Raw genomic sequence first — 55797 nt, forward strand, 5'->3', positions numbered from 1 at the left:
TAGGAACGACGCGGCGGACAGGTACTCGCCGCTGATCGCTGACGCGTTCCAACGCGGCGAGACCGCGCGGCTGGCGACGTAGAAGTCACTGGTGGTCCGGGAGATCCGAAGGCCGAAGAGACCGATTCCGATCGTGGCCACGACCACCAGCCCGATCGCGGTCACGCTGAGCGCGGGTGACATCTACTGCCGTCCTACGAACTCGGTGAACTCCGCTTCGATCCGCTCGGCGTTACGGACGTAGATGCGGGCCGCTATGTACACCACGGGATACACGAGAATGCCCAGGATCACCCAGGGCAGTGGGAGACCCAGCACGGACAGGGTGCGCGTCGGTGGAACCAGCCAGAACAGCAAGGGGATGCTGCCCAGGATCAGCAGTACGCCACCGATGACGGCCAGCGTCAGCCGCAGCTGGGACTGCACCAACGACTGCATGTAGACCTGACCGAGTCTTGTCTGCTCGTCGATCTCCCTGGTACCGGTAGGAGTCCCTGGACGGCGTGCTGCGCTCGCTCGTGGGCTGGTGACGCGTACCCGTTTCGGTCCCTCAGGCGTGCTCATCGGGAGCGGACCAGGAGGTCGCGGAGCTCGCGGGTGTGCCGGCGGCTGACCGGGAGCCAGTCGTCGCCGACCCGGACCGAACAGCGGCCGCCGTCCACCCGCATCTCGTCCACGTGCTGCAGAGCGACCAGGGTGCTCCGGTGGATCCGGGTGAAGCCCGCGTCGCGCCAGCGCTCCTCCAGCGTGCTCAGCGGGATGCGTACGAGGTGAGAGTTCTGGCCGGTGTGCAGGCGCGCGTAGTCGCCCTGGGCCTCGACGTACCGCACCGTGGAGCGCTGGACGAACCGGGTGATACCGGCCAGCTCGACCGGGATCACCTCGTCGTCGGTCTCCTCAGCGGTCTGCAGCGCAGCCGGAGCACCCTGCGTGACGACCCGGCGTACCGCCTCCGCCAGCCGCTCCTGGCGCACCGGCTTCATCACGTAGTCCGTCGCCTCCAGGTCGAACGCCGCGACCGCGTGCTCGTCGTACGCCGTCACGAACACGATCTGCGGCCGGCTCGCGAACTTGGACAGCACCCGTGCGAGGTCGATGCCGTCCAGCCCGGGCATCTTGATGTCGCAGAACACCACGTCCAGGTCGGTCGCCTGCAGGATCTTCAACGCGTCCGGCCCGTTCGCGGCGGTCCGGATCTCGCCGATCCGCGGGTCCTGGCCCAGCAGGTAGACGAGCTCGGCCAGCGCGGGCTCCTCGTCGTCCGCGACCAGCGCGCGCAGGGGAGTCATGGCCACACCTTAGGTGGACGCATGCACTCCTGAGGAGTATTTGGGGATCCGGAACGTCACCTTGGTCCCGGCGTCCACGGCCGTCTCCACGACCAGCCCGTACGTGTCGCCGTACACCTGGCGGAGCCGGGCGTCGACGTTGCCGAGGCCGACGGAGTCGCTGCTGGAGACGCCGGACAGGGCCGCCCGGATCACCTCCGGGTCGCTGCCCGCGCCATCGTCCTCGACGCTGATCTCCGCCTCGTTGATCCGGTCCCGGGCGCGGATCGTGATCGAGCCGGCCCCTGACTCGAGGCCGTGCCGTACGGCGTTCTCCACCAGCGGCTGCACCACCAGGAACGGGATGACCACCGGCAGCACCTCAGGAGCGATCTGCAGCGACACCTTGAGCCGTTCACCGAAGCGGGCCTGTTCCAGCACCAGGTAGCGCTCCACGTTGCGCAGCTCGTCCGCCAGCGTGGTGAACTCGCCTCCGCGTCGCAACGCATATCTGGAGAAGTCAGCGAACTCCAGGAGCAGCTCACGTGCCCGCTCCGGGTCAGTGCGGACGAACGACGCTATGGCAGCAAGAGCGTTGTAGATGAAGTGCGGGCTGATCTGAGCGCGCAAGGCCCGCAGCTCGGCCTCCATTGCCCGCGTCCGTTCCTTGTTGAGCTCAGCCAGCTCCACCTGGCCCGAAACCCAGCGGGCGACCTCGTCGGTTGCTCTGACGAGCGCGGCCGACGTGCTGTTGCTGTACGCGACCAGCACGGCGACGACACGCTCCTCAGTGACGATCGGCGCGACCACCGCCGTACGGATCGGGCACGCTGGGTCCCCACAGGCCACGTCGTGCGCACCCAGTACGGCGGTACGGCCGGAGCGCAATGTCGGCGCGGACAGGTCCTTGGCGTCGCGGCGGTGGTTGCTCTCGTACGGGCCGCCGACACCGTCCCACGCCAGTACGCCGGACGCGTCGCAGATCGCGATGGCCGCCGTACCCAGGAGGTCCCGGAGATGGCGGCTCGCCTTACCGGCCGCAGCGGGGGTCAGGCCTTCGCGCAGGTGCGGGCTGGCCAACGAGGCGGTATGCAGGGTCGCGTACGTCGCCTTGTCGGCCGGAGTCCCGAAATGCTTCCGCCGGCGCGTGAACACCCCCTGACGGTAACCGCTCAGCCCTCCGCGCGCGGCCTGAACGCCTCCAGCGCCTCCGTGTCGGAGTACGTGTGCAACAGGTACTCCTCGACCCATCCGGTGCGACCCGGGTACGTCGACTCGCTGACGATCCGCTCCGCCGCCTTCGCCGCGTCGATCGGTGTGTAGCGCAGTTGTACGCCGTTCTCGGACAAGAGCGCCCAGGTGGGACCAGGAGCGCCGTACGGCATCCCCACGCTGCCCGCGTTCACCACTTGCCGCCGGTCGACCTGCCGGGCGTAAGGCATATGCGTGTGCCCGCAAACAACAGTCCTGACTTCGTCCGGGAGTCCAGAGAACACCTGCGCCCAGCGGGAGATCGGGCTGTCCACCAACACCATCTCTAGGTCGTCCCGAGGTGTGGCGTGGCAGAACAGCACGTCACCGATCGTCACCGTCAACGGCAGCCCCGCCAACAGCTCCACCTGATCCGGCCGCAACTGCTCGGCCGCCCACGGAGACACGGCGTCCGGCGGCTCCTCGTCGTACGTCCCGCGAACCATCTCCACCAGCTCCCGATCCGCGTTGCCCCGCACCCAGACCACGCGGTCGCCCAGGCCCGTCAACACGTCCAACGTCTCCACAGGCATCGGCCCACTGGCTATGTCCCCGGCCAGCACAACAGCATCGGCCCCTTGCACCTCGGGCTCGGCCAACACCGCCTCCAGCGCAGGCAGCACCCCATGGACATCCGCAAGCACAGCAATCCGCTCCATGCCGCCAGTCTGCTGCCGAACGCTCCGCGGCGCCCGCCCGATCTGCTCAGGGCAGATCAGCTGGTCAGCTCGAACGACTTCGCCGACATGATCTCCGTGGCTCGTTCGCAAGCGCCGGTGTCGATGGCGCACCGCACGACCGCGGCCCTGGTGGTTGGTGCCATGTGGCCGCCCGACACGATCGCCAGCAGCAGAAGGTGGTTGCCGTCCTCCGCCACCGCCCCCTGGAAACAGCCGCTCCACTGGCGGATCACGGCCGCGGTCCGCGCGTTCAACGCGGTGACGATGTTGCTGCAGCCCTCGCCGTACGTCGGAACGCCGATCGCGACCGCTCCGTCCGGAGTGAAACCGGTGACCCCGAAGTCGCAGGTCCGGAACTGCTGGCCGGCGCCGGCGGTCTCGACGACCCTGGTGCACTGGCCGCCCTCCGCGAGCGGACTCGCGGCGACCAGCCGTCCGTCGGCCGACATCGCGATCGGCGCGGACGGAATCTTCGGCACCCGGACCACGGTCGAGTCGCCAGGGCTCCAGCTGTACAGCCGCGTGATGTTCTCCGACCCCTTGACCGACGCCTGGTAGTAGACCTTGCCGTCGGCGTAGGCCATCGGGCTGATACTCCGCACGGTCGGGAGGTTAACGGATCGGACGGTCCCGCCGCGCTCCAGGTAGAGCGTGGCGCCGTATGTCATCTCGTGGTTCACCAACGCGGCCTCGGCCGCGTACATGGCTGCCGTGCCGTCCGGCGTACCGACGACCTTGTAGACGCGTTTGGTACGGCGGACGACGTTGCCGGCCGCGTCCAGCTTCAGCAACTCGCCGTTCCCGCTGCCGGCCAGGGTGGCCGCCAGCAGACCGTCGTCGAGGCGGGCAACATCCATGATCTGCGCGCTGCCAGGCACCTTCAGGGCCTGCCCCCGCCCGCCGCGCACCGACCTGTCGGCACGGTAGCTGTGTCGAGGCGCCGGTCCTTGCGGCAGCTTGGCGACATCGAGAGCGACCGGGCCGGAGACCACCGGTGTCGGTGTCGGGGTGGTGGTCGGTGTCGGCACTGGAGTTCCGGCGAGCGGCGCCGCATGCGTGGAGGAGCCGGCCAGCGGGCCCTGGCGGTGTGCGACCGCTCCACCCGCGGCAACCGCGGCGGCCGTCGTGATCGCCACGACGGCGACCCGGAGGGCGGCGGGAGACGTCACGTCAGGCGCCGATCTGCAGCTCACCCTTGGCGAGAGGTGTCGCGAGTTCGCAGGCTCCCGTGGTGATGGTGCAGCGGACGATCGCGGCCGGCGTACCCTCGCCGTCGTCGGCCAGCAGCAGGAGGTGCTGGTCGTCCTCGGGGACCGCCTGCCGGAAGACACCGCTCCACTCGTGGATCAGGCTGCCGTTCTTGGCATCCAGCGCGGCCGCGATGCCCTGGCCGTAGCCGTCCTCGTACTTCGGGCCGGCGATCACCGTGGCGGCGTCCGGGGTGAAGCCCGCGATGATGTAGTCGCACGTACGCCACAGGACCTTGCCGGTCGGCACGGTCAGCAGGCTGCTGCAGCTGTTCTGGTTCGCCTGGGTGGTGAGCGAGCCCGCGGTGTCGACGCTCGAGACGGCCATCGCGGACGGGATCGCCTTCAGCTGAGTGGCCTTCGAGTCACCCGGCGTCCATTCGTAGAGCGTGGTGGTGCCGTCCTGGGTCGTCGACGCGTCGAAGTACACCTTGCCGTTCGTGTAGCCGCGGAGCATGGCGTTCCAGACGCCGGGGATCTGGACCTTCTGCACGTTCTGGGTCTTGGCGTCCTCGGCGTACACGGTCGCGCCGGGCATCGCTTCGCCGGTGGACTTCAGTTTGGTGCCCAGGTACGCCGCCGCGGTGCCGTCGGCGCTGGTGAAGATCTGGGTGACATCCGGGGTGTGGCGGATGAGCTTGCCGTCGTCGCTGAACGTCAGCAACTCGTTGCCGAAGCCCTTGGTGACCACGGCGAGCGACGTGATGCCGAGGCGGGCGACCTGCTGGATGTCCATCGTGCCGGGGATCGTGACGTCGTTGCCGGCGCCGCCGCGGATCGTGCGGCCGGTCAGGTACGCGACCTGCGGTGCGCGACCCGGGGTGAGCTTCTTCAGGTCGATCTTGGTCTTCGGCCGGCTCGCTTGCGTGCTGGTGGTCGCCGACGGCGTACGGCTGGCTGCCGTGGGGGTTGTCACCGGGGTCGTCGCCGAGGGGGACGTCGAGGGGGAGGTCGAGAGCGGGACGGCCGCGGCGTCGGCGGAGGTCTGCGGGCCCTGGCGGTACGCGAGCGCTCCGCCGCCGGTCACAGCGGCCACCGCGACAGCCGCGACCAGGGCGGCCAGGCCCCCGTTCTGCACGCGCATCGGCGAACTCCTTGCACAGTCATGGTCAGGTCACGGTCGGTACGGACCGTGCGGCGGACCACGGTCGGAGCGGGCGGCAGCCCCCCGCTGTCGGGGACTGTGACGCCCGGAAATGCCGCTTTGTTCACTCCCGCGAACGGGTCGCAGGTCAGATCGAGCATAATTGCGCCATGGACCAGCCTGACCGGATCGGCCGGTACTCCCTGGTCCGCCGGGTGGGTGCCGGAGGCTTCGCGACCGTCTGGCTGGCCCGGGACGAGCAACTCGACGCCGAGGTCGCGGTCAAGATCCTGTCCGAGAACTGGGTCGAGGACGAGGACGTCCGGCGCCGGTTCCTGGCCGAGGGCCGGTTCCTGCGCAAGGTCGACTCGCTGTACGTCGTCGGCGTACACGACATCGGCGAGGCCGACGACGGCCGCCCGTTCATGGTGCTCACCTACGCCGACGGCGGCACACTGGCGGACCGGATCAAGGCCGGTCCGCTCGAGTTCGGCGAGGCGGTCCGGGTCATCACCCAGGTCGGCCGCGGTCTCAAGCACCTGCACGCCCGCGGCGTCCTGCACCGGGACGTGAAGCCGGCCAACGTGCTGTTCCGCTCCGACCCGAACGGCGACCGCGCGATGCTGTCCGACCTCGGGCTGGGCAAGTCGCTCGCCGAGGTCTCCCGGATCACCATGCCCGGCGGCACCCCGGCGTACGTCGCGCCCGAACAGGTGATGGGCGAGCGCCTCGACCACCGCGCCGACCTGTACTCGCTCGGCGCCGTCGCGTACGCCGCGTTCACCGGCCAGGCGCCGCACGGGGTCGCCACGCTCGGTGCGGTGATGCAGATCGAGAAGCCGCCGCCCTCGATGACCACGCTGCGCGCGGACGTCCCGGACGCGATCGACGTCGTCGTACGGCGTGCCCTCGAGCCGGACCGGGATCAGCGCTGGCCGGACCTCGACAGCTTCCTCGACGCGCTGCGCGAGGCGCACACCACCGGCAAGGTCCCGGCGCGGCTGGTCCCGGCCGCCGAGATGCCCGCGCCGACCGGGACGACCGCCCCGGTCGACCAGGCGACCGCGCTGTCCAGCTCCAACGAGCCGACGGTCGCGGCGAAGCCGAGGCGCCGGAGGGCTGGTGTGATCACCGCGCTCGCCGCGGTGGTGCTGGCCGCGGGTGGTGGGTACGGCGGGTACGAGTACGTGCTGACCCGGCCGGTGAAGGTGGTCGATCCGCCTTTCACCGTGGAGGTTCCGCGGTCGTGGGGGCAGAAGGCGGTCGACGATCAGACCTCGCTCCTCGTCAGCTCGAACACCCGTGCCTGGCAGTCGAGCGCGAGTGTCGAGGGTGTCTACGTCGGCCTGGTCCAGGCGAGCACGCTGCCACGGGCTGTCACGCCGCCCGACGGCTGTACTGCGGGCAACGTGGAGCCTCAGGGCAATACGGTGACGTTCCAGCTCACCTGCGGCAGCGGCCCGGCGGTCGTCGAGCAGTACCGGCAGGAGAACGGCGTACAGGTGCACATCCAGGTCCGGGCCACCGACGCGAAGACCCGGACCGACGTACTGAACTCGGTGCGCTACACGGCTCAGTAGGATCCGGAGCAGGACGACGCCGTACCGTAGCCCCATGACCGATCTGTCTGCGGCGATCGACCGCGTTCTGCCCAGTGTCCGTGCCGACCTCGAGGACCTCATCCGGATCCCGTCGGTCAGTTACGAACCAGCCCGCGCGGCCGACGTCCAGCGGTCCGCCGAGGCCACCGCGGCGTTGTTCGAGGCCGAGGGGTTCACGGTCAAGATCGTCCGCGCCGGCGACGGTGCGCCGGCGGTGATCGCGAAGAAGCCGGCCCCGGCCGGGAAGCCGACCGTACTGCTCTACGCCCACCACGACGTGCAGCCGACCGGCCCCGTCGAGCAGTGGACGTCCGAGCCGTTCGAGCCGACCGAGCGCGACGACCGGCTGTACGGGCGCGGCGCCGCCGACGACAAGGCCGGGATCGCCGCGCACCTGGCCGCCGTACGGGCCTTCGGCAACGATCTGCCGGTCGGCGTGACGGTGTTCGTCGAGGGCGAGGAGGAGATCGGCTCGCCGACCTTGCTGCAACTGCTCGACGAGTACGCCGAGGAGCTCGCCGCGGACGCGATCGTGATCGCCGACTCCGGCAACTGGGACATCGGGCGGCCGGCGCTGACGGTGTCGCTGCGCGGCCTGGTCGAGTCGTACGTCGAGGTTCGAACGCTTGATCACGCCGTCCATTCCGGGCTCTTCGGCGGCCCGGTCCCGGACGCGCTGTCCGCGCTGTGCCGGCTGCTCGCGACCCTGCACGACGACAAGGGCGACGTCGCGGTCGACGGGCTGCACGCGTCCCGCGCCGCCGACGTCGTGTACCCGGAGGACCGGCTGCGCGCCGAGTCGTCGGTCCTCGACTCGGTCCGGCTGACCGGCTCGGGTTCGCTCGTCGACCGGCTGTGGACGCGGCCCGCGGTCGCCGTCGTCGGCATCGACGCACCGTCGGTGGCCGAGGCCAGCAACACGCTGGTGCCGGTAGCGCGGGCCAAGGTCAGTCTGCGGGTCGCCCCCGGTGACGACGCCGTGAAGGCGAGTGCCGCGCTGCGTGACCACTTGGAGAACAATGCGCCCTGGGGTGCGCAGGTCATCGTGACCGAGGGCCAGACCGGCCAGCCGTGCAGCGTGAACGCCCGCGGCGCCGGGTACGAGGCGGCCCGCTCGGCGTTCCAGGAAGCCTGGGGCGTGGAGCCGATCGACATGGGGATGGGCGGCTCGATCCCGTTCATCGCGGAGTTCCAGCAGGCCTTCCCGGCGGCGACGATCCTGGTCACCGGCGTCGAGGATCCGGACACCCGCGCGCACGGCATCGACGAGGGCCTGCACCTCGCCGAGTTCCGCAAGGTCTGCCTCGCGGAAGCCCTGCTCCTTCAGAACCTCGCCAACCAAGCCTGACCGGGCTTTCCGGCGACCCAGTGTTTGGCATAGGTTTCGGCGAGTGAAGATCGCAGTCGTACGGGAGACCAGGCCGGCCGAGCGCCGGGTCGCGCTGGTGCCGGAACATGTCGCGAAACTGATCGAGCTCGGGTACGAGGTCGCGGTCGAGCCGGCCGCCGGTGAACGCGCGCTGTTCTCCGACGACCAGTACCGCGAGGCGGGCGCCGAGGTTGCCTGGGGCGCCGATCACGCCGCCACCGTGGTGGCGTCCGTCCAGCCGCTGGAACGCGAACGCCTGCAGCGGCTGCACGCCGGTACGGCGCTGATGTCGTTCCTGCCGACGAACCCGCCGGATGTGGTCCGCACCGCAACGCGGGCCAAGCTGACGGCGTTCGCGATGGAACTCATCCCGCGGATCTCCCGGGCCCAGTCGATGGACGCCCTGTCCTCCCAGGCGCTCGTCGCCGGGTACCGGGCCGCGATCGTCGCCGCCGAACGGCTGCCGCGGTTTTTCCCGCTGAACATGACCGCGGCCGGCACCGTCCCGCCGGCTCAGGTCCTGGTCCTCGGCGCGGGCGTCGCCGGCCTGCAGGCGATCGCCACCTGCAAGCGCCTCGGCGCGGTGGTCAAGGCGTACGACGTCCGTACCGCCGCCGCGGAGGAGATCGCCTCGATGGGCGCCGTACCGATCGAGCTCGAACTCGGCACCCTCGACGGCCCCGGCGGCTACGCCCGCGAGATGACCCCCGAACGCGCCCAACTCCAGCGCGATCTGCTCACGCCGTACGTCGCCGCCGCCGACGCGCTGATCACGACCGCCGCCGTACCGGGCCGGACCGCGCCGATGCTGGTCACCCGCTCGATGGTCGAGCAGATGAAGCCGGGATCGGTGGTCGTCGACCTGGCGTCCGAGCAGGGCGGCAACGTCGAGGGCTCGGTCGCCGGTACCGAACTGAACATCGGCGACGCACTGGTCTGGGGCGGCGCGAACGTACCGTCGCAGATGGCCGGGCCGGCGTCGCGGCTGTACGGCCAGAACATCGCGAACCTGATCCGGTTGATGACGCGGAACGCCGCGTTCGACCCGGACTTCTCCGACGAGATCGTCCGCGGCTGCTGCGTGACCCACGACGGCGGCGTGCTGCACGAGCCGACCCGTGCCCTGCTGGAAGGACCCCAGGCATGAGTGAATCGATTGCGCTGCTGACGATCTTCGTCCTCGCGGCCTTCGTCGGCGTGGAGGTGATCAGCAAGGTCTCCTCGACGCTGCACACGCCGTTGATGTCCGGGGCGAACGCCATCCACGGCGTCATCCTGGTCGGCGCCATCATCGTCACCGGCGCCACCGACTCGGTGATCGTGATGATCGTCGGGCTGCTGGCGGTCGTCCTGGCGACCGTCAACATGGTCGGTGGCTTCGTGGTCACCGACCGGATGCTGGAGATGTTCAAAGGTCCGGGGGCTCGCAAGAAGGAGCTGCACAAGTGATCCCCACCTGGGCCCAGATCGGCTATCTGGTCTCCGCGGTCTGCTTCATCGTCGCGCTGAAGGCACTGTCGTCGCCGCGCAGCGCGCGCACCGGCAACCTGATCGGTGCCGCCGGTGCGGTACTCGCGGTGCTGATCACGTTCGCGGCGTACAAGCCGCACCACCTGGCGCCGATCCTGATCGCGCTGATCATCGGCACCATCGGTGGTGTGATCGGCTCGCGGCGCGTGCAGATGACGCAGATGCCGCAGCTCGTTGCCTTGTTCAACGGTGTCGGCGGCGGCGCGGCCGCGCTGGTGGCGTTGCTCGAGCTCGGTGAAGTGTCGGCGGACGCGACCGTGGCGGCGATCGCCACGGCGTTCACGATTCTTGTCGGTGCGATCAGCTTCAGCGGTTCGGTGGTGACGTTCGCGAAGCTGCAGGAGCTGATGACGACGCGGCCGGTGACGTTCCCCGGTCTGCCGGTGCTGTTCATCGCGTCGCTGCTCGGTGGCGTCGCGCTCGGCGTCTGGCTGGTGTCGGACCCGCGCGTGTGGGTCGGCGTACTGCTCTGCCTCGTCGGCCTCGCGATCGGCGTGATGCTGGTGCTGCCGGTCGGCGGTGCCGACGTACCGATCGTCATCTCGTTGCTGAACGCCTTCACCGGCCTGACCGTGGCCGCGGGCGGTTACGTGCTCGGCAACACGCTGCTGCTGGTGGCCGGCACGCTGGTCGGCGCCGCCGGTACGTTGCTGACCAAGCTGATGGCGGACGCGATGGGTCGGTCCGTGTTCAACATCCTGTTCGGGGCCATCCGCGGCGGATCCACACTCGGCGCCGGTACGGCGTCCGACCGGCCGGTGATCTCGGCGGGACCGGAGGACGTCGCGATCCTGCTCGGGTACGCGAACAAGGTCATCATCGTGCCCGGGTACGGGCTGGCCGTCGCGCAGGCGCAGCACACGTTGCGCGACCTGGTCGAGGAACTGCACAGCCGCGGGGTGAAGGTCGACTACGCGATCCACCCGGTCGCGGGCCGGATGCCGGGCCACATGAACGTGCTGCTCGCCGAGGCCCAGGTCCCGTACGAACAGCTCCGCGAGATGGACGACATCAACGGCGACTTCAAGACCACCGACGTCGTCCTCGTCGTCGGCGCCAACGACGTCGTCAACCCCGCCGCCCGCACCACGCCCTCGGCCCCCATCTACGGCATGCCGATCCTGAACGCTGACGAGGCCCAACGCGTCATCTTCCTCAAACGCTCCATGCGCCCCGGCTTCGCCGGCATCGAGAACGAACTCCTCTACGACCCCAAAACCACCCTCCTCTTCGGCGACGCCCGAGACACCCTCACCAAACTCCTAACCGCCCTAAAAACGGTCTAGCCTCTCTTCGCGCTCGGCCGGCTCACGGCACCCGCCGGCCGGGCACTCGCCTGACTCACGGACCGGCCTGGCCGTGCACTTGGCCGGCTCACGGACCGGCCGAGCTGCTTTGCGGTAACTATTCGGCGCCAGGTGCCGAATAAGTTCCGCGAACCCGGCCCTCGCCGATGCCCGGCCCTGCGCCTCGAGCCTGATCACGACGACAGGACGTATCGGCCTCGACCGGCCAAATGAACGGGCACTCCAGCGTGCCGTGACGAGTAGTGGACGTATACGTCCTGTCCTCCTGCAGCCCACGCCCGTGGCCGCCCCCGGCCAACGACCTCCCCCGGCCAGCGTCGCGCGTTGCCCCACCCCGCCCCCTCTGTTTGACTTCCATCCCGAGAGACCACGGGCGGCGCACCCATTCCTCTCACCCCACCCCCATTCCAAGGAGCCCCCTTTGCCCCACCACCCCCAAACCCTTTCCCAAGCCTGGGACTGGGGCTAATCCACCCACCCCCGCTGCGCCGCCCGAACCCCCAACTCAAACCGCCCCGAAGCCCCCACCTGCTCACTCAACTTCGCCGCAATCCGCCGCACAGTCCGCAACGAAACCCCAAGCTTGCGAGCCACCTGCTCATCAGTAGCCCCATGCACCAACAACCGCAGAAACTCCCGCTCCTGCGCACTGATCTCACCACTCGGTTGCTGCTGTCGATCGGCGAATGGATCGACAGCCCGATCCCAATAGCTCAGGAACAGTTCCATAGCCATCCGCACGACTGCACGGCTGTGGTGCACCGCGATGCCAACGGCATTGTCGTCCGGGTCTATCCCCATGATCGCGGTCTTGCTGTCGAAGATAATCAATCTGAACGGGGTCGATGGTGAGATCCGAACCAGCCCACCAAGACTGGCGACATATTCGAGCAGTTCGCGCCCTCGCGGCCGCTTCAAGAACGACTCCGGATAGAGGTATCGCATCTCTATTCCGCGCTCAAGATGCTTTCGGTCCGGAAAACTGTCTGGAGTCCATTGGATGACACTTGTGTCCTGGATTACTCCCCAGCTGGACTTCTCCAACCGAAACCGCTGCATTCTCTGGTTCGCGAGCTCGCGTCCTTCGAGGATCTCGACCTCGCCTGTCGTTCGCTGAGCCAGGAAGTTCGCAACGTCGGCGGTGAACCTACTGGCGGCGAGCTGGTCCGACCTGAGCTGTTCGCTCATCGCATCTATTTCCTGCTGCCGACCTGCCGCGAGGCGGCCGAATGTGAGCGCTGGATCCAGCGGGTACTCGACGCCCTCGATCCAGCTCGGCACCACGAAACCCGAGATCCCGCAGCTGCTGGAGGCCGTTGGACGCCTGCTCCTCGGTCCAGCTCAGTTCGGTTGCAAGCTCGTTCAATCGGGTCGCTCGCCCCAGATGCGGTCGCTGCAGCAGGACGCGGTAGAGACTCAGCAGATCATCGGTCAGGCCCGAGGAGTCGAACAACGGGTCAGACCCAGCCGCGCTTGGCGGCGGCTACGCCGAGTTCGAAGCGGCTAGCCGCGTCTAGGCGTTCGGAGAGGTTGGCGGTTATGCGGCGGGCGGTGCGGAGGGAGATGCCGAGCAGGCGGGCCACCTGCTCGTCTTTGGCGCCACCTGCGAGGAGCCGGAGTACTTCGGACTCGTGCGGCGTGAGTGGGGTCTCGTCGTCGCGGTCGTCGGCGTCGAAGAGGTCTGCTGCTCGGGACCAATAGGAGTCGAAGAGTGCGAGAGCAACCGAGACCACGGCTGGGGTGCGATGAATGACCGCGCCTGCCGTCGGGCTGTCCGGGTCCATCGGCATGACCGCGATCTCCTGATCGAAGATCAGCAGGCGCATCGGGAGCGTCGGTGTCACTCGGACCTCGCCGCCGAGCCGGTGCATGGTCGAGACGTACTCCACCGCCGGCTTCGAGGCCGTCATGCTCTGGAGATACAGGGTCCGAAGTTTGATCCCGCGTTCGAGCAGCTCGAAGTCAGGCGACCGCTCCGACTTGGGGACGCTGTCGTCGAAGTGCGCCGGAATCAGGCCCCAGAACGTCTCCTTGGCCTTCATCGCGAGTTCCTCGATCCGTCGCGAGGCGTTGGCGCGGCCCTTGAGGACCTCGACATCGCCGCTGCTCCGGGAGGTCAGCAGCTCGTTGTACTGCTCGGCGATGACCTCGGCCGACGCTTCAGCTTCCCGGAGTTCGCCGAGCGCTCTGTTGAGCTCGGTACGGCGTCGTTCCGCCAGTCCGGTCAGGCCGACGCGGGGATGGACCGCATGCTCGCCGTCAGGGTTGGTCCAGGTTGGCACCAGGAGTTCGAGCCTGCGGAGGTTGTCCAGCAGCTCGTGGACTTCACTCGTTGAGCGATCTACTAGCGCGGCAATCTGCTCGGGCGTACTGTCTGGGTGGTTGAGAAGGGCGTGATAGACCGCGAAAGTGGCTTCGTCCACCCCCAGCGGCTCGAGCACGATCCCTCTCCTTCAGAACTTGTCGGAACCGACCATATACAGACAGCGTCGACAAAGAGGACAGATAGGTCGGGTCCGGATTATTTCGAAAGGTCGAACTGTGATCAAGAAGCTGCTGAGTGTAGCCGCCTTGGCGCTGGTGATTGTGGCTGGTGCGGCGGCTCCTGCCTCGGCCGCCAGCGGATCTGAGCCGCCGTGCGGAGTCGGCGGCGTCTGTTGGTAGTCGCTGGTCTTCGGCTCAGTTCTCGTCCCGTAGACTGCTCGTGTGGCTCGTGGCGATGGTCGGCTTACTCATGAACTCGACCCGCAGGATCTGGGTCCGCAGGACGCTTGTGGCGTCTTCGGGGTCTGGGCGCCGGGTGAAGAGGTTGCCAAACTGACGTACTTCGGGCTCTATGCCTTGCAGCATCGGGGGCAGGAGTCGGCGGGGATCGCGGTCAGTAACGGGAGCCAGATCCTGGTTTACAAGGACATGGGGCTGGTCAGTCAGGCCTTCGACGAGGCGACGCTGGCGTCGCTGCGCGGGCATATCGCGATCGGTCACTGCCGGTACTCGACGACCGGGTCGAGCGTCTGGGCGAACGCGCAGCCGACGTTCCGCAGTACGGCGACCGGGTCGATCGCGCTCGGACACAACGGGAACCTGACCAACACCAGCGAGCTGGCCGCCAGTCTCGCCGGTGAGGGTGATCTGGATCTCGGCCTGGACGCCGACGTGGACCACGCGAAGGCGAACGCCAAGCACGGCGCCTCGAGCGACACCGACATCCTGACCTCGATGCTGGCCGGCTACCCGGACCTGACGATCGAGCAGGCGGCCGCCAAGATCCTCCCGAAGGTCAAGGGCGCGTACAGCCTGATCTTCATGGACGAGAACACCCTGTACGCCGCCCGCGACCCGCAGGGCATCCGCCCGCTGGTGCTGGGCCGGCTGGAGCGCGGCTGGGTGATCGCCAGCGAGACCGCCGCTCTCGACATCTGCGGTGCGAGCTTCATCCGCGAGGTCGAGCCGGGTGAGATCGTCGCGGTGGACGCCGAGGGGCTGCGGTCGACGAAGTTCGCGGAGCCGGACCCGAAGGGCTGCCTGTTCGAGTTCGTGTACCTGGCCCGCCCGGACACCCAGATCTCCGGGCAGCGGATCTACTCGACCCGGGTCGAGATCGGCCGCAAGCTGGCCCAGGAGCACCCGGCCGAGGCCGACCTGGTGATCGCGACGCCGGAGTCCGGTACGCCGGGCGCGATCGGGTACGCCGAGGAGTCCGGCATCCCGTACGGCTCCGGCCTGGTGAAGAACGCGTACGTCGGCCGGACGTTCATCCAGCCGAGCCAGACGATCCGTCAGCTCGGCATCCGGCTGAAGCTGAACCCGCTCCGCGAGGTGATCGAGGGCAAGCGCCTGGTCGTCGTCGACGACACGATCGTCCGCGGCAACACCCAGCGGGCCGTGATCCGGATGCTGCGCGAGGCCGGCGCGAAGGAGATCCACGTCCGGATCACCGCGCCGCCGGTGAAGTGGCCGTGCTTCTACGGCATCGACTTCGCCAGCCGCGCCGAGCTGATCGCGAACGGGCTGAACACCGAGGAGATCTGCCGTTCGCTCGGCGCCGACTCGCTCGGGTACATCAGCCTGGACGGCCTGGTCGAGGCGACCACGGTGCCGATGGACCGGCTCTGCCGCGCCTGCTTCGACGGCGTGTACCCGGTCGCGCTGCCGGATCCCGAGCAGCTCGGCAAGCACCTGCTGGAGGACCCGCTGCGGACGGACGCGGACGGACTCGCGACGGTGGCCGGTGGAGCCGGTGCCGCCGACGCCCTCAGCCGCCCGTAGTACGTACGGGACCCAGAGCCGCGACAGGAAGAGAAGAACAGTGAGCGAAGGGGCGAGCTACGCCGCCGCCGGGGTCGACATCGAGGCCGGTGACCGGGCCGTCGAGCTGATGAAGGAGTGGGTGGCGAAGGCGACCCGCCCCGAGGTGGTCGGTGGGCTCGGCGGGTTCGCCGGCCTGTTCGACGCGACCGCTCTGACGTCGTACCGCCGGCCGCTGCTGGCGACGTCGACGGACGGGATCGGGACCAAGGTCGCGATCGCGCAGAAGCTGGACAAGCACGACACGATCGGGTTCGACCTGGTCGGGATGGTCGTCGACGACCTGGTCGTGTGCGGCGCGGAGCCGCTGTTCATGACCGACTACATCTGCACCGGCAAGGTGGTTCCGGAGACGATCGCGCAGATCGTGAAGGGGATCGCGGAGGCGTGTGTCGAGGCCGGTACGGCGCTGGTCGGCGGCGAGACGGCGGAACACCCGGGCCTGCTGGAGGCGGACGAGTACGACGTCGCGGGCGCGGCGACCGGTGTCGTCGAGGCGGACGAGCTGCTCGGCGCGGAGCGGGTGCGCGCGGGGGACGTCGTACTGGCGATGGCGTCGTCGGGGCTGCACTCGAACGGGTACAGCCTGGTGCGGCACGTGTTCTTCGACCGCGCCAAGTGGACGCTCGACCGGATCGTCCCGGAGTTCGGGACCAGCCTCGGCGAGGTCCTGCTGACGCCGACCCGGGTGTACGCGAAGCACTGCCTGGAGCTGATCCAGGAACTGAACGACGGCGACGACAAGCCTTTGCACGCGATGTCGCACATCACCGGCGGCGGGTTCGCGGCGAACCTGGCGCGGGTCGTCCCGGACGACCTGTCGGTCCGGATCGACCGGTCCACGTGGACGCCGGACCCGATCTTCGGGCTCGTCGGGCTGCTCGGCGACGTACCGCTGCCGGAGCTCGAGAGGACGCTGAACATGGGCGCCGGCATGGTCGCCGTCCTGGATCCGTCGTCGGCGGATGCCGCGATCCAGGCGCTGTCGGCCCGCGACATCCCCGCCTGGGTGTGCGGCAACGTCACCGCGGCCGCAGGCGGCACCGTCACGCTCGAAGGCACCTACGCCAAGTAATCCACCAGACCACCTGCGGGTGGGGTCCTGATCGGGCAGTCCGACGCCTCGGGCTGCCCGTTCTGATGATCCGCCACAGGTGGTGCTGGTGTGTTGGAACACGTCGGGCGCACGGTGAACTGCTCAGCCACCCCGGAAGGGGCGCCTGAGCAGCTCAGCCGGGCTGATGCTTACCGACGGGGGTGGTAGTCGTCGGCGTCGTCTCCGTCGCCGTCGTTGTCACCATTCGCAGAACGGTCGCCACCCTGGTCACCGGACAGCTCTCGCTTGAGCTGGTCCAAGTCGGTGTCCCAGGTGCGGTACTTCAGGTCGCGTGCGACCTTCGTCTGCTTGGCCTTTGCACGGCCGCGCCCCATAGCGTCGACCCCCTCGCACAAGTCAACCGGGTACGCTGCGTGGCGCCCACGGATCAGTCGTCAGTAATCGTGGTTCAAGGATACCCGGAGCGGCGGATCGACACACGCACCGCCCCCTCGGTGGGCCCTCAGAGGTCCGATCACAGCATCGGCGAGGTGGGCCGATCCCCTCAAACCGGCCCACCCCGCCGCGTCAGAGCCCCCGCTACTTGACCTCGCGACGTGAGCTTGCCCACAGTCCGACGATGGTCGGCAGGACGATCCAGACCCCGACCGCGGTGAGCGTCTCGGCGGCCATTCCGTGCAGGTCCCGCTCCGCGATCCGGCCCAGCGCCCCGAAGACGTCGAGCCACTTCGCGTTGTCCTTGAACAGCGCCGGGCCGGCCAGCGACCAGGCGGTCGGCGCGATGAAGTAGATCAGGATCGCGACCGCGGTCTGCGGCACCACCGCACCGAAGGCCGCACCCATCACGACGTTCAGCGCGACGGTCAAGTACGCCCCGGCCAGCTGCCCGCCGAGCCCGGCGTACGTCGTCGTGTGATCGGTGGCGGCACCGGTGACCGCGGTGGCGGCGAGGGTCAGTACGACGACCGCGGACAGGACGACCGCGCTCAGTACGATCGCCGATGCGAACTTCGCCAGTTGCACGCGGACCCGGCGCGGCGAGAGCGTGAACGTGGTCAGCGCGGTCCGCTGGGTCCACTCCGAGGTCATCGTCATCACGCCGATGACCGGCAGCAGCATCATCACGCCGGTGATCGCGGCGCCGAGGAAGAAGTCGAAGCCGACCGGCCCGGACGGCAGGTGGGTCAGCTGCCAGGCGAGCGCGGCCACTGCGATCAGCAGGATCGCGGCGATCAGCACCCGGCCGCTGCGGGTGTTCACGGACTTGCGGAGCTCGATCGCGACGAGCTTCAGGAAGGACTGGCCGCGGGCGGGCGGCAGGCTGGTCGCCACCTCGCTGCGGTGTTTGGCGCTGGTCGCCGGGGCGACGTCGGTCACGGTGGTCATTTCACAGTCTCCAAAAGGTGGGGTGATCAGGCGGCGACGGGAGTGGCGGTGAGCTGGAAGAACAGGTCCTCCAGGCCGGCGCCGTCGCTCTGCCGGAGCTCGAGCAGAATCTGACCGGCAGCGGCGGCGGCCCGCCCGACCTGCTCGGCGGTGGCGTCGACGCGCAGCGCGCCGTCCGACGCCGGGTCGACCTGCAGGCCGGCGGCGGTGAGCGCCGTCCGCAGCCCGGCCGGATCGAGTCCGCGGACCAGCGTGCCGGTGCCGGCCAGCAGCTCGTCCAGCGAGCCGTTGGCGACGATCCGGCCGCCGCCGATCACGACCAGCCGGTCGACCGTCGCCTGGACCTCGCCGAGCAGGTGGCTGGACAGGATCACGGTGCCGCCGCGGGCGGCGAAGTCCTGCAGCAGCCCGCGCATCCAGCGGATGCCCTCCGGGTCCATCCCGTTCGCGGGCTCGTCGAGGATCAGTACGGCGGGGTCGCCGAGCAGCGCGCCCGCGATGCCGAGCCGCTGCCGCATGCCGAGTGAGTACTGCCCGACCCGGCGCTTCGCGGCGTGGCTGAGGCCGACCGCCTCGAGCATCTCGTCGACGCGGGCCTTCGGCACCCCGAGCAGGCTGGCGCTCAGCAGCAGCGTCTCGCGGCCGGTGCGGCCCGGGTGCTGTGCGGCGGCGTCGAGCATGACCCCGACGACCCGGCCCGGGTTCGGCAGGTCGACGTACCGCTTGCCGCTGATGGTGGCGGTGCCGGAGGTCGGCGGCGTCAGCCCGGTCAGCATCCGCAGCGTGGTGGACTTGCCGGCCCCGTTCGGCCCGAGGAAGCCGGTGATGCTGCCCGGCTGGACGGTGAACGAGACGTCCTGGACAGCCGTGGTGCTGCCGTAGCGCTTGGTCAGGTTCTCGACGGTGATCATGGCAACGAGTCAACCGTCCGGGACCCCCTCGGCACATCGGACGACCGGCTGCTCCGACCCCCTACGAAAGTCGTCCGTCGGGGTCCGGAACCTAGCCGGAAGGGGGGCGTGATCGCGTCGTCGGTCGAACTACAGTGACTGAATGCGACGGTTGCGCCGGTGGTACGCCTGGTGGGCCAGGCATGCCCCGCGGCTGCGCGACATCCTGTACGTCGGCTTCAGCCTGCTCACCATCGTCCTGCAGGCCGCGTCCGGTCCGGGCGGATGGCACCTCAAGGACTGGTGGGTGCTGGCGGCAGGCATCGTCGCGTCGGTCGCGCTGTTCTGGCGCCGGCGGTTCCCGGTCACGGTCACCGCGATCACCGTGCTCGCGATGCTGACCGCGGGGATCTTCGTCCCGATGGGCCTCGCGCTGCTGACGTTGTCGATCCGCCGCCGCGACTACGCACTGGCCGTCCTCGGCGTCGCGGCGTACGCCGCCTATGTGCTGAACACCTGGGGTGGCAAGGGGCCGATCTGGGTGTCGATGTTCACCGGGCCGTTCCTGGTCGGCACCTGGATCGCGATCGGCGCGTACGTCGGGGCCCGCCGCGACCTGATGGCGTCGCTGCGGGACCGGGCCGAGCGGGCCGAGGCCGAGCGCGAGCTGCGCAGCGAGCAGGCCCGGCTGGGCGAACGCGCCCGGATCGCGCAGGAGATGCACGACGTGCTGGCGCACAAGGTCTCGCTGATCGCGCTGCACGCCGGCGGCCTCGAGGTGAACCCGACGGTCGGCGCGGACAAGGTCGAGGGCTCTGCCCGGCTGATCCGCGAGACCGCCCGGCAGGCGATGGAGGACCTCCGCGAGGTCCTCGGCGTACTGCGGACCGACGTGAGCGTCGCGGGCGCCGACCTGGCCCCGGTGCCGAAGGCCGCCGACCTGGAGCGGCTGGTCGCCGCGTCCCGGGACGCAGGCGTGACCGTTGGGTACGACGGGACGCTGCCGGACGACGTACCGGTGGCGGTCGGCCGGACGGTCTACCGGGTCGTCCAGGAGTCGCTGACCAACGTCCACAAGCACGCCCGCGGCGCGGCGACCGACGTGCGGGTGCACGGCGCTCGCGGGACGGGCGTGACGGTCCAGGTGACGAACGTACGGCCGGTGGCGGCCGGCTCGCTGCTGCCCGGTGCGGGTGCCGGGCTGGTCGGTCTGCGGGAGCGGGTGGAGCTGGCCGGTGGCCGGTTGTCCACCGGGCCGACCACCGACGGCGGCTGGCGGGTCGAGGCCTGGATACCGTGGGACGACCATCGGCAGGACAGCGAGCCGGTGCTCGTGGACGAGGGAGAACGATGACGCGGCTGCTGATCGTGGACGACGAGGCGCTGGTGCGGGCCGGGCTGAAGATGATCCTCGAGTCCGACGAGGAGCTCGAGGTGGTCGCCGAGGCCGAGGACGGCGCGGACGCCGCCGCGATGGTCAAGGAGCACCGGCCCGACGTCGTACTGATGGACATCCGGATGCCGCGGCTGGACGGGCTGGCCGCGACCCGCGAGGTGCAGGCGCTGCCGGATCCACCCAAGATCGTCGTACTGACGACGTTCGACCTGGACGACTACGTGTTCCGCGCGTTGCAGGCCGGGGCGAGCGGGTTCCTGCTGAAGGACACGCCGCCGCGCGAGCTGGTGCAGGCGATCAAGGTGGTGGCCGCCGGGGACGCGATGCTCTCGCCCGCCGTCACCCGGCGGCTGATCGGGCACTTCGCCGGCGACCCGCGCACCGACCGGCGACGGACCGCGAAGGAACGGATCAGCAGGCTCACCGAACGCGAGCGGGAGGTCCTGGTCGAGGTCGGCCGCGGCCTGCAGAACGCCGACATCGGCCGGAAGCTGTTCATGAGCGAGGCCACCGTGAAGGCGCACGTCTCCCGGGCCCTGGTGAAGCTGGACGCGACCAACCGCGTCCAGGTAGCGATCCTGGCGTACGAGGCCGGACTCCTGGACGACTAGCGCCGTCGCGCATACACGATGGTGAGCACGAACGTGAGGATCGAGAGGGGCCAGAGCACCGGGTAGAACCATCCCGGCGCTTGGTGCCAGATGAACAGCTCCTCCCCGGATGTGAGGAAGATGTGGAGCTGGGACTTGCCGGTGGCGTGTGACCGCTCCACGAGTGCCCGCGTGTAGGCGTAGGTGCTGGCGCCAATCGAGGCGAGCCAGAGCGTTACGACCAGTCGCTTCACGCACGCCTCCGCTGTTGAAGAGCGGTCAGCGTAGAAGTCGGGGGTGAACAAAAGGAAACCGGCCCGCGCCGTCGGAGGGGTGGGGGGCGACGGCCCGGGCCGGTTTCGGAAGTCAGCGTTCCTGGGGGAGAGGACGCTGACGACCGGCGGCGCCCGCTTGGGGGAAGGGCGCTCGCCGGTCAGGAATCAGACGCGCCCGAAGGTGACGCTGCTGCTCCAGATCTTCGACTTGGCCACCGGACGTCCCGGCTTCGAGGCCTGCCACAGCGTGTTCCCGCCCGCATAGATGCCGACGTGGTACACACCGCCGCCACCGTTGTGGAAGAACACCAGGTCGCCCGGCTTCGCAGCGCTGCGGCTGATGTGCTTGGTCGCGGCGTACTGCTGACGCGACGTGCGGGGCAGCTTCTTGCCGGCGTACTTGTACACGTAGCCGGTGTAGCCGGAGCAGTCGAAGCCGCTGGTCGTCGTGCCGCCGTAGCGGTACGGCGTGCCCTTGAGCTTGGCGGCTTCCGCGAGCACCTTGGCCCGGAACGTACCGACGCTCGCCGAGGCGGCGCCGTGGTTGCCGTACAGCACCTTGTGCTTCGCGGCCCAGGTCAGCCGGCCCCAGGTGTTCTTGTCCGTGTAGCCGGTGGAGCGCAGGCCCCAGGACGTCTGGAACTTCTTGAGCACGGCGACGGTGCTGTTGCCGAAGTAGCCGTCCGGACCCAGGTGCAGGGCCTTCTGGACGTACTTCACGGTCGGGCCGGAGTCGCCCTTGCGGAGCAGCGGCCGGCTCGGGATGCTCATGTGACCGCGCTGCTGAGCGGCGGTCATGGTGGCCGCGGACGCGGTCGCCGGGGTGGTGCTGAGGCTCAGTGCGGCTCCACCACCGACAGCGAGACCGACCGTGAGGACGGCGGCCGCGGCGCGAGGGGCACCGGACTTGCTGGACTTGCGGTGCTTCGCCAGTGTCCGGCCGGTGGGCCGGTCGGTACTGGAATCAGCAGGCTTGACGGCGCGCGAAAGCGACGTCCGTCGGGCAGTGACGGGCATGGTTGTCTCCCGACGCCTGTGAAGTTAGCTGTCGGGTTCGGGCTGGGATTCATAGCCCGGTCCGCTCCCGCGGACTTCACCCCAGGGTTTCGACCACTCACGGTCGAGACCCAACTTCCTGGGTCCCCCACCTCCGCCATTGGTATTCGAGGGGAGCACACGAGCCTGGCGGAGCTCGGCGTTGACTCGTGTGCGATTCGTGTTGGTTACCGAACCGCCGACGACTGTATAACAGAACGATCACGACGCAAACCCTTCAATCCACAAAGTCGCTCCAGAAAGGGCCTGAGTGGTCCTCTGACGGGTCAGCAAGTGTGGGTGAACACCAGGTGTCCTGAGCGCGTCTGAGCGGGGCGCAGGCGCCTTTTGCGGGCTTCGGTGTGGTCTCCGTCACAGTGGCCGATGGCTTTCTGTGACAACGGGCACAGAGCGTGGTCAGGGCACCCTAAAGTTCTTGAGTATTCAGCAATTCGTGGAAGCGCTCCAGGCCCACGTTCCCGCCGGACAGCACCACTCCGACGCGCTCCGGCAGCCCGTGGATCCGGCCGGCCAGCAAGGCCGCCAGTGCGCTCGCCCCACTCGGCTCCAGGACGATCTTCAGCCGCTCGAACGCGAACGCCATCGCGGCCACGATCTCCTCGTCGCTGACCGGCTCGAACGACTCCACCAGCCGCCGGTTCACGGCGAACGTCAGTTCGCCCGGCGTCTCGATCGCCTGCCCGTCCGCGATCGTCCGCGGTACGTCGATCTGCACCCGCTCGCCGGCCGCCAGCGAACGGGCGTGGTCGTCGCCGGCCGCGGGCTCGACGCCGATCATCCGGATCCCCGGCGACATCAGCGTCGCCGCCGTCGCGCAGCCGGCCATCAGCCCGCCGCCGCCGACCGGGACCAGCAGCGCGCCGAGATGCCCGACGTCCTCGATCAGCTCCAGCGCGACCGTCCCCTGGCCGGCCATCACGTCGTAGTGGTCGTACGGCGGGATCAGCGTCCGCCCGCGCTCCGCCGCCAGCTCCTGCGCCAGGGCGGTCCGGTCCTGCGTGTACCGGTCGTACGTCACCACCTCGGCGCCGTACCCGCGGGTCGCGGCCACCTTCGTCGGCGGGGCGTCCTCCGGCATCAGGATCACCGCGGTGGTACCGGCCATCCCGGCCGCCAGCGCGACGGCCTGTGCGTGGTTCCCCGACGAGTACGCCGCGACGCCGGCCGCGAGCTGCTCCGGGCCGAGCCGGCTGATCGCGTTGTACGCGCCGCGGAACTTGAACGCGCCGATCCGCTGGAAGTTCTCCGCCTTCAGGAACACCCGCGCCCCGACCCGTTCGTCGAGCGTCCGCGAGGTGAGCACCGGCGTACGGTGCGCCACCCCGGCGAGCCGGTCGGCGGCGGCCTGGACATCTGTGAGACTCAGCCCGGTCGTCATGAAAGAAAACTAGGGCATGTCAAGGAGCGCCGGCCCGCTCCGTACTGATGGATGAAGGCGCCCGATCGGCGGGGGCCGGTCCCGAAGGAGAACACCGTGAAGTACCTACTGGTCCTGAACATCAACACCGAGATCCTCGAGGCGCTGCCGGAGGCGGAGCAGCAGGCCATCGGCGCCGGGCACCAGAAGTTCATGGACACCATCAAGGCGTCCGGGGAGTTCGTCGCCACGCTGGCGCTGACGCAGCCGGCCGAGTCCGCGGTCGTGAAGGTGCGCAGCGGCGTACCGGCGGTCACCGACGGGCCGTTCATCGAGTCGAAGGAGTTCCTCGGCGGGTTCTACCTGATCGACGTGGCGTCGCGCGAGCGGGCGGCCGAGCTGGCCGCGATGATCCCGGACGCCGGCATCGAGGGGCTGGGCGTGGAGATCCGCGGCGTGGTGTTCTCGGAAGGGCTCTGAAAAAGATGGGGGTTCTCCGCTCGGTGGCGGAGAACCCCCTTGTTTGCTTGAGGTATCAGTCAGTCTGGTCGTCGACGTTCGCCTCGGCGGCGTTCCGCTTGATCGAGTCGATCCCGTTGAGCGCGGAGGCCTTGGTCTTGTAGCTCTCGCTGCTGGTGGCGATGATCTCGCCGTTCCCAGCCTTCAAGCGGAACCGGAACTCCCCGGACTTGTCCTTGTACAGCTCGAACTTCCCCGCCATCGGTGTACCTCCATAGAGTGTGGAATCGCTCCGTCTCGGAGCGTAGTCCTCTCGCCCGGCTTCGTGCCGTCAGACACACATCACTGATCGAGTACGCCGCGGATCCCGGCGACCACCAGATCGACGCCGACCGCGTAGTACCGGTCCTGCGACGACGGGCAGACCAGCGCGCCCGCGGCCGAGGTCACCAGCGGGTACTGCGTCGGCGACAGCGCGCCGAGCGACGCCCGCTTGCGCCGCAGTGACGCCTCGCGGGCCTCCGGGTCGCTCACCTCGCGGGCGACCGGGTCCGTGGTGACCAGCGCGATCAGCGAGCAGATCGACTGCCGGCCGATCTCCGCCGCGTCGTCGACCGAGAAGCCGCCCTCGACCAGCAGCCCCAGCGCCCGCTCGGCCAGCGCGAGACCGGGCTCGGCCACCAGGATCCGTGCCAGCGTGAGGTCCGCCAGTCGCGGGTGTGCGCGGAGCGCCTCGACGAACGCGGTCAGCAGCGCGTGCAGCTGCTGGTCCCACGGCGCGTCGGTCGGCGCCGGCAGTACGACGTCCGCGAGCAGCCGGTCGCCCAGCGCGGCCAGTAGATCGTCCTTGTCCTTGAAGTGCCGGTACAGCGCCATCGGCGTGACGTCGTGCTGCGCGGCGAGCTTCCGGAACGAGACAGCGGCCGGTCCCTCGTCGTCGGCGATGGCCAGTGCGGTGTCGACGACCCGCACCGGATCGAGCCGGCGGGCGGTCTCCTTGGTGATCACGTTGACAAGTCTACACCGTAGACCTACTGTCTACTCCGTAAGCTTACGCCGTATACATACGGTGTAGACATCACTCCGAGTAATGAGGTACGGCGATGCGACGCAGTCCTTGGGCCACCCTGGCGGTGCTGGCCCTCGCGCAGTTCATCGTGGTGCTCGACGTGACGATCGTGAACGTCGCGCTGCCCCACATCCAGGCGGACCTGAACTTCTCCGCCGACTCCCTGCAGTGGGTGATCAACGCGTACACCCTGCTCTTCGGCGGCTTCCTGCTGCTCGGCGGGCGGATGGCCGACCTGCTCGGGCCGCGCCGGGTGTTCAGCGCGGGCCTGCTGCTCTTCGGCGCCACCTCGCTGATCGCGGGGCTGTCCAACTCGCCGGAGTTCCTGATCGGGGCCCGCGCGGTCCAGGGGCTCGGCGGCGCGCTGCTCTCGCCGTCGGCGCTGGCGATCCTGACGATGACCTTCGCCCACGGCCGCGAACGCAACATCGCGATGGGCGTCTGGGGCGGCCTGGCCGGCCTCGGCGGAACGCTCGGCGTCGTCGCCGGCGGGGTCTTGGTGGATTCCTTGAGCTGGCAGTGGGTGTTCTTCGTGAACGTCCCGATCGTGCTCGCTCTGGTCGCCCTGATCCCGGTCTTCGTGCGCGACGTACGGCACTCGACGGGTCGGCGCACATTCGACACTCTGGGCGCTGTTCTCGGAACGGCTGGGCTGATGGCTGTTGTTTATGGCGTCGTACGCTCGGAGCCTTCCGGGTGGGGTTCCTTTGAAGTCATCGGCGTACTGACGGCCGGTGTCGTGCTGCTGGGTGCGTTTGTCTTCGTCGAATCGCGGTCCGCTTCGCCGCTGGTTCCGTTGCGGTTGTTCCGGTCGCGGGCGCTGAGCGTTTCCGGTGCTTCGCTCGCGCTGAACGGGGCCGGGTTCCTGTCGATGTTCTTCCTGACCGCGATCTACCTGCAGCAGGTGCGTGGCGACAGTGCGCTCGAGGCGGGCATCCACTTCCTGCCGATGGGTGGCGCGGCGATCGTCGGTGCGGTGCTGGCGTCGCAGCTGGTGCAGCGGCTCGGTACCCGTACGGTGCAGCTGGCCGGTGCGGTGCTGAGCGTCGTCGGTCTGCTCCTGCTCTCACAGGCCGACGCCACGGGCAGCTACGCGAGTCAGTTGCTGCCCGGCCTGATCGTCTTCGGCTTCGGCATCATCGGGGTCGGCGTACCGGGTCAGATCAACGCGGTCTCCGAAGTACGCCCGGTCGAGGCGGGCGCCGCGTCGGGCGTCGTCAACGCGATGTACCAGGTCGGCGGCGCGCTCGGGCTCGCGATCGTCACCACGCTGTCGATCACGCACACCACCAACGAGCTCACCCACGGCGCGACCCAGCTGCAGGCTTTGCAGTCCGGGTACGAACGCGGTCTGCTCGCGGCCGCCGTCTTCGCGATCGCCAACGTCCTGCTGACCCTCGCGACCCCGCAACTCCAGCCCACCTCCGAACAACTCACCGAAGCCACCGCCGCCGCCTGACGTTGCGCACGGCAACCATCCTGGACAACTGGGTGGAACGCGCAGTCGCTTTACGGGGTGATCCCTGATGCTCACGGGGTCCGGAGCCGGTTGGGTTGAGGGCAACGGATCTTGTGAGGAGATAACGATGCTGGTGGCGTTGGTAACTGCTGGAGTCTTGGCTGCGGTTCCGTCCGGAGGTTTGCAGGACGTGAAGGCGATCGGGGCAGTAGCTGAAGTACGGGACGGCGGGCACGTGTGGCGGGGGAGCAGTGGGGTCGCGGAGCTGGGGACGTCCCGGCCCGTTCCGGCGGCGGGGCGGTTCCGGGCCGGGAGTATCACCAAGACGTTCGTCTCCACCGTCGTACTGCAACTGGTCGCCGAGGGGCGGATGCGGCTGGACGATCCGGTCGAGCGATGGCTGCCCGGCGTCGTACCGAACGGCGGCAACATCACCGTCCGCCAGCTGCTCAACCACACGAGCGGGCTGTACGACTACAAGAACACGCTCGCGATGCCGCCGAACGCCGAGTTCTACACGTACCAGTTCCGGATCTGGACCGCGGCCGAGCAGATCCAGCGGGCGCTCGCGCATCCGCCGGTGTTCGACCAGCCCGGCTCACAGTTCAACTACTCGAACACGAACTACCTGCTGCTCGGCGAGATCATCGAGAAGGTCACCGGGCAGACGTACGGCGAGCAGGTCGAGCGCCGCGTGATCCGGCCGCTCGGGCTGCACGGTACGACGATGCCGGGCACGTCGACGTACATCCGGGGAGCGCACCTGCACGGGTACGTCCCGAAGGACGGCGGGCTGGTCGACTTCACCGAGATGAACCCGTCCCTGTTCGGCGCCGGCGGCGAGCTGATCTCGACCACGCGCGACCTGAACCGGTTCTTCGCCGCGCTGCTCGGCGGCCGGCTGCTCCCGGCGCGGCTGCTCGCCGAGATGAAGACGCCCGGCACGGAGGGCGGTACGTACGGGCTCGGGCTGTCGTGGCACGACACCTCCTGCAAGGTACGGGTGTACGGCAACGACGGCGACGCGCTCGCGTACCAGGCGTACTCGTACGCCACCGAGGACACCCGGCGGCAGGTCACCGTTGCCGTCACACCCGACTTCAGGACCAACCCGGACGCCTCCGTCGACGCGTTCGTGGACCGGGCGATCTGCCACTGAAACCGGTCACCGGATGTGACATTGCCGGCGCGACGGTTTGGTGATCGGCGAAACGGCGACACTGGTATGGATGCTGTGCTGCCATCTCCCGAAGGGGTCCGGGACCTTGGAACTCGCCATGCTCGGTGCCGACGACTGGCCGATCGCCCGAGAGGTACGCCTCCGGGCCCTCAAGGACTCACCGTCGGCGTACATCGCCGACTACGAGGACGAGGTGACCGTCGGTGAGGACGGCTGGCGGGAACGCTTCACCCGGATGCGGTGGGTCGTCGCCCGGGACACCGCCCGCATCGTCGGCATGGCAAGCTCCGTCCGCGTCCCCGGGCGTGCGCCGTACGAACGCCACATCGAGTCGGTCTGGGTCGACCCGCGGTACCGCCGCAACGGCGTACTGCGGGCCATCCTCGCCCAACTCGCCACCGCCGAACCCGCCGTCACCGAATGGCGCGTCTGGGTCCTGGACACCAACACCGTCGCCCGCCAGGTCTACGACCGCCTCGGCTTCAGCCCCACCGGCGAACGCCAACTCCTCTCAGACGGCTCCGGCCGCCGCGAGATCCGCCTGCGATTCGGTGCGTAGCCCGTACCCGCAGGAGACCCAGTTCGTCAGCCGCAGCTGGCTCAACGCGTCTTCCTTGCGCTGCCCCGACGGGAGGTTGGCGAGCATCTTCTGCCAGAGCTCCTCGTCCTCCTGCCAGCTCTTGATGAACTCCACGCACAGGTTCGCGGAGATGCGGTTCGTCCACCGCCGCGCGGTCTCCAGCGAACGGACGACGCGGGGGAACTGGTCGATCGACGCCTCCGCGTTCCGCACCGCCGCGAGGGTGTCCTCGATGGTCGCGAGCCGGATGCCCTTGAAGCGGTGCCAGTACGTCGGCTGCATCGCGAGCCGGAGTTGCTCCTCGAAGGGCATCCCGGGCTGGCTCTCGAACGCCGCGTAGAGCCCCTCGGCGAGCAGGTCGCCGAACTCCTCGCGGGCGGCGCGCTGCGGATCGGCGAACGGTTCGTACTCGAGCTGCCGGACCTCGCCGATCTTCGGGATCGCCCGCCGGGCGGCGTACCGGGCGAAGAAGAACCAGTCCTCGTTGTAGATGTCAGCGAAGAAGGACAGCTCGGGGCGCTGCAGGTCGACGCCTAGGACGGCACCGCTGACGAACACGTCCTGCGGTGCGACCTTCCCGCGGGCGTGGCAGACCACCGAGTTGTCGGGGAACTTCCGGCTGGCCATCGACGCGACCGGATGCCGGTCGAGGTAACCGGTCAGCCGATCGACGTCCGTGGACTTGAGGCCGCGGATGTCGTCGTCGACGAACAGGATCTTGTTCCAGCCGCGCAGCCGGCCGTACAGCAGGCCGAGGTTGCGCTTCGCGCTGAGGTCACTGGACCGGCCGGCCGAGGCTTCCTGGAACTTCCGCGCCGAGGTCTTCGGGGTGGGGCACGGCGGCCGGTAGTCCTCCGGTACCTGGATCACCAGCGCCTGGGCGTACAACGTGCCGTTCACCCGTTCGACGACCTTGTCCAGCAGCGCCTCGCGGCTGCACAGGATGACGAGCGGTACGCGCAGGTCGGCCGCCAGTTCGATCACGGACCGTAGCTCGGTTGCCCGGCGCGCGGCCGGTACGACGATCGCGTCGAGCTTGCTGCTCGCGGCCGGAGCCGCCGGAGCGGAACCGTCGCAGAGCAGGCCCGCGTGGGACGACTGGATTTGTCGGGATCTGCGGCTCATTCGGTGTCGTCCTCCGGTGACCATTCGTACAGTCGGTTCTCCTCGATCTCGAGGTCCGGCGTGACGGCCTCGCCGTTCACCACCGGGACGCGCATGAGCAGACCGAAGACGCCGCCTGGGAACCGGTTGGCCAGGTACGTCTCGTTGCGCTCGCGGACCGCGTCGTCGGTGAGCGTCCGGACCGCGCCCAGAACGCCGCGGCTGTAGACGCCGTTGCAGATCGTGATGGTCCGGCTGTGGTTGAACGGGTTGGGCAGCCGGGCGAACAACGCCACGTCCTCGACGAGTTCACGCGGCTTGTCGCCCCGCCACACGTCCTGCGTCTGGTCCGCCTCGAGGTCGGCCGTCGACGGCGCGCCGTCCTCCTCGGGGTCGAAGTCCTTACGTTCCTCCCACACCGGCCGGTACTCCTGGCCGTCGCGGGACCGGAAGATCTCGCCGTCGGCCAGGTCCGGTACCGACAGCTGCCGGATCGGCAGGTTGTCGAGCACTCGCAGCAGCCGGCTCGTCACCCGGTTCCAGGCGATGCCGCCGACCAGGATCATGTGGCCGGAGAGATGGTCCGCGCTCACCTCCGACGGCAACCGGTGCCGGACCCGGAGTTCCGGGTTGGAGGCGCGGACGTGGCCCCACATCTCGATCAGCGCGTCGAGGTCGGCGTACCGATAGAGCTTGGTGAAGTTCGGGTTCTCCGGGTCGGCGAGCGACGACCGTCCGTCCTCCGGGATCTCCGGGCAGATCAGGGTGATGCGGCCGGATTCGAAGTCGAAGGTGTAGGAGCCGCTGGAGGTGGGGGTGCCGGTCTGGTGGTGGCGGATGTCGTCGCGGAGGCCGACGAGTTCGCGGTGCAGGGCGTTGAAGCGTTCGCGTTCGGCGGTGTTCAGTTCCTGTTCGCGGGGGACGCCGTCGGGGACGACCGTCATCGCGAACAGCAGCGCGTACGAGCGCAGCCGCTCCTCCGGGGGCAGCTTCGGGTTGGACTGTGATTCCCAGGAACTGATCGTCGCCACCGCGACGCGGACCTCGGCGGCGCTCAACGCGTTCGACAGGTCCTTCTGGGTCAGTCGCTCGGATTCCCGAAGGTCCCGGAGTCGTCTGGCGAGTCGTACGGCCTCTGGAGAGGGGGCCACTCTCACTCCCGAAATGGTCGACCAACAGCGGGTGCGGCGGATCGGCTGATCGTACACCCGGCTCTACCCGACTTCACCGAGCCCCACTGTAGTGCGGCGTCCGAGGGTCGCTCGTACGCCGTGCCATCCGTGGACCGGCGGGGCATTCGGCCGGAGATCGCTCACCCATTGTTCCTGACAAACTGGCGATTGACCCTGGTTACACCGTAGCTCTACCGTAGTACCGAAGTCGACCTGAAGCCAACTGTAGCCACGCGACGCGCGGGGCAGACGGGAGAAACCGAGGATCCGGACCGCGCCCACCGCAGCCTCCACGCCGCCCGCACCACCCGCGCCGACCGCAGCCCCAGCGCTGACCGCACCAGCCGTGCCGGCCGCAGGTCCCGCGCCGGCCGCGGCCCGACCCACGCCTCCGCGTCCCCGCCCGGCGCTACCTCGCCGCCGCGTTGCTCTCCCGTACGTCGACCCGCCAGGCCACGCCCGTACGCAAATCGCCGTACACCCTCTGGCTCGTGATGGCCGCCGACCTGGCCGCCGTGATCTGGCTCTACACCTTCGGCGCCTGGCTGGACCACGACTCCAAACTCACCGCCACAGCAACCCTCGGCGGCCACCACTACATCGTCCTGACCGCAGCCGCCACAGCCTTCCTAATCCTGGCCACCGTAGCCATCCTCACCGACGGCTTCACCCGAACCACCCGCCCCCTGACCATCGCCAAAACCGCGGCCTGCATCCTGTCCCTCACAGGCCTGGCCGCCCTCCTATTAGCAGCCCTCATAGGCCGCCTACTCTTCGGCCCCCTCCGCCCTTGACCCACGGGAAGCTGCGGGATGTTCCTAGGCCACCCCACTCTTTTTCCTGGAGGGCTGGACGGAGTGACAGGTAGCCGGGCTGGGCAAAGACCGCAAACCTCTGGAACCTCTCCGAAGAGCAGGAACCGCACGCCACAGCCATCCTTTTCCAACTCCTGAACGAATTCCTCACCGAACGCGAATCATCAGCAGCCGACGCCCAGCCGCGCAGTCGTGCGTGATAATCCCGCGACACCCTGCGGCCGTCCCCCGAATAGTGGTCACCAGTGGAAGAGATCGCCGTCGTCGCCGCACACTCCGAGCGCGCGACCCTGCGCGTCGGTGACATGTTCCTGAAGGTGGACGCCGACCAGGCGCGGATCGACCGCGAGGTCCAGGCGATGACGCTGGCCCCGGTGCCGACCCCGGAGATCCTGTGGCGCGAGCCGCCCGTACTCGCGCTCTCCGCCGTCCCAGGAACCGTGCTCGGCCGAGTCGGTCAACCGTCCACCGCGTCCCCCGAAGCATGGGCCGCAGCAGGCGCCGCCCTCCGCGAACTCCACAACGCCCCCGCCCCACCCTGGCCCGGCCGCGCCGGCCGCCCTCTCGACGAGCTGACCGCGGACCTGGACCGCGAATGCGAGCGACTGATCGCCGACGACGTACTCCCCGCCGACCTTGTCACCCGCAACCGCGACCTAGCCGAAGCCGCCCTCCGCCCCTGGAACCCAGCCTTCACCCACGGCGACCTACATATCGCCCACGTCTTCACCGCCGGCACCGCACTCACCGGCATCATCGACTGGTCCGAAGCCGGCCAAGGCGACCCCCTCTACGACCTAGCCAGCCTGACCGTAGCCCACCAGCCCCACCTCAACGCCCTCCTCACCGGCTACGCCACCCCCGTCGACCTCAACGTGATCCACGCCTGGTGGTCCCTACGAACCCGCCTACTAGTCCGTTGGCTAACCACCCACGGCCACAACCCATCCACCCCAGGCGGCGCGATCGACGTACTAAGAGCCCAGCTCTAGCACGCCAATCCACGGATGACTGTCGCCTCTGGTCTCGGCCAGCGCTTGTGCCAACCAACCGCGGGCTTCAGCACTCAGATGCGGCACGGTCGCCTCGAAGTCCGCCTGATCCTTCGGACGGGTCTGCAGCCCCTTGAAAAGCAGCACAAGCTCCGGTCGCAGGTACGGAATCCCATCAGCCGTGCGCGCGATCGCCTCGCCGTACGGCCGGTGGATATTGCGATCCAGTGAACAGATCCAGTTCGCCCCGTCGCCCGGGACCCGCATCACGTCGATGCACCACTTGCCCGTGGCAGGGTCGCGCGCCATCGTCTGCTGATACTCGAAGTACGCGGACCCGGCTCCGTCGACAGGCCAGAACCCTTCCCGACCAGCGACAAAGAACTCATACGCCGCCAGCCGCTCGCGAATCAGATCGAAGTCCCCGATCGGAGTCGCGATCTCCAGATCCTCGTGCTCACGAGTTTGTCGCCCCCGAAACAGATCCAAAGCCCAGCCGCCAACCACCCACCACCGCGCATCCGTCCCCGCCAGCAGCCCCGCCACCGTCCGCGGATGCCACGCCTCCCACGTCCCCGGACCCCACTCCAGCGCAACCGGCTCAGACAACACCCAGCCATCGTAGGACGCAAAGCCCCGACGACCGCCCGCCCGCAGACAGAGAAAATCCCTCCCCATGAATGGAGAGGGTTCGTAGTGGTCAGGGGCGGTCTCGAACCGCCGACCTTCCGCTTTTCAGGCGGACGCTCTACCAGCTGAGCTACCTGACCGGGGAGAAAGTTCGGCGGCGGTGTTTGGACACCGCCGCCTTCTCCTGGCGACCCAGACGGGACTCGAACCCGCGACCTCCGCCGTGACAGGGCGGCACGCTAACCAACTGCGCTACTGGGCCTTGCGACTCGATGATCCTACAGCATCTCCGAGCTAGGTTTTGCATCGGCCTTCGGCCGTATCCCCAACGGGATTCGAACCCGCGTTACCGCCTTGAAAGGGCAGCGTCCTAGGCCACTAGACGATGGGGACTCGGACCCGCGGGAGCCGAAGCTCCAGGGACAGCCGTAAGCATAGAGGAGACCACGCCAGCTTCCAAAACGAGATACTGGTGGGGTGATCGAGATGAGCCGGGCCGCGTTCGAGGGGCTGGTCGCGCAGGCGCTGGACGAGGTTCCGGGGGAGTTGGCGGGGCTGATCGACAACGTGGCGGTGTTCGTGGAGGACGAGCCGCCGGCGGGGGATCCGGAGCTGCTCGGGATCTACGAGGGGATCCCGTTGACCGAGCGCGGGCACTACTACGGCGGCGTACTGCCGGACCGGATCACGATCTACCGGAACCCGACGCTCAGGATCTGCGAGACCGTCGACGACGTGGTGGAAGAGGTGCACATCACAGTCGTGCACGAGATCGCCCACCACTTCGGCATCGACGACGAACGGCTGCACGAGCTGGGCTACGGGTAGGCCGGACGGCGTGGCGTGGGGTAGCCTCGGCGCGGCCGGGTCGGGGTCCGGTTCAGCCCACTATTTGAACGATCTAGCGAGGCTTCGCCATGAGCGATCCCCAACCGCCCGCCTGGAATCCGCAGCAGGGCCCGTACGGCGGTCCGCCGCCGCAGACCGCCCCGCTGCCGCAGTACGGCCGCCAGCCGTCACACCAAGACCAGCCGTACGGCACGCAACCGCCGTACGGAGCGCAACCGCAGTACGGAGCGCAACCGCAGTACGGCGGCCCAGGTCCGCAGTACCCAGGGAGCCAGCCGCCGAACAAGCCCAAACGCCCCTGGCTCCCGATCGGTGCCGTCGCGCTGGTGCTCCTCCTGGTGGGCGGCATCGTCGCGTTCGTCACGACCCGCGGCGGCGACGACAGCGCCGACGCCGGCCTCCCGACCGCCACCTACTCCGACGCCGTGACCACCCCGAGCGCCGACCCGACCACCGAGCCCCCGAGCCCGACGTACACCCAGTCCGCCACGCCGGAGCCGACGCCGAGGCCAACCGTGGCGCCGACCGTGGCGCCGGAGCGGCGGAGGACCCTGAAGGACGTCGACAAGGGTCTCCTGGTGTACGACGACGTCTACGTCCAGCCGGTCAAGGGCTGGAAGAGGTCATGGCACTCGAAGTACGGGCTGGTGCTCCAATCGCCTGCGCCAGGCGCCTTCGTCACCGTCATCGTCGATCCCGTGGGCTTCCCGGCGGCCGCCTACGCGCAGAACGTCGTCGACGGTCTGAACAGGGGAGCGAAGGCCACCGCCGTACGGAAGGCACCCGTCGAGACGGTCAGCCCGGCGAACTCGAACATCCGCGACCAGGCACAGCTGTCGTACACCGGCCGCCTGAAGGTCAGCGGTGTCACCGTGACGGTGGCCGGCCGCTGTACGACGATGACCGGCGTCGACTCGGTCCACAACGTGACGGTGGCCGTCTGTGTGACGGCCCGCCGCGACGTCAAGGCCGCCGTCTACCCCGCCGTCGACCGGATGCTCGCCTCGGTGGCACGGTCGATCTAGGAGCGGCCGAGCAACAGCTTCCACGGCATCAGGGCCGACTCGAGCTGGACCTTCAGCGACATCTTGGAGACGCCTTCGGTGCGTTCCTCGAAGTGGATCGGGGTTTCGGCGATCTTGAGGCCGCGCTTGACCGTCCGGTAGTTCATCTCGACCTGGAACGAGTACCCGTTGCTGGCGATCGAGGCGACCTCGATCCAGCGGAGGGTGTCGGCCTTCCAGGCCTTGAAGCCGGCGGTGGCGTCCTTCACGTGCAGGCGCAGGATCGCGTTCACGTAGAAGTTCGCCCAGGCGGACAGCGCCCGGCGGTGCCAGCCCCATTCGGCCGCGGCGGAGCCGCCGGGGACGTAGCGGGAGCCGATCACGACGCCGGCGTCGGTGGTCCGCAGCATCTCGACCATTGTCGGGATGACCGAGGCCGGGTGCGACAGGTCGGCGTCCATCTGGATGACGATGTCGGCACCCTCGTCGAGCGCGCGGGTGATCCCGGCGACGTAAGCGCGGCCGAGGCCGTCCTTGACCGTCCGGTGTAGTACGCCGACCTTCTCCGGCGACTTCTTCGCCAGCTCGTCGGCGACGTCGCCCGTACCGTCGGGAGAGTTGTCGTCGACAACCAGAAGCTCCAGGCCGGGCAGGTTGAGGTCGGACAGCAGTCCGGCCAGCACAGGCAGGTTGTCCCGCTCGTTGTAGGTCGGTACGACGACCACGATCTTGGCTAGCTCACCCATGACTTTCCTTCGTCGGAGACACCGGAGGCTACCGCACCCGGTGGCCTCGAAGGTTCAACGACCTCAGAAGTCCGCGAGTGCCTCGGCGGCGGTGCCGTAGATCCGGAACTGCCCGCCGAGCCCGGTGACGCTGAGCGGACGGTCGACCGGGCGCCCGACGCCGACCAGGGCGAGGGTGATGTCGTGCTGCCCGGCGAGGTTGCGGGCCTCGACCAGGTTGCCGAGGCCGGCGGAGCTGCAGAACGTGACCGCGGACAGGTCGATCAGCACCCGCCGCGCCGGCGGCGCAACCGCGGCGCGGATCGCCTCGGCGGCGAACTCCGTGCTGGCGATGTCGATCTCCCCGGACATCCGGACCAGCAGGACGCCCGGTTCCAGCTCCACCGTGACAGCGTCGAACGTGGTCTTGATCATGTCGCCGTCCCGCGGCTCTGGCTGGCTTGTCACGCGGGTGTCTCCCCCGGGGTAGCGCCACGAACGCGGGTCCTGGCGGAATGGAACTGCCCTGCCCCCACACCGTATGCCTGATCGCGCAGGCGTCACAACGGGTCTCACGACGATGGAACCCGGAGCGTGACCTGCCGGACCTGAGAGTAGTGGTAGACAAGGCGGTATGGGCGTTCTCGACAGGGTTGGAGGGATGCCGGTCTGAGTACGACGCAATTGCTCGCCGAGGTCGACGCGGCCGCCGATCCGGCAGCTGCGGAACTCCTCGCGCGCTACTTCAAGCTCGGCCCCGGGGAGTACGGGCACGGCGACCAGATGATCGGCGTCAAGCTGTCCACGATCCGCGACATCCTGAAGCCGTACCTGCGGGCCGGCCTCCCGCTCGACGACCTCGAGCAGGCCCTGACCAGCCCGGTACACGAGCACCGCCTGACGATCCTCTGCCTGCTGGCCGACCGCGCGACACAGGCCCTCAAGTCGCGTACGGCGAACCCGGCCGAGCTCCGGGCGCTGTACGAGCTCTACCTGCGCAACACGGCGTACATCAACAACTGGGACCTGGTGGACTGCAGCGCGCCGCAGGTCGTCGGCGGGTACCTGCTCGACAAGCCGCGCGACCCGCTGTACGAGCTCGTCCGCTCGACGTCGCTGTGGGAACGCCGGATCGCGCTGGTCGCGACGCAGTACCTGATCAACCAGGGCCAGACCGCCGACACGTACAAGCTGTCCGCCGAGGTGCTCGACGACCGCGAGGACCTGATCCACAAGGCGTCCGGGTGGATGCTCCGCGAGGCCGGCAAGCGCGTCGACGAGGCCGAACTGCGGGCGTTCCTCGACCGGTACGCCGGCCGGATGCCGCGGACCATGCTCCGCTACGCCATCGAACGACTCGACCCGGCCAGCCGGCGGCGGTACCTCGGCGTACCAAGAACCCGATAGGTAATTGCTGCAAGCAACAAATAACCGGGGATCAGCAGCAGTACGTCGGGACTCGCCAGGTCGGCCGACCAGCCCGCGTCCCGGGCGGTCCCGTCGAGGCTGATCCGGTTGACGGTGAGGAACGTGAGATGCGTGCCGATGCTCGTCCACAGCGACCCGGTCGCCTGCCGGGCCGCGATCAGCGTGAATCCGAAGATCGTCAGCAGGATCGGGTACGACACCGGATCCTGCCCCGCGGGGACCAGGCGGATCGTGTCCGGTGACGCGGTCAGGATCGCCTGTACGACGGTCGAAAGACCCGGCACGAGCAGGAACAGGAACGTCGTACCGACGGCCGCGATCGCCCCGCGGTAGTGCGACCGCAGCGCCGTCCAGGTGTGCCCGCGCAGGCAGATCTCCTCCGGGAACGCCTCGAGCAGCGTGGCGATCACCGCGTTGGTGATCACGAAGACGAGCACGTCGGGGGACAAGTCGACAAATCAGTTCTTGCTGTCCGCGTACGGCGGTGCCTCCAGCGCGCAGTGCGGGTGGTGGTGCACGAGACCGGGCCGGGGGCGTTCGCCGAGCGTGAACCAGGCGATCGCGCCGCCGGCCGCGGCCAGGACGGCGGAGATCACCAGTGCCTTCCCGAAGCCGTTGTGGAAGGCAACCGGGTCGCGGTACGCGTCGCCGGTGATGCCGGCCGCCATCGGGATCGCGGCGACCGCCATCAGCTGGGCCGACCGGGCGACCGCGTTGTTCACGCCGGACGCGATCCCCGCGTGGTGGTCCGCGACCGACGACAGCACGGTCGCGGTCAGCGGCGCCACCGTCGACACGAGCCCCAGCCCGAGCAGTACGACGGCCGGCAGTACGGCGGTCACGTAGCTGGAGTTGGTGTCGATCCGGAGCATCAGCAGGAACCCGCCCGCCATCAGCACCGGCCCGACGGTCATCGGGATGCGCGCGCCGATCCGGTCCGACAGCCCGCCGGCGTACCCGGACAGGCCGAGCATCAGCGCGGTCATCGGCAGCAGCGCCGCGCCCGCCCAGAGCGCCGAGTAATGCAGCGCGGTCTGCAGGTACACCACCACCAGGAACGTCGCCGTACCGAGGGCGCCGTACACGACGACCGTGACCAGGTTCGCGCCGGTGAAGCGGCGGTTGGCGAAGATGCCGAGCGGCAGCATCGGGTGCGCGCCGCGGCGCTCGACCTCGACGAACCCGGCGAACGCGAGGATGCCGATCGTCAGGCTGGCCAGGATCATCGGGTCGCCGAAGCCGTGGTCGCCGGCGCTGATCAGGCCGTACGTGAAGCCGGCCAGGCCGACGGTGGCGAGGATCGCGCCGGTGAAGTCGAGCTTGCCGCCGGCCTCCTCGTCGCGGGTCTCGGGCACGTGCCGCAGCGTGACGATCACCGTCACCAGCGCGAGCGGCGCGTTGATCAGAAAGATCAGCTGCCAGTACCCGCTGTCGACAAGCGTGCCGCCGACGAACGGGCCGACGGCCGCCGCGACCGAGGTCAGGCCGGACCAGGTGCCGACCGCCTTGCCGCGGTCGGAGTGCCGGAACGTGGTCTGCAGGATCGCCAGGCTGCCCGGCGTCAGCAGCGCGCCGCCGATGCCCTGCAGGACCCGGCCGGCGATCATCACCTCGAGGTTCGGCGCGAACGCACACAGCACCGAGGCCGCCGCGAACCAGATCACTCCGACGACGAACGTCCGCCGCCGGCCGAGCCGGTCGCCGAGCGAGCCGCTGAGCAGCACCAGCGAGGCGAGCATCAGCATGTAGCCGTTCACGATCCACTGCAGGCCGGCCATGTCGGCGTTCAGGTCCTTGCCCATCGCGGGCAGCGCGACGTTCACGACCGTCCCGTCCAGGAACGCCATCCCCGACCCGAGTGCCGTCGCGGCCAGGACCCAGCGACCGCGGCTGGTGCCCAGCGCGATCTGCCCTTCTGTACTCATGGACCTCAGCGTGGCAGATCGAGCTGCAGGACGACGAGGGCCTTCCCGGCCGGGATACCGGGTTCGATCGCGAGATGCGGCGGATCGCCGACGGCGCACCGCGGCTCGGGGAGCAGCGGGCAGACGGCGTTCAGCAGCCCCGTCGTCACCGTGACGTCGGTCGGCAGCGACCCGTCGGCGCTCGCGGTCAGCGGTCGGACCACCGCGCCCGCCCGGGGCGACCGGGACGGGGTGGCCAGTACGGCCGACCCGGACAGCCGGTACGTCAACCGGATCCGGGTCGCGGCGGCGATCAGCGGGATGTAGTCGGGCCCGTCGAGCGTGGTCTCCGTGAGTGGTACCGACTGGTCGTCGGCGATCACGTTCAGATTCGTCACCTGCGGATTCGTCGGCGACATCAGGCCGGGCAGCTGGGCGCCGGACGCGGGCAGCTGCAACTGCAGCACGTCCGTGGCCGCGGACAGCCGCAGATCCTCGGTCATGTCGAACGAGCCGTCCGAGCGCGGTACGACGGTGAGCCCGACCCCCGGCGTGGTGGATCCGGTCGCCGTCGGCGATGCGGCCGGGCGTGCGCCGTCCAGTCCGGGACTCGGCGCCGTCGGTACGGCTGAGTCGCCCGAACAGGCGGCGGCCGCGCCGTACCCCAGCAACAGCGCGACCGCCGTCAGACCCCGGACCGCTGCCCGCACCGGCACCCCCCGGATACAAGACCCGTGCGTCCCCTTGGTGGCCGGGTCGAAGTGGATTTAGGATACGCCCGAATTCATGGGGGCGGTAAATTTCAAGAGGGGGAGAAAATGCACGGACGGGACGTGTCCGAGCAATCTCGGACAGTGCACAAAAAGGTTTCGAGAATTCTAGGTCCGGTAATTCTGATATTGCTCTCGGTAGTAGTGGCGCAGCCGGCGGACGCGGCGGCCGGGGCCAACCTCTACTTCGTCCAGGGCCTGCCCGGGCGGAGCCTGGACATCAGTGTTGACGGACATCTGGTGGCCACCGGTGTGGCCGGCGGGAAGCTGATCGGGCCGTTCGGGGTGGCGGCAGGGAAGCGGACGATCACCGCGAAACAGGGCGGCCGGACGGTGATCCAGCGCGAGGTCACGGCGGCGTCCGGGGCGAGTCTGGACGTCGTCATTCATCAGCCGGTGTCGCCGGGCGGTGCGCCCTTGATCACGACGTACGTGAACAAGTTGACCGGCGTACCGAAGGACAAAGCCGGATTGCGGGTCGCGCACGACGCGGCGGTCGGTCCGGCCGACATCCGGGTGAACGGAAAGGTGCTTTTCCAGAACGTCGCGAACGGTGAGTCACTCGACGTGGTCGTGCCGGCCGCGACGTACCAGGTGGAGATCGTGCCGACCGGTGCGACCTCGCCGGTCGTCCTCGGTCCGCTGGCGCTGCCGGTGAAGGCCGGGTACCTGACCCGGGTGTTCGCGATCGGTGCGCCGAGCCAGAAGACGATGACCGTCGCCCTCGGCACGATCAAGGTTCCGGCCACCGGGTCGGACAAGCCGCGGGTGGTGAACACCGGCACCGGTGGACAGGCGGCAGCGCTCGACCAGGCGCAGAGCTCTGCCGGCCAGTCGGGGCTGTGGATCGTGGTGTTCCTCGCCGCGCTCGCGTTCGCCGTCGGTGCCGGCCAAAAAGTCAGCCGGAAAGCGGTCCGTCGCTGAAACGGCTCGGCATCGCGTTGTGCTGCCTCGCCCTGGCCGGATGCTCGGCCGGGGCGAGCGGTGCGGCGCCGGCACCGACGGCGCCGTTCACCTTCCACACCACGGGTACGCCGCCGACCACCGCGACGTCCGTACCGCCCGGACAGATTGGTACGCCGGCGCCGAGTCAGCGCGTGCGGTTCGTACCGCAGCTGGTGGTGCTGCCCGGCGGCAGTCACGCATCGGTGCTCACGGCAACGACCGTCGACGGTCTGCTCCAGGTGCCGGCGAAGGCGCAGAACGTCGGGTGGTGGGACGGCGGCGCCGAGGCCGGTGACCCGTACGGCTCGGTGGTGCTCGCCGGGCACGTCGACACGAAGACCGAGGGCCTCGGGTACTTCGCCCGGCTGCGCGGCGTACGGCCAGGTGAGGTCGTCGTACTGCGGGGCTCCGGGCACACGGCGTCGTACCGGGTGGTGTCGGTCGCGGCGGTCCGGAAGGACGCGCTGGCCACGACGAGCGGGGCGTTCGATCAGACGGTCGATCACCGGCTGGTGCTGATCACCTGCACGGGTGCGTACGACCCGTCCCGCGGCGGATATCAGGACAACCTGGTGGTGACCGCCGTACCCACCGGCCCGGCGCAGTAGGCTCGACGGCCATGGCGAGGTATTTCGACATCCATCCCGAGAACCCTCAGCGGCGGTCGATCGGGCAGGTGGTGGACCTGCTGCGCGAGGACGGGCTGATCGCGTACCCGACCGACTCCTGTTACGCGCTCGGCTGCCAGCTGGGCAACCGGGACGGTATCGACCGGATCCGCGGCATCCGGCACCTGGACGACCGGCACCACTTCACGCTGGTCTGCGAGAACTTCGCGCAGCTCGGGCAGTTCGTGCACATCAGCAACGCGGTGTTCCGCTCGATCAAGGCGGCCACGCCGGGCAGCTACACGTTCATCCTGCCGGCCACCAAAGAGGTCCCGCGCCGGCTGCTGCATCCGAAGAAGAAGACCGTCGGTGTCCGGATCCCGGACCACGTCGTCACCCAGGCGCTGGTCGCCGAGCTGGGCGAGCCGCTGGTCTCCAGCACGCTGCTGCTGCCCGGCCACGAGGAGCCGATGACGCAGGGCTGGGAGATCAAGGAAGAGCTCGACAACCAGATCGACGCCGTCATCGAGGGCGAGGTCGGCACCGAACCGACCACCGTCGTCGACTTCTCCGACGATGTCCCCGAACTGGTCCGCATCGGCGCCGGCGACCCGACGCCGTTCGAGTAGCGCCTACCACCGGTCCCAGTGCAGGACCTGGTCGCGCGGGACCCGCTTGGCCGGGCGGAAGTCGGTGCCGAGCGTGAACGCCAGCGGGATGAACGCGGCCAGCATCACCTCGTCGTACGGCACCCGGAGCACGCCGGCGAGCTCGCGTTCGAGCGGTCCCTGCGCGGTGGTCCAGACGGTGCCGAGGCCGCGCTCGCGAGCGGCGAGCATGAAGCTCCACACGGCCGGCAGGATCGAACCCCAGGTGCCCGCCTGAACGGTGGCCGGCGCGCGGTCGGTCCGCCCCTCCACGGCCGGGATCACGAACGCCGGCACCCGGTGGATGTTGTCGACCAGGTATCGCAGGCTGTCGAACACCCGCTCCGTCGACCGGGCGTGATGGTTCATCCGCCGTACGTCGCCCGCGCTCAACGGCTGCCCCGGCGCCTGCGAGACGGCCCGCCGGAAGATGTCCGCGACGGCCCGGCGCTGGGCGTCCTCGGTGACGACCAGGAAGTGCCAGCGCTGCCGGTTCCGCCCGGTCGGGGCCTGGGTGGCGAGGTCGACGCACTCCTCGATCAGCGTGCGCGGTACCGGCCGGCTGAAGTCGAGCCGTTTCCGCACGGCGCGGGTGGTGGACAGCACCTCGTCGGCGGACAGGTTCAGGGCCATCGATAAACCATCCTTTAATAGATAGTCTGCTTTGGAACTACTGTAGACTGTCCGGGTGGCTTACACACTCGATCTCAGTCCCGACGAGCTGCTCACCACGACGCGGACGGTGCGGAAGCGGCTCGATCTGGAGCGGCCGGTGCCGATGGAAGTGATCCGGGAGTGTCTGGAGATCGCGCTGCAGGCGCCGTCGGGGAGTAATCGGCAGACGTGGCACTGGGTGGTGATCACCGATGCGGAGAAGCGGGCCGCGGTGGGTGAGTACTACCGGCGGGCCGTCGAGCAGTACCTGGCGGGTCCGGGGGCGGCCGGGAAGTTGCATGCGGAGGATCCGGAGCGGGGTCCGGTGCAGCGGCGGGTGGGGGACAGCGTGGCCTACCTGGGGGAGCGGATGGGGAAGGTTCCCGTGCTGGTCATGCCGTGTCTGCAGGCGAAGAACCTGCCGGCGGGTAACCAGTCAGGACTTTGGGGCTCGATCCTGCCGTCGGCGTGGAGCTTCATGCTCGCCGCCCGCGCTCGCGGTCTCGGTACGGCGTGGACGACGCTGCACCTCACCTACGAGCAGGAAGTACAGGAGCTGCTCGGGCTCCCGGAGGACATCCGGCAGACCGTGCTGATCCCGACCGCGTACTCGATCGGGACCAGCTTCAAGCCCGCGCCGCGTCAGCCGCTGGACGACGTACTGCACGTCGACGGCTGGTGAGTCACCGCACCTCCAGTTCCGCCAACTGCATCCGGTAACCGCCCTCGCCGTCCGGCCGCAACTGGGTGCCACGAACCTGCACGTACCGCGCCACCCGCGCCGGGAAGGTGTGCGTCACCGGAGCGGCCCCCGGCTGCGCCGCGCCGGTGACCGTTGCCGCAGCCGTCCAGGTGACGCCGTCCAGCGACGTCTCCACGGCGTAGTCGATCGGGAACCCCTGACCGGTGCTCGCGCCGTCCGACCGCCCGTACAGGTCGACCCGGCCGATCAGGCTCGGCCCGCCGAGGTCGACCCGCACCGACTGCGCCGACCCGGCCGGGACCGACTCGCTCGTCCAGCCCATCGAGTTCCACAGCCGCGACTGCCGCGCGCCGTCGGTCAGGTTCGCCCGCAGCCAGCCCTCGCCTCCGTACTCCGAGGACGTCGACGAGCTCACCGCCCGCCCGGCCGCGAGGTTCCCGCCCGCGACCTCCACCTCGGCGAACTGCATCCGGGTCGCCCCGAACGGATCCGGACTCAACCGCGACCCGGTCACCCGCACGTACCGCACGTCCCGCGCCGCGAACGGAACGGTCTGTACGCCGCCCGGCCGCGGCTGGTCCTTCCGGTCCGCGACCGTCGTCCACGTGGACCCGTCCGCCGACACCTCGACCGTGTAGTCGATCGGGAACCCGGCGCCGAGGTTGCCGCCGTCGGTCCGCGGATACAGGTCGACCCGGCCGATCGACCGGACCGCGCCCAGGTCGAGGCCGAACACGGCGCTCGGGCCCACGTCGCTCGTCCACCCCATCGACGAAGCGTCCGACGTACGCCGGCCGTCGACCGCGGCGGCCGCGCTCCAGCCGTCCCGGTCGTACGTCGACGACACGGTCACCGCGGCGCCCTCGGCCGGGTTCACAGCCGGGTTGATCCGTACGTTGTCGAAGGCAACGTTCACGCCGCCGCTGGCGAGGCCGAACCCGCCCGCGGTGAAGGACGGGTCGGTCACGGACAGCACCTGCGTGGTCCCGACGTACACCGTGATTCGGGACCCGCGCGCGATCACGCGGAGCCGGTTCCACTGGCCTTTGACATAGGGGGCCGCGGCGGCGGCGATGGTCTTGCCGCTGCGGTAGACGAAGACCTCGCCGTTGTTCCGCTGCGCGACCAGGTACCCGGTATCGAAGTCGGTCGGGTTCAGGTTGCGGAGCACCATCCCGGCCCAGTTCGTGTCGCCGCCGGAGGAGTTGACGCCGCGGATCTGCAGGTCGACGGAGGCCGCGACATCGCCGTACGCCCGTGCCTCCAGGCCCGCCACGTAGTCCCACTGCGACGTGTCGGTCTGGGTCAGCGCGCCGCCGGAGACGGACCAGGTCCCGCCCTTCGGCTGCCAGGACTGCGAGCCGTTCGCGAAGTCGTCGGCGTATGGATAGGCCTGGTCCGGACCGCCGGCCGCGAGCGCGTCGAGGACCTGGCGGTGGACGGTGTCCGAGGCGACGCCCGACTTGTCCGCCGTGAACGAGTTGGTGATCAGCGAGTTTGCGAGGGCCTTGGCCAGGACGGGCTTGGTCGCCGCGAGCTGGGTGAACAGTTCGTAGTCCTCGATCCCGTCGAGCTGCGCCTCGCTGCGGATGCTGTCGTACAGGTCGTACGCCGCCTTGTTCGGGCGGACCAGGTACGCGTCGCCGGTCTGGGGGCCGTCGAAGGTGTCGATCGGGGTGTCGTTGCCGCCGTACCAGTAGTTCCAGCCCCAGTGCAGGTAGCCGACGGCGCCGGTCTTCCAGGCCAGCAGCGGGGTCAGCCGGGTGCTGTCGAGGTACGACATCAGGAAGCGGTTCAGGTATGTGCCGCGTGGGACGGTGCAGTTGTAGAGCCAGAGCTCCTTGCCGTTGAGTTTGTCGTTCTGGAAGTAGCCCGCGTTCTTCTCGTAGAGGTCCATGAGTGGGGTGTTGGCGGTGACGTTCGTCGGCGGGTTCATGATCGAGAGCTGGGCCTCGTTCAGCCGCGGGTTCGGGAAGTGCCGGCGGTAGATGTCGTAGAACCAGTTGGCCGCGTCCCGGTCCGCGGCGACGGTCGTCTCGTCGTTCGCGCTCATGTAGAAGACGTCGGTCAGCCCGAGTTGGTCGAGATGCTGTTTGAGCGCGCCGAACAGCTTGTCTAGGTACGCCGTCGCCTCGGGCGTCCCGGTCGGAACCGGGACCATCTGGGTCGACCCGTCGGCGGCGCGCTGCAGCATCTCGAGCTGTGGGCCGTGACCGGAGCCGCTCGCGTTCAGCAGGTGCGGGGTGTGGATCCACTGCAGTGCGCCCGCGTCCTGGTAGATCTTGAGGAAGCGATCGAAGGACTGCCACCCGAAGCTGTAGTTGCCCGCGGCATCGATCGTGGTGTTCGGGATCAGCAGCGCCTGGAAGTCCGCGAACACCACGTTGTTCCGGTGCTTCGCGTGGTCGCGGGCCATCGCGGTGATCACCCGCCACCAGTTCTCGTCGTACATCTGTACGCCGTACTGCAGCGGGATCGCCTTGATCGTGCCGGTGTAGTCCCAGCCGGCCGACGTTGTCCAGTTGTTCATCCGGAACGTCGATTGGTTGGTCGGCGGGATCGTCGCCGGGTAGACCGTGACCCGGACCGGTACGACGGTGTTCCCGGCGCTGCTCTGGACAGTCGCGGAGCCGGTGTAGACGCCGGGGGCCGCGCCGGCCGGGACGTGGACGCTGTAGTGGTACGGCTGGGTGACGTTCGCGGTCAGGGTCCGGGGCGTGTTCTCGACCAGCGCGTCGTAGTACGCCGAACCGGTGCCCTGGATCTCGACGCCGGGGCCGATCGGGACGACGTTCGGGTGCAGGTACTCGCGGCGGACCGTGATGTCGGACAGCGTCGCGCCGCCCGGGCCGGTGAGCGGGGTGGTCGCGATCGACACGTTCTGGACGGCGGCCGTCGGGCGGATCGCGACCTGGGCGGCCTCGGTCTCGTTGCGGGCGGCGTACAGGTCGATCGACGTCGGCGCATTGGCCGGGCGGGCGTCGTACGGGAAGAGGCGGTCGGACGCGTTGTGCGTCCAGACCGTGGGCGGTTCGGCGCGGGCCGGGAGCGGGAGCAGGGCGGCCAGCAGTACGCCGGACAGTAGGGCGGCAGGCGTGCGCATCGAGGTCCTCCGGGGCGGTGAGGATTTACCCACGAGTGTCTCAGGAGGCGGCCATTTCCTCTATGGTCAGACCACTCAGCACCGAACGCGGTTCGGTGACGGTCAGGTCGACGGCAGGGTCGGCGTCCGCGTCTTTCACCTTAACCAGCAGCCAGTCGCCGCCGGTCCGGGTGAACGCCCAGGCGCCGTTCAGCTTCACGCCGTGCAGTTGCACCTTCAAGTGCCCGCGCTCGATCGCCTCCGCGGGGTCGACGAGCTGGCGCCGGTCGTCACGGGTGAGGTTCGTGTAGACGCCCGCGTCCCAGACGATCACGGCGCCGCTCCCGTACTGCGCCTCCCGGTGGACACCCTCGTACGACGCGTACTCGAGATCGTGGTCCGACGTGAACACCGCCAACCGCTTCACGATCGGATCCAGCGACGGCCCGCGCGGCACCGCCCACGATTTGAGCACCCCGTCCACCTCCAGCCGTACGTCGTAATGCAGCCGCCTGGCGTCGTGCAGTTGCACGACGAAGATGGGCTTGGACATGAGGCTCCGTACGATTTCGAGTTACCGCTAACGGTCTGTCATCCTGCGGTTGTAGGCTTGCGACTGGTTGGGAAACCAGCCCCCAAACCTCCTCCATCATCCGCCCCTGTCCAGAAGCAGGTGCCATGCCCGTAGCCCCCTCACCGGCGCGGCCGATCGCCGTTCAGATCCTGATCGGCGGCCGCTGGATCGCCGGCCAGGAGCTGGGTCGCCGGACCGGGACGGCCGGGACCGACGAGATCCTCGTCAGTCACCACGGCCATCTCGTCTGGATCGACTCCAGCTCCGTCCGCGAAAGTTAGGTCGTGTCTGCCGACCCAGCGCCTACTGCGGGGCACTCGGCACGGCACCTCGCCGCACGGATGCAAAGGCCACGATGCTCCGCATCGAGACCTTCGCCCCCGCACGCCGAGGCACCGCACCGAGCACCTCCTCGCTACGGCGCTGGGTCGGCAGACACGACCTAAAACCCCTTACCTTAAAGGGTTTTCAGCAAAGAGTTTTCGCAACCAGGTTGCCGATCTCGATCGCCGACGGCGAGCCCGTCGGGTCGAACAGGACCCTGGTCAGCGCGAACGTGACGCCTGCGCGGGTGTCCGCCCAGGCGACGCTCCCACCCATGCCGGGCCAGCCGAACGACGCGGGACTCTCCTCCGCCGTCGACCCCAGCCGCCCGATCGCGTAGCCGAGCGCCATCGTCGCCGGGTTGCCCAGCAGCTCGTCAGGCATCGTCACGGAGGGTCCGGTGATCACCGGTACGGACTCGGGCCGGACCAGACGTACGCCGTCGACCTCGCCGATCAGGCCGGCGTACAGCTTGGCGATCCCGCGGGCGGTGAGGACGCCGCTGGACGGGTCCTCGATCGCCAGGTTCTCCGGCTGGTTGAGGTACGCGGCGCGCGGCGTCGCCGCCGACGGCATGACCTTGGCGAACAACTCGCCCAGCATCGCGAACATCGGGTCCGCCCCCGCGGGCTCCACCAGCTGCACGAGGCGGTCCCGGTGCGCGGCGGGCAGCCCGAAGAACACGTCGTCGGCGATCCCGAGCGGCTCCGCGATCTCCCGCAGTACCGCGGCGATCGTCCGGCCGGTCGCGCGCCGGACGATCTCGCCGACCAGCAGCCCGAACGTCTCCGCGTGGTAGGTCAGCTTGGTCCCCGGCCCCCACCACGGCTCGGCGGCCGCCAGGTACTCCGTCTTGCTCAGCAGCGTCTCGCGGGTCGTGTCCGGCGGCAGCGCGGGCAGGCCGACGGTGTGCGTCAGCACGTGCCGCAGCGTCGCCCTCTCCTTGCCGTGCGCGCCGAACTCGGGCCAGAGCTCCACGATCGGCCGGTCGTAGTCGAGGACGCCGCGGTCCACCAGCACGTTCGCGACCGTCGCGGAAGCGCCCTTGCCGGTGGACGCCGCGTAGAACAGCGACTCCGGGGTCACGCCGTCGCCGGCCACCGCGTCCACCACCAGCTCGCCGTGCCGGTACGCCGCCACCTGGATCCCGAGATCCGTCTCCACCAGCTCGTCGATCCGCTGCTGCACTGCACTCTGAAGGTCCATACAGGTACGTCGTAGCACGGACCGCTCGCACTACACGTAGTCGAGGGCGAACCTGATCGTGCGCTCGATCTCCGCGTCCGTGCCCACCGGGCAGAACAGGAACTCCGTCGTACCGGCGTCCTTGTACTGCTGCAGCTGCTTCGCCACCGCCGCCTCGTCGCCGACGACCGCGGTGTCCTCAGGGCCCGCGTTGCCGCCGCGGTCCATGACAGCGCGGTACGCCGGCATCGATCCGGCGGCGCCGTACCGCTCCCGGATCCAGGCGCGGGTCCCGTCCGGGTCGTCGGTGACCGCGACGCAGGAGCCCGCGACGACCTGCGGTGCGGGACGGCCCGCGGCGGTCGCGGCCCGGTCGATCGTGGGGCGGATGAAGTCCTCGATCACGTTCGGCGTCGCCCAGCTGGTCGTCGTACCGGCGGTCAGCTCACCCGCGGTCTTCAGCATCCGCGGGCCGAGCGCGGCGAGGATCAGTTCGGGTGCCTCGGTGCCGGGAACGGTGACCTGGCCGCGGGCGGTCAGCCGCTCACCCGCGTAGTCGGTCGGCTCGCCGGAAAGCAGCGGGCCGAGTGCCTCGACGTACTCGCGGACGTACGCGGCCGGGCGGTCCATCGAGAGGCCGAGCATCCCCTCGACCATGTGCGGGTGACTCGAGCCCACGCCGAGCGTGAGCCGGTTGCCGATCAGCGCCTGCACGCTGAGCGCCTGCGCCGCGAGCGCCAGCGGGTGCCGCGGATACACCGGCACCACGCCCACGGCGTACTCGATCGTCCTCGTGTACGGCGCGACGCCCGCGATCAGCGTCAGCGCGTCCCAGCCGAGCCGCTGGCTGAACCAGATCCGGTCGATGCCGGCCTCCTCGGCGACCCGCGCGGCGGCGCCGAGCTCCGCGACCGTCTTGCCCTCTTCGTCGATCCACAGTCCGATCCTCATGCCCACCAGTCAACGGGCGACCGGGCCGCCGACCCAGACGCAGTTACGCTGTGCAGCGATAAGGAATCGTGATCGCCGGAGGTGGTTCCGATGGAGTTGCGGCAGCTGCGGTACTTCGTCACGGTCGCCGAGGAACTGCACTTCGGCCGCGCCGCCGAACGGCTGAACATCGTCCAGCCCGCGGTCAGCCAGCAGGTCGCCCGCCTCGAACGCGAACTCGGCCTGCAACTCCTCGACCGCTCCTCCCGCCACGTCCGCCTCACCGGCGACGGCGAACGCATGCTCCACGAGGCCCGCGCCGTCCTCGCGGCCGCCGACCAGGCCTCCGAGGTCGCCGCCGCACTGGCTTCTGGCCGGGACGGCATCCTCCGGATCGGCACCGCCCCAGGCCTCCGCTCACGCCTGGAACGCGGCCTCACCACCCTCCGGCGTCGAACCCCGGGTCTCGACATCCAACTCAGTTCCGGGACTACGGCCGAGTATCTGACCGCGCTACGTTCGGGTGAGCTGGACATCGCGTTCGTCCGCGGAGACGTGGCGGCCGCAGACATCCAGGTGACCGAGCTGTGGCGCGACCCGCTCTCCGTGCTCGTACCGACGGCGTACCGGGCGGACGACGGCGTGGAGCTGATCGACCTGGCCGCCCTCCCGCTGCGGCTGCCCGACGACCCGCGGCTGTGCGACCACATGGTGACGGCCTGCCGCGAGGCCGGGTTCGAGCCGGTGCTCGGGCGGCCGATCGACGACTTCGAGGCGGCGGTCGTGGAGATGTCGACCGGCTCGCCGGCGTGGACCGTGGTGTACGGAACGGCTTGTGAAGCTGCCGAAGGCGCTTTGTGGATGGGGCCGTTCAGTCCGCCCAGGACTGCCCCGGGGAACCTGCTGACCTTGGCCGGCCGGTCGGGCGAGTGCTTGGCACAGTTGGTCGCGGCGTTCGGTTGAGAAGGTCTCCGGCGGGCCCTGACAGCTCCGCCGGAGACCGGTGTGTTGAGTACTCAACAAGCACCGGATCGTACGGGGCATTCCGGGTTTCGAGGAGGGCCCGTCTCATAATTCATCCGACGAGCGTTTGATGGCTCCCGGTGAACAGTTGCTGACGGCGCGGGATTAAAGTTGGTAGTTGCAACCAAATATCGGGCTGGGTGAGGGCACCGCCGGCCGTTTCCGCCTCGGAGCAGTGCACGCCACTGCCCCGGTCGTCGCGTTCCCGCCGTACGAAACGGAAGCTGATGTCTGCCACCCAGACCGAGCCGGCCACCCCCGCCGGCCACCCCACCTATCGCTCGCGGTACGCCGAGCCCGAGCGCGCACCGGCCGCCGCGCCACCATCACCACCACCGTCGGCCGGTGCTCCCGAGCTCACGCACCGGGAGATCCTGGAGATCCTCGCCGGGCTGCTCGCGGCGCTGTTCACCGCGGTGCTCAGCTCGACGATCGTCAGCAACGCGCTGCCGACGATCATCGCGGACCTCGAAGGTTCCCAGACGCAGTACACCTGGGTGGTCACCGCCAGCCTGCTCGCGATGACCGTGTCCACGCCGGTGTGGGGCAAGCTGTCCGACCTGGTCAGCAAGAAGCTGCTGGTCCAGCTCGCCATCGTCATGTTCGTGGTCGGCTCGATGCTCGCCGGCGCCTCCCAGAACGTGCCGTTCCTGATCGGCGCGCGGGTCCTCCAGGGGCTCGGGATGGGCGGGTTGATGGCGCTCGCGCAGGCGATCATCGGCGCCGCGATCCCGCCCCGCAACCGCGGCCGGTACTCCGGGTACATGGGTGCCGTGATGGCGCTCGCGACCGTCTCCGGCCCACTCGTCGGCGGCGTCATCGTCGATACGTCGTGGCTGGGCTGGCGCTGGTGCTTCTACGTCTGCGTGCCGCTCGCAGTGATCTCGCTGATCGTGCTGCAGAAGTTCCTGCACCTGCCACTGGTGAAGCGGCGCGTGCGGATGGACTACCTCGGCGCGGTCCTGATCGCGGGCGCGGCCAGCCTGCCGCTGATCTGGGTGTCGTTCGCGGGCCAGCACTTCCCGTGGTGGTCGTGGCAGACCGGTGCGTACCTCGGCGGTACGGCGCTGCTCGCGATCCTGGCCGTGGTGGTCGAGACGCACGCCGCCGAGCCGCTGGTGCCGGTGCGGGTCGTCCGTGAGCGCACCACGGCGCTGGCGATCCTCGCGAGCCTCTCGGTGGGGATCGCGATGTTCGGCAGCGCGGTGTTCCTCGGGCAGTACTTCCAGGTCGCCCGCGGGTACAGCGCCACCGAGGCGGGGCTGCTGACGATCCCGATGATGTTCGGGTCGTTCCTCGGGTCGGTCGGGTCCGGGCAGCTGATCACCCGGTACGGCAAGTGGAAGCGGTACCTGGTGATCGGCGGGCTGTGCCTGACGGCCGGGCTCGGCGTACTCGGGACGATCGACCACGAGTCGCCGTACTGGTATGTCGGACTCGGGATGCTCGCGATGGGCATCGGCATGGGGATGACCATGCAGAACCTGGTGCTCGCGGTACAGAACACCGTCGACGTCAGCGAGGTCGGGGCTGCCTCCGCGACCGTGACGTTCTTCCGGAGTCTTGGCGGCGCGGTCGGGGTGTCGGTGCTCGGCGCGGTGCTGGCGACGCGGGTGACGAACCTGATCACGGATCACCTCCGCGAGCTCGGCCCGGGCGCGGCCGCGGCGGCGCAGGGCGGGTCGGGGAGCGTGCTGGACGTGAACGCGCTGCCGGCACCGGTGCAGGCGATCGTGCGGCACGCGTACGGCGACGCGACCGGACGGATCTTCGTGATCGCCGCCGGGGCGGCCGTGGTGAGCCTGCTGGCGGTGCTGTTCATCCGGGAGGTGCCGCTGCGGCGTACCGTCGCGATCGGTACTGATCCGGAGGAGGCGGGCGCTGTTCGTGAGACGGTTCCGGACGATCCTGCGGAGCGCGCCGCCGTGGTGGCGCTGGACGTGATCACGTCGGCGGAACGTACGGCGCGGGAACGCGAACGCGAGGCCAGCGAACGGGTGCAGGCGGCGGCGACCACGATCCGGCAGATGCGGACCGACGTCGCGGACCTGTTCACCCGGGTCGACCAGCAGATCGCGGCCCTCGAGAACACGCTGCCGGACGCCGAGATCCCGCAGCCGGCAGCCGCCATCCTCGACTCCCAGCGCCCCGCCGGCGAACTCGTCGACGAACTCCGCCGCTACGAACTGAGCGTGTTGAGCGCCAGCCAGCGAACCGCCGACCACCTCCGCGAAACAGCCCGCGCCGACGCCGACACCGTCCGCACCACCGCCCAGACCGACGCCGACAACCTGCGGACGAAAGCCCGCACCGAGGCCGCCAACCTGCTGTCCGAGGCCCGCGCCGAAGAACAAGAGATCCGCGCCCGCATCACCGACCTCGAAGCCGTAGAACACCGCCTCCTCACCACCATCCGCGACACCCTCTCCACCACCCCCACCCCACCCGCGCCCCCCACCCGGCCCGCGCCCCCCGCCCCGTCCGCGGCGACCGCCCCGACCGCCCCGACCGCGGCGACCGCACCGCCCGTCGCACCCGCAGCTCCAGCCCCGTCCGCGGCTGCCGCACCACCAGTGGCTCCCGCGCCGCAGCCGGCCCACCCCGACGAGCCGCCCACCCACGCGGCCTCCGCCCCGCACCAGGCCTACCCGGACGAGCACCCCACCCACGGGGCGCCCGGCACCCACCAGACCCACGCCCCCACCCACACCACCGGCAACGGCTACCCGGAGGACCACCAGCACCGCCAACCCTTCGGCTGAGCCGAGGGCGGATCTGAGGGCCATCACAATCGGTCCGGCGGCTGGCCTGTGAGGCGGGCCGGCCGCGGGACGGGTGGATTGTGATGGCCTGGCGATCCGCCACTCGAGGCCGGTTGTCGGGGGTGGTCGGGGGCTGACCGGCCCGTCCCCTCCAACCACGCAGCACCCAACACGCACCAGACCCACGCCCCCACCCACACCACCGGCTACGCCCCCACCGCCGGCAACGGCTACCCGGAGGAGCACCAGCACCGCCAACCCTTCGGCTGAGCCGAGGGGCCGGATCTGAGGGCCATCACAATCCGTCCCGCGGCTGGCCCGTGAGGCGGGGCCGGCCGCTCAACGAGTGGACTGTGATGGCCTGGCGATCCGCCAGGCCGATCGCCGGGTGGCTGGGAGGGCTGACCGGCGCGTCCGCCCACCCAGCGCGTGTCCGGGGTGGCTGGGAGGGCTGACCGGCGCGTCCGCCCACCCAGCGCGTGTCCGGGGGTGGGTGGGGGACTGAGCGGCCCGTCCACCCACCCAGCGCGTGTCCAGGGTGGGTGGGGGGACTGAGCGACCCGTCCGCCCACCCAGCGCGTGTCCGAGGTGGGGGACTGACCGGCTCGTCTGCTCCACCCGGCGGGTGGTTGTCGGGGGTGGGTGGGAGGATTTGGGGGACGGCTTGTGGTGAGGAGTGGTGTGGGGTTGTGGGACGTGGAGCAGGTGCTGGGGCTGGCGTCTGATGCTGCGTCTGCGAAGGCTGGGCAGGGGCTTGCCCGGCGGGAGAAGTGGACGGGGGCCGGCGCGACGGAGCGTGTGGTCTGGGGGTTGTGCCAGGGGAGCGGGAAGCAGCCGTACCAGACGGCCGTCGAGCTCGCAGGCCCGGCGTACAAATGCTCCTGCCCGTCCCGGAAGTTTCCGTGCAAGCATGCGCTCGGGCTGATGTTGCTGCTGGCCAAGGGCGAGCTGTCGGCGGGGGACGCGCCCGACTGGGTGACGAGCTGGCTCGACCAGCGGGCTGAGCGAGCCGAGCGGGCCGAGCGCTCCGAGCGGGTGGAGCGGAAGCCGGGCGAGGTCGCGGACCCGATCGCCGCCCAGGAGCGTGCCGCCCGGCGCGCGGACCGGGTGTCGGCCGGCCTCGCGGAGCTGGCCGGCTGGCTGGACGACCAGGTGCGGCAGGGCCTCGGCGGTTTCGACCAACGCGCGTACGGCGAACTCAACCGCCTCGCCGCCCGCATGGTCGACGCCCAGGCGCCCGGCGTGGCAGGTGCGGTACGCCGAGCCGCCGGCGTCGTCGGACGCGGCCACGGCTGGCCGGGCGAACTCCTCGAAGAGCTCTCGCTCATCCACCTGATCGTCGCCGCCCACGCGCGGCTCGCCGACCTCCCGCCGTCGCTCGCGGATACCGTCCAGTCGCGGATCGGCTGGCCGACCGAGACCGCGCGGGTCCGGCTGGAGGGCGAGCAGGTCCAGGACGACTGGCTGCTGCTCGGCCGGGTGATCGAACCCGATGATCGGCTCACCGTCCGCCGCATGTGGTTGCGTGGGGCAACGACCGGCCGGATCGGCCTGATCCTCACGTACGCCGCCGCGGGCCGCCCGCTCGACCCGCTGCCGGCCCGTCCGGGTGAGTACGTCCCGGGTGCGCTGGCGTTCTACCCGGGCGCGCTCCCGATGCGCGCGATCCTCACGCAGACCGATCAGCGCCGGCAGGCACCGCGCCCGCACGGTCACACCGTCCAGCAGGCGTTGACGTCGTACGTCGAATCGCTCGCCGCCGACCCGTGGAACGAACGCTGGCCGCTGGTGCTGTACGACGTACGCCCCGCCCGCAACGGTGACGGGTGGGCGCTCGTGGACGAGGCCGGTGACGGGCTGGAGGTCCTGCCGGGCTGGGATCCGCTGAAGCTGCTCGCGGTCTCGGCCGGGGATCCGATCACCGTCGCGGCGGAGTGGAACCGCGCCGGTCTGCGCCCGATGACGTGCTGGCGTGACGATCGGCCGGTGACGCTGTGAAGGGCTGGGACGGGCTGGTCAGCTCGGTGCTGCTGGGGACCGATCGGCGGCCGGCGGACTTCGACGAGCTTCCTGAGTACGTGCGGGAGCGGCTGGGGAACGGCGGTCTGCTGGACGCGGCTGCGCTGGCGACTGTCTACAAGCGCGCCGGGCGCAAGCCGTTGCGGGAGTTGACGCCGTTGGAGGCGGCCGGTGGTGAGGATCGGCCGTTGCCGCGGGCGGGTGCGGTACGGCGGTTGGCGGCGATGCTGGGTGGATTCCAGACGGTGGTGTTAGGCGAGTGGTTGCGTACGGCGGACGCGAACGGCTGGGGTGTGCCGCCGGAGCACCTGCCGGCATTGGCGGACTATGCGCGGAATCGTGCTGAGTACCGGCCATTGGTGATCACGGCGGCCGGGCGGCGGGCGCGGTGGCTGGCGGAACTCAATCCCGAATGGCGGTTCCTGCAGGCGGTCGATGCCGAGGGCAACGATCCGCGGCTGTGGACGCACGGGAACGCGGTCCAGCGACGGGCGTGGCTGGCGGGCCTGCGGCGGCGGGATCCTGCGGCGGCGCGCGAGGAGCTCGCGG

57 protein-coding genes, 3 tRNA genes and 1 riboswitch (2 of these 61 only partly in view) are annotated in these 55797 nt (G+C 69.5%); of the genes, 27 read left to right on the forward strand and 33 right to left on the reverse strand.

Annotated features, from left to right (window positions below):
- The 7 genes from ACFV9C_RS05000 to ACFV9C_RS05030 all read right to left on the reverse strand — a co-directional run.
- Nucleotides 1-183, reverse strand: the 5' portion of a protein-coding gene (locus tag ACFV9C_RS05000) for a cation acetate symporter (RefSeq protein WP_380190754.1). The gene continues 1356 nt to the left of window position 1, outside the view; only the first 183 of its 1539 coding nucleotides appear in the window; its start codon is at nt 181-183; its stop codon lies beyond the left edge, outside the window.
- A complete protein-coding gene (locus ACFV9C_RS05005) occupies nt 184-438 on the reverse strand; it encodes a hypothetical protein (RefSeq protein WP_380190755.1) in 255 nt (84 codons plus the stop codon).
- 122 nt (nt 439-560) lie between these two features.
- A complete protein-coding gene (locus tag ACFV9C_RS05010; RefSeq protein ID WP_380190756.1) occupies nt 561-1289 on the reverse strand; it encodes a LytR/AlgR family response regulator transcription factor in 729 nt (242 codons plus the stop codon).
- A 9-nt stretch (nt 1290-1298) separates the two neighbouring features.
- A complete protein-coding gene (locus ACFV9C_RS05015; RefSeq protein WP_380190757.1) occupies nt 1299-2423 on the reverse strand; it encodes a sensor histidine kinase in 1125 nt (374 codons plus the stop codon).
- A 17-nt stretch (nt 2424-2440) separates the two neighbouring features.
- Nucleotides 2441-3178, reverse strand: a complete 738-nt coding sequence (locus tag ACFV9C_RS05020; RefSeq protein ID WP_380190758.1) for a metallophosphoesterase family protein — start codon at nt 3176-3178, stop codon at nt 2441-2443.
- A 56-nt stretch (nt 3179-3234) separates the two neighbouring features.
- Nucleotides 3235-4368 (reverse strand): hypothetical protein, encoded by a 1134-nt coding sequence (locus ACFV9C_RS05025; protein ID WP_380190759.1) that lies wholly within the window; start codon nt 4366-4368, stop codon nt 3235-3237.
- Nucleotide 4369: 1 nt separating this feature from the next.
- On the reverse strand, nt 4370-5530 hold the full coding sequence (locus tag ACFV9C_RS05030; RefSeq protein ID WP_380190760.1) for a hypothetical protein: 1161 nt from the start codon (nt 5528-5530) through the stop codon (nt 4370-4372).
- A gap of 170 nt (nt 5531-5700) precedes the next feature.
- Between ACFV9C_RS05030 and ACFV9C_RS05035 the strand changes: the two genes are divergently transcribed.
- From ACFV9C_RS05035 to ACFV9C_RS05055, 5 genes are read left to right on the forward strand one after another with little or no spacing between them, the layout of a single operon-like run.
- Nucleotides 5701-7110, forward strand: coding sequence for a serine/threonine-protein kinase (locus tag ACFV9C_RS05035; RefSeq protein ID WP_380190761.1), 1410 nt, complete (start codon nt 5701-5703; stop codon nt 7108-7110).
- Between the two features lie 34 nt (nt 7111-7144).
- Nucleotides 7145-8479 carry a dipeptidase gene (locus ACFV9C_RS05040; protein ID WP_380190762.1) on the forward strand — a complete coding sequence of 445 codons (1335 nt, stop codon included), beginning with the start codon at nt 7145-7147 and terminating at the stop codon, nt 8477-8479.
- Between the two features lie 43 nt (nt 8480-8522).
- Nucleotides 8523-9647 (forward strand): NAD(P) transhydrogenase subunit alpha, encoded by a 1125-nt coding sequence (locus tag ACFV9C_RS05045; RefSeq protein ID WP_380190763.1) that lies wholly within the window; start codon nt 8523-8525, stop codon nt 9645-9647.
- Nucleotides 9644-9949, forward strand: coding sequence for an NAD(P) transhydrogenase subunit alpha (locus ACFV9C_RS05050; RefSeq protein WP_344188631.1), 306 nt, complete (start codon nt 9644-9646; stop codon nt 9947-9949). Before ACFV9C_RS05045 ends, ACFV9C_RS05050 begins: the two co-directional genes overlap by 4 nt.
- On the forward strand, nt 9946-11316 hold the full coding sequence (locus ACFV9C_RS05055) for an NAD(P)(+) transhydrogenase (Re/Si-specific) subunit beta (RefSeq protein ID WP_380190764.1): 1371 nt from the start codon (nt 9946-9948) through the stop codon (nt 11314-11316). Before ACFV9C_RS05050 ends, ACFV9C_RS05055 begins: the two co-directional genes overlap by 4 nt.
- A gap of 486 nt (nt 11317-11802) precedes the next feature.
- Here ACFV9C_RS05055 and ACFV9C_RS05060 read toward each other — a convergent pair whose 3' ends face one another.
- Both ACFV9C_RS05060 and ACFV9C_RS05065 read right to left on the reverse strand, forming a co-directional pair.
- The gene (locus ACFV9C_RS05060; protein ID WP_380190765.1) at nt 11803-12618 is read right to left on the reverse strand and encodes a LuxR C-terminal-related transcriptional regulator; all 816 of its coding nucleotides are present in this window, start codon (nt 12616-12618) and stop codon (nt 11803-11805) included.
- A 176-nt stretch (nt 12619-12794) separates the two neighbouring features.
- Complete coding sequence (locus ACFV9C_RS05065; RefSeq protein ID WP_380190766.1) at nt 12795-13778, reverse strand: LuxR C-terminal-related transcriptional regulator; 984 nt, start codon at nt 13776-13778, stop codon at nt 12795-12797.
- A gap of 265 nt (nt 13779-14043) precedes the next feature.
- On the opposite strand from ACFV9C_RS05065, the gene purF reads away from it, so the two are divergent.
- Both purF and purM read left to right on the forward strand, forming a co-directional pair.
- Nucleotides 14044-15606: an amidophosphoribosyltransferase gene (gene purF / locus ACFV9C_RS05070; RefSeq protein WP_380190767.1), complete on the forward strand. Its 1563-nt coding sequence runs from the start codon at nt 14044-14046 to the stop codon at nt 15604-15606.
- A gap of 40 nt (nt 15607-15646) precedes the next feature.
- Nucleotides 15647-16720, forward strand: a complete 1074-nt coding sequence (gene purM, locus ACFV9C_RS05075) for a phosphoribosylformylglycinamidine cyclo-ligase (protein WP_380190768.1) — start codon at nt 15647-15649, stop codon at nt 16718-16720.
- 170 nt (nt 16721-16890) lie between these two features.
- Here the strand turns inward: purM and ACFV9C_RS05080 are convergent, their stop codons facing one another.
- The 3 genes from ACFV9C_RS05080 to ACFV9C_RS05090 form a co-directional block, all read right to left on the reverse strand.
- Entirely contained in the window at nt 16891-17076 is a 186-nt protein-coding gene (locus ACFV9C_RS05080; protein WP_131293116.1) for a DUF3073 domain-containing protein, read from the reverse strand.
- 205 nt (nt 17077-17281) lie between these two features.
- Nucleotides 17282-18088, reverse strand: coding sequence for an ABC transporter permease (locus ACFV9C_RS05085; protein WP_380190769.1), 807 nt, complete (start codon nt 18086-18088; stop codon nt 17282-17284).
- Between the two features lie 26 nt (nt 18089-18114).
- On the reverse strand, nt 18115-18999 hold the full coding sequence (locus ACFV9C_RS05090; protein ID WP_380190770.1) for an ABC transporter ATP-binding protein: 885 nt from the start codon (nt 18997-18999) through the stop codon (nt 18115-18117).
- Between the two features lie 142 nt (nt 19000-19141).
- On the opposite strand from ACFV9C_RS05090, the gene ACFV9C_RS05095 reads away from it, so the two are divergent.
- Both ACFV9C_RS05095 and ACFV9C_RS05100 read left to right on the forward strand, forming a co-directional pair.
- Nucleotides 19142-20332: a sensor histidine kinase gene (locus tag ACFV9C_RS05095; protein WP_380190771.1), complete on the forward strand. Its 1191-nt coding sequence runs from the start codon at nt 19142-19144 to the stop codon at nt 20330-20332.
- Nucleotides 20329-20985 (forward strand): response regulator, encoded by a 657-nt coding sequence (locus ACFV9C_RS05100; protein WP_380190772.1) that lies wholly within the window; start codon nt 20329-20331, stop codon nt 20983-20985. The genes ACFV9C_RS05095 and ACFV9C_RS05100 overlap by 4 nt, the downstream gene beginning before the upstream one ends.
- Here ACFV9C_RS05100 and ACFV9C_RS05105 read toward each other — a convergent pair.
- The 3 genes from ACFV9C_RS05105 to ACFV9C_RS05115 form a co-directional block, all read right to left on the reverse strand.
- Complete coding sequence (locus ACFV9C_RS05105; protein WP_380190773.1) at nt 20982-21218, reverse strand: hypothetical protein; 237 nt, start codon at nt 21216-21218, stop codon at nt 20982-20984. The genes ACFV9C_RS05100 and ACFV9C_RS05105 overlap by 4 nt on opposite strands.
- Before the next feature lie 186 nt (nt 21219-21404).
- Nucleotides 21405-22256, reverse strand: coding sequence for an NlpC/P60 family protein (locus tag ACFV9C_RS05110; protein WP_380190774.1), 852 nt, complete (start codon nt 22254-22256; stop codon nt 21405-21407).
- Nucleotides 22256-22447: riboswitch (cyclic di-AMP (ydaO/yuaA leader) on the reverse strand. Its footprint overlaps the gene before it by 1 nt.
- A 254-nt stretch (nt 22448-22701) precedes the next feature.
- Entirely contained in the window at nt 22702-23673 is a 972-nt protein-coding gene (locus tag ACFV9C_RS05115) for a pyridoxal-phosphate dependent enzyme (protein ID WP_380190775.1), read from the reverse strand.
- A gap of 96 nt (nt 23674-23769) precedes the next feature.
- Between ACFV9C_RS05115 and ACFV9C_RS05120 the strand changes: the two genes are divergently transcribed.
- A complete protein-coding gene (locus ACFV9C_RS05120; RefSeq protein WP_380190776.1) occupies nt 23770-24132 on the forward strand; it encodes a YciI family protein in 363 nt (120 codons plus the stop codon).
- 55 nt (nt 24133-24187) lie between these two features.
- On the opposite strand, the gene ACFV9C_RS05125 is transcribed toward ACFV9C_RS05120, so the two are convergent.
- Complete coding sequence (locus ACFV9C_RS05125) at nt 24188-24373, reverse strand: YegP family protein (RefSeq protein WP_380190777.1); 186 nt, start codon at nt 24371-24373, stop codon at nt 24188-24190.
- 80 nt (nt 24374-24453) lie between these two features.
- Nucleotides 24454-25119 carry a TetR/AcrR family transcriptional regulator gene (locus ACFV9C_RS05130; protein ID WP_380190778.1) on the reverse strand — a complete coding sequence of 222 codons (666 nt, stop codon included), beginning with the start codon at nt 25117-25119 and terminating at the stop codon, nt 24454-24456.
- A 95-nt stretch (nt 25120-25214) separates the two neighbouring features.
- Here ACFV9C_RS05130 and ACFV9C_RS05135 point away from each other — a divergent pair, with 95 nt between their 5' ends.
- The 3 genes from ACFV9C_RS05135 to ACFV9C_RS05145 all read left to right on the forward strand — a co-directional run bounded on the left by ACFV9C_RS05135 (nt 25215) and on the right by ACFV9C_RS05145 (nt 28378).
- On the forward strand, nt 25215-26639 hold the full coding sequence (locus ACFV9C_RS05135) for an MFS transporter (protein WP_380190779.1): 1425 nt from the start codon (nt 25215-25217) through the stop codon (nt 26637-26639).
- Between the two features lie 190 nt (nt 26640-26829).
- Entirely contained in the window at nt 26830-27798 is a 969-nt protein-coding gene (locus tag ACFV9C_RS05140) for a serine hydrolase domain-containing protein (RefSeq protein ID WP_380190780.1), read from the forward strand.
- A 70-nt stretch (nt 27799-27868) separates the two neighbouring features.
- Entirely contained in the window at nt 27869-28378 is a 510-nt protein-coding gene (locus tag ACFV9C_RS05145; protein WP_380190781.1) for a GNAT family N-acetyltransferase, read from the forward strand.
- On the opposite strand, the gene ACFV9C_RS05150 is transcribed toward ACFV9C_RS05145, so the two are convergent.
- Together ACFV9C_RS05150 and ACFV9C_RS05155 are read right to left on the reverse strand one after the other, a co-directional pair.
- Nucleotides 28331-29524 carry a hypothetical protein gene (locus tag ACFV9C_RS05150; protein WP_380190782.1) on the reverse strand — a complete coding sequence of 398 codons (1194 nt, stop codon included), beginning with the start codon at nt 29522-29524 and terminating at the stop codon, nt 28331-28333. The two genes, ACFV9C_RS05145 and ACFV9C_RS05150, sit on opposite strands and share 48 nt — an antisense overlap.
- Nucleotides 29521-30654, reverse strand: a complete 1134-nt coding sequence (locus tag ACFV9C_RS05155) for a hypothetical protein (RefSeq protein ID WP_380190783.1) — start codon at nt 30652-30654, stop codon at nt 29521-29523. Before ACFV9C_RS05155 ends, ACFV9C_RS05150 begins: the two co-directional genes overlap by 4 nt.
- A gap of 512 nt (nt 30655-31166) precedes the next feature.
- On the opposite strand from ACFV9C_RS05155, the gene ACFV9C_RS05160 reads away from it, so the two are divergent.
- Nucleotides 31167-31469 (forward strand): hypothetical protein, encoded by a 303-nt coding sequence (locus ACFV9C_RS05160; RefSeq protein WP_380190784.1) that lies wholly within the window; start codon nt 31167-31169, stop codon nt 31467-31469.
- A 266-nt stretch (nt 31470-31735) separates the two neighbouring features.
- Nucleotides 31736-32482 carry a phosphotransferase family protein gene (locus tag ACFV9C_RS05165; RefSeq protein WP_380190785.1) on the forward strand — a complete coding sequence of 249 codons (747 nt, stop codon included), beginning with the start codon at nt 31736-31738 and terminating at the stop codon, nt 32480-32482.
- On the opposite strand, the gene ACFV9C_RS05170 is transcribed toward ACFV9C_RS05165, so the two are convergent.
- From ACFV9C_RS05170 to ACFV9C_RS05185, 4 genes are all read right to left on the reverse strand, one after another.
- Nucleotides 32465-33094 carry a nucleotidyltransferase domain-containing protein gene (locus ACFV9C_RS05170; RefSeq protein ID WP_380190786.1) on the reverse strand — a complete coding sequence of 210 codons (630 nt, stop codon included), beginning with the start codon at nt 33092-33094 and terminating at the stop codon, nt 32465-32467. The genes ACFV9C_RS05165 and ACFV9C_RS05170 overlap by 18 nt on opposite strands.
- A gap of 85 nt (nt 33095-33179) precedes the next feature.
- Nucleotides 33180-33252 (reverse strand) — tRNA-Phe (locus ACFV9C_RS05175).
- 45 nt (nt 33253-33297) lie between these two features.
- Nucleotides 33298-33374, reverse strand: a tRNA-Asp gene (locus ACFV9C_RS05180).
- A gap of 58 nt (nt 33375-33432) precedes the next feature.
- A tRNA-Glu gene (locus ACFV9C_RS05185) sits at nt 33433-33505 on the reverse strand.
- A gap of 84 nt (nt 33506-33589) precedes the next feature.
- Between ACFV9C_RS05185 and ACFV9C_RS05190 the strand changes: the two genes are divergently transcribed.
- Together ACFV9C_RS05190 and ACFV9C_RS05195 are read left to right on the forward strand one after the other, a co-directional pair.
- A complete protein-coding gene (locus ACFV9C_RS05190; protein WP_380190787.1) occupies nt 33590-33940 on the forward strand; it encodes a metallopeptidase family protein in 351 nt (116 codons plus the stop codon).
- Between the two features lie 89 nt (nt 33941-34029).
- Nucleotides 34030-34986 (forward strand): hypothetical protein, encoded by a 957-nt coding sequence (locus tag ACFV9C_RS05195; RefSeq protein WP_380190788.1) that lies wholly within the window; start codon nt 34030-34032, stop codon nt 34984-34986.
- Here the strand turns inward: ACFV9C_RS05195 and ACFV9C_RS05200 are convergent.
- On the reverse strand, nt 34983-35711 hold the full coding sequence (locus ACFV9C_RS05200) for a polyprenol monophosphomannose synthase (RefSeq protein WP_380190789.1): 729 nt from the start codon (nt 35709-35711) through the stop codon (nt 34983-34985). The two genes, ACFV9C_RS05195 and ACFV9C_RS05200, sit on opposite strands and share 4 nt — an antisense overlap.
- Nucleotides 35712-35774: 63 nt before the next feature.
- Nucleotides 35775-36158, reverse strand: a complete 384-nt coding sequence (locus tag ACFV9C_RS05205; protein WP_380190790.1) for an STAS domain-containing protein — start codon at nt 36156-36158, stop codon at nt 35775-35777.
- Nucleotides 36159-36374: 216 nt separating this feature from the next.
- Here ACFV9C_RS05205 and ACFV9C_RS05210 point away from each other — a divergent pair, with 216 nt between their 5' ends.
- Nucleotides 36375-37097 (forward strand): DNA alkylation repair protein, encoded by a 723-nt coding sequence (locus tag ACFV9C_RS05210; RefSeq protein ID WP_380190791.1) that lies wholly within the window; start codon nt 36375-36377, stop codon nt 37095-37097.
- On the opposite strand, the gene ACFV9C_RS05215 is transcribed toward ACFV9C_RS05210, so the two are convergent.
- From ACFV9C_RS05215 to ACFV9C_RS05225, 3 genes are read right to left on the reverse strand one after another with little or no spacing between them, the layout of a single operon-like run.
- On the reverse strand, nt 37031-37567 hold the full coding sequence (locus tag ACFV9C_RS05215; protein WP_380190792.1) for a CPBP family intramembrane glutamic endopeptidase: 537 nt from the start codon (nt 37565-37567) through the stop codon (nt 37031-37033). The genes ACFV9C_RS05210 and ACFV9C_RS05215 overlap by 67 nt on opposite strands.
- A gap of 9 nt (nt 37568-37576) precedes the next feature.
- Entirely contained in the window at nt 37577-39043 is a 1467-nt protein-coding gene (locus tag ACFV9C_RS05220) for an MFS transporter (protein WP_380190793.1), read from the reverse strand.
- A 5-nt stretch (nt 39044-39048) separates the two neighbouring features.
- Nucleotides 39049-39738 carry a hypothetical protein gene (locus ACFV9C_RS05225; protein ID WP_380190794.1) on the reverse strand — a complete coding sequence of 230 codons (690 nt, stop codon included), beginning with the start codon at nt 39736-39738 and terminating at the stop codon, nt 39049-39051.
- A 198-nt stretch (nt 39739-39936) separates the two neighbouring features.
- Here ACFV9C_RS05225 and ACFV9C_RS05230 point away from each other — a divergent pair, with 198 nt between their 5' ends.
- Genes ACFV9C_RS05230 through ACFV9C_RS05240 form a run of 3 tightly spaced genes read left to right on the forward strand, consistent with a single transcriptional unit; the run spans nt 39937 to nt 41974 of the window.
- Entirely contained in the window at nt 39937-40716 is a 780-nt protein-coding gene (locus tag ACFV9C_RS05230; protein ID WP_380190795.1) for a DUF4397 domain-containing protein, read from the forward strand.
- A gap of 17 nt (nt 40717-40733) precedes the next feature.
- On the forward strand, nt 40734-41345 hold the full coding sequence (locus ACFV9C_RS05235; RefSeq protein WP_380190796.1) for a class F sortase: 612 nt from the start codon (nt 40734-40736) through the stop codon (nt 41343-41345).
- 11 nt (nt 41346-41356) lie between these two features.
- Complete coding sequence (locus tag ACFV9C_RS05240) at nt 41357-41974, forward strand: L-threonylcarbamoyladenylate synthase (protein ID WP_380190797.1); 618 nt, start codon at nt 41357-41359, stop codon at nt 41972-41974.
- A 3-nt stretch (nt 41975-41977) separates the two neighbouring features.
- Here the strand turns inward: ACFV9C_RS05240 and ACFV9C_RS05245 are convergent, their stop codons facing one another.
- Entirely contained in the window at nt 41978-42625 is a 648-nt protein-coding gene (locus tag ACFV9C_RS05245) for a nitroreductase family protein (RefSeq protein WP_380190798.1), read from the reverse strand.
- 55 nt (nt 42626-42680) lie between these two features.
- On the opposite strand from ACFV9C_RS05245, the gene ACFV9C_RS05250 reads away from it, so the two are divergent.
- A complete protein-coding gene (locus tag ACFV9C_RS05250; protein WP_380190799.1) occupies nt 42681-43328 on the forward strand; it encodes a nitroreductase family protein in 648 nt (215 codons plus the stop codon).
- A gap of 1 nt (nt 43329) precedes the next feature.
- Here the strand turns inward: ACFV9C_RS05250 and ACFV9C_RS05255 are convergent, their stop codons facing one another.
- Together ACFV9C_RS05255 and ACFV9C_RS05260 are read right to left on the reverse strand one after the other, a co-directional pair.
- Nucleotides 43330-46452, reverse strand: coding sequence for a discoidin domain-containing protein (locus tag ACFV9C_RS05255; RefSeq protein ID WP_380190800.1), 3123 nt, complete (start codon nt 46450-46452; stop codon nt 43330-43332).
- A 40-nt stretch (nt 46453-46492) separates the two neighbouring features.
- Complete coding sequence (locus ACFV9C_RS05260; protein ID WP_380190801.1) at nt 46493-46984, reverse strand: DNA polymerase ligase N-terminal domain-containing protein; 492 nt, start codon at nt 46982-46984, stop codon at nt 46493-46495.
- A gap of 125 nt (nt 46985-47109) precedes the next feature.
- Between ACFV9C_RS05260 and ACFV9C_RS05265 the strand changes: the two genes are divergently transcribed.
- Entirely contained in the window at nt 47110-47286 is a 177-nt protein-coding gene (locus tag ACFV9C_RS05265; protein WP_380190802.1) for a hypothetical protein, read from the forward strand.
- A 187-nt stretch (nt 47287-47473) separates the two neighbouring features.
- On the opposite strand, the gene ACFV9C_RS05270 is transcribed toward ACFV9C_RS05265, so the two are convergent.
- Entirely contained in the window at nt 47474-48535 is a 1062-nt protein-coding gene (locus ACFV9C_RS05270) for a serine hydrolase domain-containing protein (protein WP_380190803.1), read from the reverse strand.
- 30 nt (nt 48536-48565) lie between these two features.
- The gene (locus ACFV9C_RS05275) at nt 48566-49465 is read right to left on the reverse strand and encodes a TIGR03564 family F420-dependent LLM class oxidoreductase (RefSeq protein WP_380190804.1); all 900 of its coding nucleotides are present in this window, start codon (nt 49463-49465) and stop codon (nt 48566-48568) included.
- Nucleotides 49466-49555: 90 nt separating this feature from the next.
- On the opposite strand from ACFV9C_RS05275, the gene ACFV9C_RS05280 reads away from it, so the two are divergent.
- The 4 genes from ACFV9C_RS05280 to ACFV9C_RS05295 all read left to right on the forward strand — a co-directional run.
- Nucleotides 49556-50407 (forward strand): LysR family transcriptional regulator, encoded by an 852-nt coding sequence (locus ACFV9C_RS05280; RefSeq protein WP_380190805.1) that lies wholly within the window; start codon nt 49556-49558, stop codon nt 50405-50407.
- 287 nt (nt 50408-50694) lie between these two features.
- Entirely contained in the window at nt 50695-53229 is a 2535-nt protein-coding gene (locus ACFV9C_RS05285; RefSeq protein ID WP_380190806.1) for an MFS transporter, read from the forward strand.
- Between the two features lie 669 nt (nt 53230-53898).
- Entirely contained in the window at nt 53899-55227 is a 1329-nt protein-coding gene (locus tag ACFV9C_RS05290; RefSeq protein WP_380190807.1) for an SWIM zinc finger family protein, read from the forward strand.
- Nucleotides 55224-55797: the 5' end (the start) of a DUF5691 domain-containing protein gene (locus tag ACFV9C_RS05295; protein ID WP_380190808.1), read on the forward strand. It continues 830 nt past the right edge of the window; 574 of the gene's 1404 nt are visible here — the first part of the coding sequence; its start codon is at nt 55224-55226; the stop codon falls past the right edge of the window. The genes ACFV9C_RS05290 and ACFV9C_RS05295 overlap by 4 nt, the downstream gene beginning before the upstream one ends.

The sequence above is a fragment of the Kribbella sp. NPDC059898 genome (genome assembly GCF_042730855.1).
GTDB lineage: Bacteria > Actinomycetota > Actinomycetes > Propionibacteriales > Kribbellaceae > Kribbella.

Coding starts and splice junctions, on each gene's coding strand:
- ACFV9C_RS05010 (WP_380190756.1), bottom strand. CDS start 1,289: ATGACTCCCCTGCGCGCGCTGGTCGCGGACGACGAGGAGCCCGCGCTG.
- ACFV9C_RS05240 (WP_380190797.1), top strand. CDS start 41,357: ATGGCGAGGTATTTCGACATCCATCCCGAGAACCCTCAGCGGCGGTCG.
- ACFV9C_RS05005 (WP_380190755.1), bottom strand. CDS start 438: ATGCAGTCGTTGGTGCAGTCCCAGCTGCGGCTGACGCTGGCCGTCATC.
- ACFV9C_RS05285 (WP_380190806.1), top strand. CDS start 50,695: ATGTCTGCCACCCAGACCGAGCCGGCCACCCCCGCCGGCCACCCCACC.
- ACFV9C_RS05145 (WP_380190781.1), top strand. CDS start 27,869: ATGCTGTGCTGCCATCTCCCGAAGGGGTCCGGGACCTTGGAACTCGCC.
- ACFV9C_RS05095 (WP_380190771.1), top strand. CDS start 19,142: ATGCGACGGTTGCGCCGGTGGTACGCCTGGTGGGCCAGGCATGCCCCG.
- ACFV9C_RS05255 (WP_380190800.1), bottom strand. CDS start 46,452: ATGCGCACGCCTGCCGCCCTACTGTCCGGCGTACTGCTGGCCGCCCTG.
- ACFV9C_RS05275 (WP_380190804.1), bottom strand. CDS start 49,465: ATGAGGATCGGACTGTGGATCGACGAAGAGGGCAAGACGGTCGCGGAG.
- ACFV9C_RS05030 (WP_380190760.1), bottom strand. CDS start 5,530: ATGCGCGTGCAGAACGGGGGCCTGGCCGCCCTGGTCGCGGCTGTCGCG.
- ACFV9C_RS05280 (WP_380190805.1), top strand. CDS start 49,556: ATGGAGTTGCGGCAGCTGCGGTACTTCGTCACGGTCGCCGAGGAACTG.
- ACFV9C_RS05080 (WP_131293116.1), bottom strand. CDS start 17,076: ATGGGGCGCGGCCGTGCAAAGGCCAAGCAGACGAAGGTCGCACGCGAC.
- ACFV9C_RS05265 (WP_380190802.1), top strand. CDS start 47,110: ATGCCCGTAGCCCCCTCACCGGCGCGGCCGATCGCCGTTCAGATCCTG.
- ACFV9C_RS05200 (WP_380190789.1), bottom strand. CDS start 35,711: ATGGGTGAGCTAGCCAAGATCGTGGTCGTCGTACCGACCTACAACGAG.
- ACFV9C_RS05195 (WP_380190788.1), top strand. CDS start 34,030: ATGAGCGATCCCCAACCGCCCGCCTGGAATCCGCAGCAGGGCCCGTAC.
- ACFV9C_RS05115 (WP_380190775.1), bottom strand. CDS start 23,673: ATGACGACCGGGCTGAGTCTCACAGATGTCCAGGCCGCCGCCGACCGG.
- ACFV9C_RS05050 (WP_344188631.1), top strand. CDS start 9,644: ATGAGTGAATCGATTGCGCTGCTGACGATCTTCGTCCTCGCGGCCTTC.
- ACFV9C_RS05020 (WP_380190758.1), bottom strand. CDS start 3,178: ATGGAGCGGATTGCTGTGCTTGCGGATGTCCATGGGGTGCTGCCTGCG.
- ACFV9C_RS05135 (WP_380190779.1), top strand. CDS start 25,215: ATGCGACGCAGTCCTTGGGCCACCCTGGCGGTGCTGGCCCTCGCGCAG.
- ACFV9C_RS05085 (WP_380190769.1), bottom strand. CDS start 18,088: ATGACCACCGTGACCGACGTCGCCCCGGCGACCAGCGCCAAACACCGC.
- ACFV9C_RS05040 (WP_380190762.1), top strand. CDS start 7,145: ATGACCGATCTGTCTGCGGCGATCGACCGCGTTCTGCCCAGTGTCCGT.
- ACFV9C_RS05110 (WP_380190774.1), bottom strand. CDS start 22,256: ATGCCCGTCACTGCCCGACGGACGTCGCTTTCGCGCGCCGTCAAGCCT.
- ACFV9C_RS05090 (WP_380190770.1), bottom strand. CDS start 18,999: ATGATCACCGTCGAGAACCTGACCAAGCGCTACGGCAGCACCACGGCT.
- ACFV9C_RS05245 (WP_380190798.1), bottom strand. CDS start 42,625: ATGGCCCTGAACCTGTCCGCCGACGAGGTGCTGTCCACCACCCGCGCC.
- ACFV9C_RS05150 (WP_380190782.1), bottom strand. CDS start 29,524: ATGAGCCGCAGATCCCGACAAATCCAGTCGTCCCACGCGGGCCTGCTC.
- ACFV9C_RS05100 (WP_380190772.1), top strand. CDS start 20,329: ATGACGCGGCTGCTGATCGTGGACGACGAGGCGCTGGTGCGGGCCGGG.
- ACFV9C_RS05220 (WP_380190793.1), bottom strand. CDS start 39,043: ATGAGTACAGAAGGGCAGATCGCGCTGGGCACCAGCCGCGGTCGCTGG.
- ACFV9C_RS05125 (WP_380190777.1), bottom strand. CDS start 24,373: ATGGCGGGGAAGTTCGAGCTGTACAAGGACAAGTCCGGGGAGTTCCGG.
- ACFV9C_RS05270 (WP_380190803.1), bottom strand. CDS start 48,535: ATGGACCTTCAGAGTGCAGTGCAGCAGCGGATCGACGAGCTGGTGGAG.
- ACFV9C_RS05035 (WP_380190761.1), top strand. CDS start 5,701: ATGGACCAGCCTGACCGGATCGGCCGGTACTCCCTGGTCCGCCGGGTG.
- ACFV9C_RS05260 (WP_380190801.1), bottom strand. CDS start 46,984: ATGTCCAAGCCCATCTTCGTCGTGCAACTGCACGACGCCAGGCGGCTG.